At 71.4% G+C, this 57547-nt stretch carries 50 protein-coding genes, 1 pseudogene and 1 riboswitch; of the genes and pseudogenes, 8 read left to right on the top strand and 43 right to left on the bottom strand.

Annotation, left to right across the window (positions count from 1 at the left end):
• Nucleotides 1-153: 153 nt before the first annotated feature.
• From ABZV42_RS31175 to ABZV42_RS31140, 8 genes are all read right to left on the bottom strand, one after another.
• A complete protein-coding gene (locus ABZV42_RS31175) occupies nt 154-621 on the bottom strand; it encodes a PH domain-containing protein (protein ID WP_355978052.1) in 468 nt (155 codons plus the stop codon).
• A gap of 14 nt (nt 622-635) precedes the next feature.
• Nucleotides 636-1493, bottom strand: coding sequence for an ATP phosphoribosyltransferase (gene hisG, locus ABZV42_RS31170; RefSeq protein ID WP_355978055.1), 858 nt, complete (start codon nt 1491-1493; stop codon nt 636-638).
• Between the two features lie 80 nt (nt 1494-1573).
• Nucleotides 1574-1846, bottom strand: a complete 273-nt coding sequence (locus tag ABZV42_RS31165) for a phosphoribosyl-ATP diphosphatase (protein ID WP_030038616.1) — start codon at nt 1844-1846, stop codon at nt 1574-1576.
• Nucleotides 1847-1880: 34 nt separating this feature from the next.
• Entirely contained in the window at nt 1881-2366 is a 486-nt protein-coding gene (ribH, locus tag ABZV42_RS31160; RefSeq protein WP_355978058.1) for a 6,7-dimethyl-8-ribityllumazine synthase, read from the bottom strand.
• A gap of 112 nt (nt 2367-2478) precedes the next feature.
• Entirely contained in the window at nt 2479-3816 is a 1338-nt protein-coding gene (locus tag ABZV42_RS31155; protein ID WP_355978061.1) for a bifunctional 3,4-dihydroxy-2-butanone-4-phosphate synthase/GTP cyclohydrolase II, read from the bottom strand.
• A complete protein-coding gene (locus ABZV42_RS31150) occupies nt 3813-4448 on the bottom strand; it encodes a nicotinamide mononucleotide transporter family protein (RefSeq protein WP_355978064.1) in 636 nt (211 codons plus the stop codon). The genes ABZV42_RS31155 and ABZV42_RS31150 overlap by 4 nt, the downstream gene beginning before the upstream one ends.
• A complete protein-coding gene (locus ABZV42_RS31145) occupies nt 4445-5080 on the bottom strand; it encodes a riboflavin synthase (protein WP_355978067.1) in 636 nt (211 codons plus the stop codon). Before ABZV42_RS31145 ends, ABZV42_RS31150 begins: the two co-directional genes overlap by 4 nt.
• Nucleotides 5081-5234: 154 nt before the next feature.
• Nucleotides 5235-5365: riboswitch (FMN riboswitch) on the bottom strand.
• A 554-nt stretch (nt 5366-5919) separates the two neighbouring features.
• The gene (locus ABZV42_RS31140) at nt 5920-7152 is read right to left on the bottom strand and encodes an ROK family transcriptional regulator (RefSeq protein WP_355978070.1); all 1233 of its coding nucleotides are present in this window, start codon (nt 7150-7152) and stop codon (nt 5920-5922) included.
• A gap of 131 nt (nt 7153-7283) precedes the next feature.
• Here ABZV42_RS31140 and ABZV42_RS31135 point away from each other — a divergent pair, with 131 nt between their 5' ends.
• Nucleotides 7284-8495, top strand: coding sequence for an MFS transporter (locus ABZV42_RS31135; RefSeq protein ID WP_356054688.1), 1212 nt, complete (start codon nt 7284-7286; stop codon nt 8493-8495).
• On the opposite strand, the gene ABZV42_RS31130 is transcribed toward ABZV42_RS31135, so the two are convergent.
• Both ABZV42_RS31130 and ABZV42_RS31125 read right to left on the bottom strand, forming a co-directional pair.
• On the bottom strand, nt 8455-8913 hold the full coding sequence (locus tag ABZV42_RS31130; protein WP_356054686.1) for a thioesterase family protein: 459 nt from the start codon (nt 8911-8913) through the stop codon (nt 8455-8457). The two genes, ABZV42_RS31135 and ABZV42_RS31130, sit on opposite strands and share 41 nt — an antisense overlap.
• Before the next feature lie 140 nt (nt 8914-9053).
• On the bottom strand, nt 9054-10358 hold the full coding sequence (locus tag ABZV42_RS31125) for an alginate lyase family protein (RefSeq protein ID WP_355978078.1): 1305 nt from the start codon (nt 10356-10358) through the stop codon (nt 9054-9056).
• 121 nt (nt 10359-10479) lie between these two features.
• Here ABZV42_RS31125 and ABZV42_RS31120 point away from each other — a divergent pair.
• The 3 genes and pseudogenes from ABZV42_RS31120 (at nt 10480) to ABZV42_RS31110 (ending at nt 13753) form a co-directional block, all read left to right on the top strand.
• Nucleotides 10480-11925, top strand: a pseudogene (locus tag ABZV42_RS31120) (solute carrier family 23 protein).
• A 131-nt stretch (nt 11926-12056) separates the two neighbouring features.
• Nucleotides 12057-12731: a DUF5995 family protein gene (locus ABZV42_RS31115; protein ID WP_355978081.1), complete on the top strand. Its 675-nt coding sequence runs from the start codon at nt 12057-12059 to the stop codon at nt 12729-12731.
• 92 nt (nt 12732-12823) lie between these two features.
• Nucleotides 12824-13753, top strand: coding sequence for an LLM class F420-dependent oxidoreductase (locus ABZV42_RS31110; protein WP_355978084.1), 930 nt, complete (start codon nt 12824-12826; stop codon nt 13751-13753).
• Nucleotides 13754-13783: 30 nt separating this feature from the next.
• Here ABZV42_RS31110 and ABZV42_RS31105 read toward each other — a convergent pair whose 3' ends face one another.
• From ABZV42_RS31105 to ABZV42_RS31060, 10 genes are all read right to left on the bottom strand, one after another.
• Entirely contained in the window at nt 13784-15478 is a 1695-nt protein-coding gene (locus ABZV42_RS31105; protein WP_356054684.1) for an NAD(P)/FAD-dependent oxidoreductase, read from the bottom strand.
• 77 nt (nt 15479-15555) lie between these two features.
• Nucleotides 15556-16362 carry a carbon-nitrogen hydrolase family protein gene (locus ABZV42_RS31100; protein ID WP_355978090.1) on the bottom strand — a complete coding sequence of 269 codons (807 nt, stop codon included), beginning with the start codon at nt 16360-16362 and terminating at the stop codon, nt 15556-15558.
• 221 nt (nt 16363-16583) lie between these two features.
• Entirely contained in the window at nt 16584-16925 is a 342-nt protein-coding gene (locus ABZV42_RS31095; protein ID WP_355978405.1) for a DUF742 domain-containing protein, read from the bottom strand.
• 46 nt (nt 16926-16971) lie between these two features.
• Nucleotides 16972-17475 (bottom strand): roadblock/LC7 domain-containing protein, encoded by a 504-nt coding sequence (locus tag ABZV42_RS31090; RefSeq protein ID WP_355978092.1) that lies wholly within the window; start codon nt 17473-17475, stop codon nt 16972-16974.
• Nucleotides 17465-19960, bottom strand: coding sequence for a nitrate- and nitrite sensing domain-containing protein (locus ABZV42_RS31085; protein ID WP_356054682.1), 2496 nt, complete (start codon nt 19958-19960; stop codon nt 17465-17467). The genes ABZV42_RS31090 and ABZV42_RS31085 overlap by 11 nt, the downstream gene beginning before the upstream one ends.
• A gap of 172 nt (nt 19961-20132) precedes the next feature.
• Nucleotides 20133-21626 (bottom strand): HAD-IA family hydrolase, encoded by a 1494-nt coding sequence (locus tag ABZV42_RS31080; protein WP_356054724.1) that lies wholly within the window; start codon nt 21624-21626, stop codon nt 20133-20135.
• A 413-nt stretch (nt 21627-22039) separates the two neighbouring features.
• The gene (locus ABZV42_RS31075) at nt 22040-23101 is read right to left on the bottom strand and encodes an ABC transporter ATP-binding protein (RefSeq protein ID WP_355978097.1); all 1062 of its coding nucleotides are present in this window, start codon (nt 23099-23101) and stop codon (nt 22040-22042) included.
• Between the two features lie 2 nt (nt 23102-23103).
• Nucleotides 23104-23922: an ABC transporter permease subunit gene (locus ABZV42_RS31070; RefSeq protein ID WP_355978099.1), complete on the bottom strand. Its 819-nt coding sequence runs from the start codon at nt 23920-23922 to the stop codon at nt 23104-23106.
• On the bottom strand, nt 23910-24818 hold the full coding sequence (locus tag ABZV42_RS31065) for an ABC transporter permease subunit (protein ID WP_355978102.1): 909 nt from the start codon (nt 24816-24818) through the stop codon (nt 23910-23912). The genes ABZV42_RS31070 and ABZV42_RS31065 overlap by 13 nt, the downstream gene beginning before the upstream one ends.
• Nucleotides 24815-25972, bottom strand: a complete 1158-nt coding sequence (locus tag ABZV42_RS31060) for an extracellular solute-binding protein (RefSeq protein WP_355978105.1) — start codon at nt 25970-25972, stop codon at nt 24815-24817. The genes ABZV42_RS31065 and ABZV42_RS31060 overlap by 4 nt, the downstream gene beginning before the upstream one ends.
• A gap of 211 nt (nt 25973-26183) precedes the next feature.
• Here ABZV42_RS31060 and ABZV42_RS31055 point away from each other — a divergent pair, with 211 nt between their 5' ends.
• Nucleotides 26184-26924 carry a GntR family transcriptional regulator gene (locus tag ABZV42_RS31055; protein ID WP_355978108.1) on the top strand — a complete coding sequence of 247 codons (741 nt, stop codon included), beginning with the start codon at nt 26184-26186 and terminating at the stop codon, nt 26922-26924.
• A 179-nt stretch (nt 26925-27103) separates the two neighbouring features.
• On the opposite strand, the gene ABZV42_RS31050 is transcribed toward ABZV42_RS31055, so the two are convergent.
• The 7 genes from ABZV42_RS31050 to rpe form a co-directional block, all read right to left on the bottom strand.
• A complete protein-coding gene (locus ABZV42_RS31050) occupies nt 27104-27556 on the bottom strand; it encodes an Lrp/AsnC family transcriptional regulator (protein WP_355978110.1) in 453 nt (150 codons plus the stop codon).
• A gap of 40 nt (nt 27557-27596) precedes the next feature.
• Nucleotides 27597-29078, bottom strand: coding sequence for an amino acid permease (locus tag ABZV42_RS31045; RefSeq protein WP_356054680.1), 1482 nt, complete (start codon nt 29076-29078; stop codon nt 27597-27599).
• Between the two features lie 412 nt (nt 29079-29490).
• Nucleotides 29491-30933: a GuaB1 family IMP dehydrogenase-related protein gene (locus tag ABZV42_RS31040; RefSeq protein WP_356054722.1), complete on the bottom strand. Its 1443-nt coding sequence runs from the start codon at nt 30931-30933 to the stop codon at nt 29491-29493.
• A gap of 107 nt (nt 30934-31040) precedes the next feature.
• Nucleotides 31041-31418, bottom strand: a complete 378-nt coding sequence (locus ABZV42_RS31035) for a barstar family protein (protein WP_355978115.1) — start codon at nt 31416-31418, stop codon at nt 31041-31043.
• Nucleotides 31415-31852 carry a ribonuclease domain-containing protein gene (locus ABZV42_RS31030; RefSeq protein WP_355978411.1) on the bottom strand — a complete coding sequence of 146 codons (438 nt, stop codon included), beginning with the start codon at nt 31850-31852 and terminating at the stop codon, nt 31415-31417. Before ABZV42_RS31030 ends, ABZV42_RS31035 begins: the two co-directional genes overlap by 4 nt.
• A 52-nt stretch (nt 31853-31904) precedes the next feature.
• Nucleotides 31905-32948 carry a sugar-binding domain-containing protein gene (locus tag ABZV42_RS31025; protein ID WP_355978118.1) on the bottom strand — a complete coding sequence of 348 codons (1044 nt, stop codon included), beginning with the start codon at nt 32946-32948 and terminating at the stop codon, nt 31905-31907.
• Between the two features lie 78 nt (nt 32949-33026).
• On the bottom strand, nt 33027-33713 hold the full coding sequence (gene rpe, locus ABZV42_RS31020) for a ribulose-phosphate 3-epimerase (protein ID WP_355978121.1): 687 nt from the start codon (nt 33711-33713) through the stop codon (nt 33027-33029).
• Between the two features lie 134 nt (nt 33714-33847).
• Between rpe and ABZV42_RS31015 the strand changes: the two genes are divergently transcribed.
• Nucleotides 33848-36067: an MMPL family transporter gene (locus tag ABZV42_RS31015; RefSeq protein ID WP_356054677.1), complete on the top strand. Its 2220-nt coding sequence runs from the start codon at nt 33848-33850 to the stop codon at nt 36065-36067.
• A 69-nt stretch (nt 36068-36136) separates the two neighbouring features.
• Here ABZV42_RS31015 and ABZV42_RS31010 read toward each other — a convergent pair whose 3' ends face one another.
• Together ABZV42_RS31010 and fmt are read right to left on the bottom strand one after the other, a co-directional pair.
• Nucleotides 36137-37570, bottom strand: coding sequence for a transcription antitermination factor NusB (locus ABZV42_RS31010; RefSeq protein WP_355978126.1), 1434 nt, complete (start codon nt 37568-37570; stop codon nt 36137-36139).
• 61 nt (nt 37571-37631) lie between these two features.
• Nucleotides 37632-38564 (bottom strand): methionyl-tRNA formyltransferase, encoded by a 933-nt coding sequence (gene fmt, locus ABZV42_RS31005; RefSeq protein WP_355978128.1) that lies wholly within the window; start codon nt 38562-38564, stop codon nt 37632-37634.
• A 512-nt stretch (nt 38565-39076) separates the two neighbouring features.
• On the opposite strand from fmt, the gene ABZV42_RS31000 reads away from it, so the two are divergent.
• The gene (locus ABZV42_RS31000) at nt 39077-39619 is read left to right on the top strand and encodes a hypothetical protein (protein ID WP_355978130.1); all 543 of its coding nucleotides are present in this window, start codon (nt 39077-39079) and stop codon (nt 39617-39619) included.
• 142 nt (nt 39620-39761) lie between these two features.
• On the opposite strand, the gene ABZV42_RS30995 is transcribed toward ABZV42_RS31000, so the two are convergent.
• The 14 genes from ABZV42_RS30995 to pyrR all read right to left on the bottom strand — a co-directional run bounded on the left by ABZV42_RS30995 (nt 39762) and on the right by pyrR (nt 56651).
• Entirely contained in the window at nt 39762-41918 is a 2157-nt protein-coding gene (locus ABZV42_RS30995) for a primosomal protein N' (RefSeq protein ID WP_356054675.1), read from the bottom strand.
• Nucleotides 41919-42327: 409 nt separating this feature from the next.
• The gene (gene metK / locus ABZV42_RS30990; RefSeq protein ID WP_328454579.1) at nt 42328-43536 is read right to left on the bottom strand and encodes a methionine adenosyltransferase; all 1209 of its coding nucleotides are present in this window, start codon (nt 43534-43536) and stop codon (nt 42328-42330) included.
• Between the two features lie 238 nt (nt 43537-43774).
• Nucleotides 43775-44977 carry a bifunctional phosphopantothenoylcysteine decarboxylase/phosphopantothenate--cysteine ligase CoaBC gene (gene coaBC, locus ABZV42_RS30985; protein ID WP_356054673.1) on the bottom strand — a complete coding sequence of 401 codons (1203 nt, stop codon included), beginning with the start codon at nt 44975-44977 and terminating at the stop codon, nt 43775-43777.
• A 92-nt stretch (nt 44978-45069) separates the two neighbouring features.
• Nucleotides 45070-45342 carry a DNA-directed RNA polymerase subunit omega gene (gene rpoZ / locus ABZV42_RS30980; RefSeq protein WP_003982715.1) on the bottom strand — a complete coding sequence of 91 codons (273 nt, stop codon included), beginning with the start codon at nt 45340-45342 and terminating at the stop codon, nt 45070-45072.
• 38 nt (nt 45343-45380) lie between these two features.
• Nucleotides 45381-45974: a guanylate kinase gene (gene gmk / locus ABZV42_RS30975; RefSeq protein WP_355978135.1), complete on the bottom strand. Its 594-nt coding sequence runs from the start codon at nt 45972-45974 to the stop codon at nt 45381-45383.
• A gap of 37 nt (nt 45975-46011) precedes the next feature.
• A complete protein-coding gene (locus ABZV42_RS30970; RefSeq protein ID WP_081223334.1) occupies nt 46012-46335 on the bottom strand; it encodes an integration host factor in 324 nt (107 codons plus the stop codon).
• A gap of 310 nt (nt 46336-46645) precedes the next feature.
• Nucleotides 46646-47488 (bottom strand): orotidine-5'-phosphate decarboxylase, encoded by an 843-nt coding sequence (gene pyrF, locus ABZV42_RS30965; protein ID WP_355978137.1) that lies wholly within the window; start codon nt 47486-47488, stop codon nt 46646-46648.
• Nucleotides 47485-48591 carry a quinone-dependent dihydroorotate dehydrogenase gene (locus ABZV42_RS30960; protein WP_355978139.1) on the bottom strand — a complete coding sequence of 369 codons (1107 nt, stop codon included), beginning with the start codon at nt 48589-48591 and terminating at the stop codon, nt 47485-47487. The genes pyrF and ABZV42_RS30960 overlap by 4 nt, the downstream gene beginning before the upstream one ends.
• 100 nt (nt 48592-48691) lie before the next feature.
• Entirely contained in the window at nt 48692-52000 is a 3309-nt protein-coding gene (gene carB / locus ABZV42_RS30955; RefSeq protein WP_356054671.1) for a carbamoyl-phosphate synthase large subunit, read from the bottom strand.
• Nucleotides 51993-53150 (bottom strand): glutamine-hydrolyzing carbamoyl-phosphate synthase small subunit, encoded by a 1158-nt coding sequence (carA, locus tag ABZV42_RS30950; RefSeq protein WP_355978143.1) that lies wholly within the window; start codon nt 53148-53150, stop codon nt 51993-51995. Before carA ends, carB begins: the two co-directional genes overlap by 8 nt.
• Nucleotides 53147-53713, bottom strand: a complete 567-nt coding sequence (locus ABZV42_RS30945; protein WP_355978145.1) for a hypothetical protein — start codon at nt 53711-53713, stop codon at nt 53147-53149. Before ABZV42_RS30945 ends, carA begins: the two co-directional genes overlap by 4 nt.
• Nucleotides 53710-54996: a dihydroorotase gene (locus ABZV42_RS30940; protein ID WP_355978146.1), complete on the bottom strand. Its 1287-nt coding sequence runs from the start codon at nt 54994-54996 to the stop codon at nt 53710-53712. Before ABZV42_RS30940 ends, ABZV42_RS30945 begins: the two co-directional genes overlap by 4 nt.
• Before the next feature lie 4 nt (nt 54997-55000).
• On the bottom strand, nt 55001-55978 hold the full coding sequence (locus ABZV42_RS30935; RefSeq protein ID WP_355978148.1) for an aspartate carbamoyltransferase catalytic subunit: 978 nt from the start codon (nt 55976-55978) through the stop codon (nt 55001-55003).
• An 82-nt stretch (nt 55979-56060) separates the two neighbouring features.
• A complete protein-coding gene (gene pyrR / locus ABZV42_RS30930) occupies nt 56061-56651 on the bottom strand; it encodes a bifunctional pyr operon transcriptional regulator/uracil phosphoribosyltransferase PyrR (protein WP_355978150.1) in 591 nt (196 codons plus the stop codon).
• A 244-nt stretch (nt 56652-56895) separates the two neighbouring features.
• Here pyrR and bldD point away from each other — a divergent pair, with 244 nt between their 5' ends.
• Nucleotides 56896-57396 carry a transcriptional regulator BldD gene (gene bldD, locus ABZV42_RS30925; RefSeq protein ID WP_037621142.1) on the top strand — a complete coding sequence of 167 codons (501 nt, stop codon included), beginning with the start codon at nt 56896-56898 and terminating at the stop codon, nt 57394-57396.
• Nucleotides 57397-57547: the final 151 nt, after the last annotated feature.

Below are 57547 nucleotides of genomic sequence, written 5' to 3'. Positions count from 1 at the left end.
GACGATCCGTCCATCGCTGGAGGGAATCACTCCTCGGGTAGCAGGGGGCCTCTGAGGGCGGGAGCACATCGGAGGCGGAGGCGTGATGAAAAACGCCTCCGCCGACAGATTAATCAAGACATGGGCCCTCAGGGCAGGGTGGAAGGCCGAGAGTCAGCTTTGATGTTCGTCCCGGTGCCCGTCGGGCTCGCGGATGCCGCGGGCCGAAGCCAGGGCGCGCAGGGCGCGGGCGTCCTCGATCGCGCGCTGCTTGGCGATGCCCGGCTGGATGCCGAGCGCCGGGAGGCTGGTGCCGTCGCTGAGGTCGAGGAAGACCCAGGGGTCGCCGGGACGCAGGTTGACCTGGAGGATCTCGGCCCAGTCCAGGTGCCGGCGGCTCGCGATGTTGACGACGGTGACACCGCTCTCGTCGGCGACGATCTTGGGCCGGGAGAGCAGCAGGAGCACTCCGAAGAGGAGCGCGGCGGTGAAGATGAAGCTGAGCTTCTCCCCCGGGCCGAGTTGCTCCAGAAGCATGGCGACCGTGGTGATGACCACAAGGATCGACGCGCCCGCGGTGAGCAGCACGGCCCGGGTACGGGATGGGCGGAAGGTTATGGGAAGGGTGGGAATGTCCGACATGTCCGTGGTTCCTGTCAGAGCCGGCAGGCGTGGATGGCCGTGGTCAGGATGGCCCGGGCGCCCAGCTCGTACAGATCGTCCATGATCCGCTGGGCCTCCTTGGAGGGGACCATGGCGCGGACGGCGACCCAGCCCTCGTTGTGCAGCGGCGAGATGGTCGGCGACTCCAGTCCGGGAGTGAGCGCGACGGCCTTCTCCAGGTGCTCGGCGCGGCAGTCGTAGTCCATCATCACGTAGGTCCGCGCGACCAGCACGCCCTGGAGGCGGCGCAGGAACTGCTGCACCTTGGGCTCGGCGTCCTCGGTGGGGCCGGCTCCGACGCGGCGGATGACGACGGCCTCGGACTTCATGATCGGGTCGCCGAAGATCTCCAGGCCGGCGTTGCGCAGCGAGGTGCCCGTCTCGACGACGTCCGCGATGACCTCGGCGACACCGAGTTCGATGGCGGTCTCGACGGCGCCGTCGAGGTGCACGACCGAGGCGTCGATGCCGTGGTCGGCGAGGTGCTTGGCGACGATGCCCTCGTACGAGGTGGCGATCGTCGTGCCGTTCAGGTCCTGGATGCCGTTCGCGGTGCCCGGCTTGGAGGCGAAGCGGAAGGTGGAGCGGGCGAAGCCGAGCGGGAGGATCTCCTCCGCGTTGGCCCCGGAGTCGACCAGCAGGTCGCGGCCGGTGATGCCGATGTCGAGGCGGCCGGAGGAGACGTAGATCGCGATGTCGCGGGGGCGGAGGTAGAAGAACTCGACCTCGTTGTTCGGGTCGACGATCCGCAGTTCCTTGGACTCCCGGCGCTGCTGGTAGCCGGCCTCATGCAGCATGTCCGCCGCAGGTCCTGAGAGGGAACCCTTGTTGGGGACGGCGATGCGCAGCATGGGGTCGGCTTCCTTTGCTCGATGGTGTTCAGGGTGGGGTGGGGCGGACGTGCTCGGTGGGGCACCGCGGGGAGCGGCCCCTACAGATGCGCGTACACGTCGTCGAGGGAGATCCCGCGCGCGACCATCATCACCTGGACGTGGTAGAGCAGCTGGGAGATCTCCTCGGCGGCGGCGTCCTTGCCCTCGTACTCGGCGGCCATCCAGACCTCCGCGGCCTCTTCGACGACCTTCTTGCCGATGGCATGGACACCCTTGCCCACCAGCTCGGCGGTGCGCGAAGTGGCGGGATCGCCCGTGGCGGCCTTGTGCTGGAGCTCGGTGAAGAGCTCCTCGAACGTCTTATTGGACATGGTGGTCCTCACCCTACGCGGTCGGTGCCCTACGTCAGTGCCAGGGTTCGGATACTGAGCGGAGGGTGGCCGCGGTCGCCACGGCGGCCGTCACCGCCTCGTGGCCCTTGTCCTCGTTGGAGCCCTCGATGCCCGCGCGGTCCAGGGCCTGCTCCTCGGTGTCACAGGTCAGCACGCCGAAACCGACGGGGACGCCCGTGTCGATGGAGACCTGGGTGAGGCCCTGGGTGACGCCCTGGCACACATACTCGAAGTGGGGGGTTCCGCCGCGGATGACGACGCCGAGCGCGACGATCGCGTCGTAGCCTCGGCCCGCCAGGACCTTGGCGGCGACCGGCAGTTCGAAGCAGCCGGGGACCCGCAACAGGGTCGGCTCGTCGATTCCCAGCTCGCGCAGGGCGCGCAGCGCGCCGTCGACGAGACCGTCCATCACCTTGTCGTGCCACTGTGCCGCGATGACCGCGACCCGCAGGTCGCCGCAGTTGCGTACGGACAGTTCAGGTGCACCCTTGCCGCTCACGTCTCTCCTTCAGTCCCGCTGTGCTGTCTTGCCGATTCGTACTGTGCCGTACCGGTGATGCGTGGGTCGTCCCGGTGAAACGGGTCGTGCCGGTGATACGGGTCGTGCGGTGTCACTGGCTCCCGCAGGCCGACACGGTGGTCGCGTCGAGCCAGGGCAGATCGTGTCCCATCCGGTCCCGCTTGGTGAGCAGGTAACCGAGATTGTGCTCGCCCGCCTGGACGGGCATCGGCTCCCGCCCGGTGACCCGCAGGCCGTACCGGACGAGCGCGTCGGTCTTGTCGGGGTTGTTGGTCATCAGACGCAGGCTGCGGACGCCGAGGTCCTGAAGGATCCGCGCGCTCGCGCCGTAGTCCCGGGCGTCGGCGGGCAGGCCCAGCTCCAGGTTGGCGTCGAGGGTGTCCCGGCCGCGCTCCTGGAGTTCGTACGCGCGGAGCTTGGAGAGCAGGCCGATGCCGCGTCCCTCGTGGCCGCGCAGATAGACCACGATGCCGCGGCCCTCGGCCTGGATGCGCTCCATGGACGCCCGGAGCTGGGGTCCGCAGTCGCACCGGTGCGAGTGGAAGACGTCGCCGGTGAGGCACTCGGAGTGGACCCGGACGACGATGTCCTCGCCGTCGCCGATCTCCCCGTGGACGAGGGCGACGTGCTCGACGCCGTCGGCGGTGGAGCGGTAGCCGTACGCGGTGAACTCACCGAAGGCAGTGGGGAGATGGACCTCGGCCTCGCGCCGGACGGTGGGTGCGGCGGGGGCCGCGCCGGTCTCGGGCGCCAGGGCGCGTTCGGCGGAGCGGCGGTAGGCGATCAGGTCCTCGATGGAGATGATCGTGAGGCCGTGCTTGCGGGCGAAGGGAATCAGTTCGGGCAGCCGGAGCATCCGGCCGTCCTCGCCGGCGATCTCGACGATCGCTCCGGCCGGGCGCAGTCCCGCCAGCCGGGCCAGGTCGACGGCGGCCTCGGTGTGACCGTTGCGGGCCAGCACACCTCCGGGCCGCGCGCGCAGCGGGAAGATGTGGCCGGGGCGCACGAAGTCGTCCGCCTCCGAGACGCCGTCCGCGAGGAGCCGCAGGGTGGCGGCGCGGTCGGCCGCCGAGATGCCGGTGGTCACCCCGTGGGCGGCGGACGCGTCCACCGACACCGTGAACGCGGTCTTCATCGACTCGGTGTTGTCGTCGACCATCTGCGGCAGGCGCAGCCGGTCGAGTTCGTCGCCCTCCATGGGCGCGCAGATCAGTCCCCGGCATTCGCTCATCATGAAGGCGACGATCTCGGGGGTCGCCATCTCGGCGGCGACGACGAGGTCTCCCTCGTTCTCCCGGTCCTCGTCGTCGACGACCACGATGGGGCGGCCGGCCGCGATGTCGGCGATGGCCTGTTCGACGGAGTCGAGCGCGAAGTCCGAGGCATCCTGATCGTGCCCGGTGCTGTACCAAACCGGCGCCGTTGTCATGCCGGGGCTCCTTCCATGACGGGCTGCCCGGCCTCACGGGAGCGCAGCCACCAGTCGCGCATGCCCCACAGGACGAGCGCGCCGTACAGGACGTATACGAAACCGGAGAAGGCGTAGCCGTTGGCGAAGTTGAGCGGGACGCCCACCACGTCGACCAGCAGCCAGGCGAACCAGAACTCGACCATGCCGCGGGCCTGCGCGTACATGGCGACGATCGTTCCGACGAAGATGTAGGCGTCGGGCCAGGGGTCCCAGGACAGCGTCGGGTACGCGTGGAACAGACCGCTGACCGCGAGGGTGCCCACCACCGCGGCGCCCGCCATGTACGCGCGCTCGCGCCAGGTGGCGAAGCGTACCGAGACCCGCCCGTCCTTGCCCTCGCCGCGGTTCCACTGCCACCAGCCCCACAGGGCCACGACGATGACGACGACCTGCTTGCCGGCGCTGCCGGTGAGGTGTCCGAAGAAGGCGGCGAAGAGGATCAGGCCGGACAGGAGCTGGACGGGCCAGCTCCACACGGAGCGACGCCAGCCGAGCGCGAGGGCGACCAGACCGATCACGTTGCCGATCATGTCCGACCACATGATGTGCTGGTCGAGAAGCACGAAGGCCTCGGAGTTGAGCCAGTTCACTGGCCGGCCCCCTGGACGCCGGGCAGACCGAAGGGCTGTCCACCGCGCGCGCCCAGCAGTCGCTCGACGTACTTGGCGATCACGTCGACCTCGAGGTTGACCGGGTCGCCGGGCTGCTTGTGGCCCAGGGTGGTCAGGTCGAGGGTGGTGGGGATGAGGCTGACGGTGAAGAAGTCGGGGCCGGCGTCGACCACGGTCAGGCTGATGCCGTCGACCGTGATGGAGCCCTTCTCGACCACATAGCGCGAAAGGTCGGCGGGCAGCGAGATCTTGACGATCTCCCAGTTCTCGGACGGCTTGCGCTCGATGACCGCGCCGGTGCCGTCGACGTGTCCCTGCACGATGTGGCCGCCGAGGCGCTCGCCCACGGCCATCGGCCGTTCCAGGTTGACACGGGAGCCGACGGTGAGGGCCCCGAGGCTGGAGCGGTCAAGGGTCTCGGCCATGACGTCGGCGGTGAACTCGTCACCCTCGTGCTCGACCACGGTGAGACAGACCCCGTTGACGGCGATGGAGTCGCCGTGCTGCGCGCCCTGCGTGACGACGGGGCCACGCAGCCGAAAACGTGAGGCGTCGTCGAGAATCTCGACGGCGGTGACCTCACCCAGCTCTTCGACGATTCCGGTGAACACTTCCCGGGTCCTCCTGCCTCATGGGGCACGGACTCCGGGGCTGTCGATGACGACAGAATGAGCGGACAGCGGCACACCGGGAGCGACGCCGAAAGGACACCCGTCCCGTAGGACGAGCAGCAACAAACGGCAGCGCGCACGAAATGCCCGCCCGCCGCGCACTGCCTCCCATCCGGACTTTAACCGTCGGTCCAGGAATTTCACCTGGTCAACCGGCCGCTGGAAGCGACCGGGTCGCGGACTATAACCGCCGGTTCGGAATTACACCGACCCCGGAGTGCGCTGCTTCTGGTACATGGCCAGTGTGCCACGCCCGGCCGACGGCCATACGACCGCACCCCTGTGGGGTGGCTCACAGCCGGCCGGCATGGACTTTCGCGGAGCGGATTCCCGGTCAACCTCCCTGACTCCGGGCGGCCTTGCGCCATGACACGGGTTTCCGCAACTGGTCCATACCTATTGACGCTCTGGTCTAGTCCTCTTAGTGTCCTCGATCAAGACTGCGTGATCATTCATTGCCGGTCCCCCCACGATCGACCCGGCGGCGGTGACGAAGGCCCTTGCCCCGCCGCCGGGTCTCCAACCGGCCCGACGGACGCCGGCGCCCCCGTGCGCGGACCCGTGGACACGTAGACCGGTGGACCCATGCAGGCAGACCCGCGGACCCATGGACCTACGCGGGCAGACCCCCGGCCCCCCGGACCCGTCCGAACAAACCCGCAGGCCGACGACCTCCGCGACGCCGGAGCCGTGACGACCGGCCCAGCCGAGGAGTTCCAGACGCACCCCCTGCGCCGACCTCGCGCCACGGCCTGAACAGCCCCGGCGGACCCGGGGTCCTACCGCCCCGACGGCGGAGCGAACAGCTCGTCCTGCGCGCCGTCGCGCGCGGTCAGCAGGGCGCCGCGCAGCACCGCGCCCCCGCCCAGCGTGCTCGCGCGCACCTCGGTCGGGAGCGGCGACATGCGGGCGAGCCGCCGTTCGACCCGCGCGGCCAGCGCCCGCCCGCCCGCCCGGCCGACCTCGCCGCCGAGGACGACACAGCCGGGGTCGAGCACGGCACTGACGGAGGCCGCGCCGATGGCCAGACGGTCGGCGAGAGCACCGAGGAAGCCGTCGGCCTCCGGGGAGCCGGCGCTCGCCACCGCCTGCCGCACGAGTGCCGCGGCATGCGGTTCGTGGGCCTCGGGGCGCGCCGAGACACCGTGCTCCGCCGCCAGGTCCGCGATCGCGGCGGACCCGACCAGCGAGTGGAAGCCACCCCCGCAGTCGGTCGCCGAGGGCAGGCTCGTGGTGCCCGGCACCGGCAGGAAGCCGATCTCCCCCGTCCCTCCGGAGGCGCCGCGGCGCAGGGCGCCGTCGAGGACGACGGCGGCGCCGGTGCCGTGGCCGAGCCACAGCAGGACGAACGTGTCGCGGTCGCGGGCGGCGCCCTCGCGCTGTTCGGCCACGGCCGCGAGGTTGGTCTCGTTCTCGACGAGGACGCGGGCCTCGGGAAGCCTTTCCTGGAGGGCCGCGACCAGCCGCCGGTGCCATTCGGGCAGTCCGGTGGAGTTGCGGAGTTCGCCACTGGCCGGGTCGATCAGACCGGGCGCCCCGATGCCGACGGTGTGCAGCCTGCCCCACCCCCGGACGAACTGGCGCGGGGGCTCCGTCCCGAGGGCACCCGCCTCCTTCGCCGCCCGCTCGACCAGCGCGACCGCCTGCTCCACCGCCGGTCCGGTCCCGGTGCCCTCGCCGATGGGCGCGGACGCCTCGGCCAGGACGTGTCCGACCAGGTCGGACACGACGACGGAGACTCCCTCCGTGCGGACGTCCAGCGCGGCCAGATGGGCGCGGTCCGCGACGATCCCGTAGACCCGGGCGTTCGGGCCGCGCCGCTGCTCCCCCGACTCCCCGACGACGGTGACGAGACCGGAGGCCGTGAGGCGTTCGACGAGATCGGCGACGGTCGGCCGGGACAGTCCGGTGAGCTGCTTCAGCCGCGCTGCCGTCAAAGGGCCTTCCTGCTGCAACAGCCGCAGGGCGAGCCGGTCGTTGATGGCCCGTGCGGTGCTCGGGGATGCGGGCATGGCGGGAATCCTCCCAGATCGGCCGGGTCACCGGGCGACCGGGCGGCGAGCGGGCGTCTATTTATCAGGCAGGGTTCCTGATAGTTTACGGCGGCACAACGTGGAACCATCACCCGGGGAGGGGCCCGAGCATGAGTGAAGTCGTCTACGACCAGCGCGAGGTCAGGCGTGCCCGGTACGCCGTGGCGGCCGTGTTCGCCGTGCACGGAGCCGTCACCGGGTCCTTCGCGACCCGCGTGCCGTGGATCCAGGACCATGCGTCGGTCAGCGCGGGGCAGCTCGGTTTCGCGCTCGCCTTCACCGCGCTCGGCGCCTCCTGCTCGATGCCGCTGGCCGGCCGGATCACCCACCGCTTCGGCAGCCGCACGGCGCTGCGCGGACTCATCGCCCTGTGGACCCTGGCCCTGATCCTGCCGTCCCTGGCACCGAACCTGGCGACCCTGTGCCTCGCGATGTTCGTGTACGGCGCCACGGCGGGGATGGCGGACGTCGCCATGAACGCGCTGGGTGTCGAGGTCGAGAACCGCCTCGACAAATCGATCATGTCGGGGCTGCACGGCATGTGGAGCGCCGGCGCGCTGATCGGCGCGGCGGCCGGCACGCTCGCCGCGCATCTGGGAGCCGACGCACGCCTGCACCACGCCCTGGCCGCGGCGACCCTCACCCTCCTCGGTCTCACCGCCTGCCGCTGGGTGCTCGATCTTCAGCCCACCGAGGGCGAGGAGCCGCCGCCGAGGTTCGCGCTGCCGCCCCGGTCGGCCCTGCTCATCGGCGCGGTCGGCTTCTGCGCGGTCTTCGCGGAGGGCGCGAGCCTCGACTGGTCGGCGGTCTATCTGCGCGACCGGCTGGACAGCTCGGCCGCTCTCGCCGCGGCCTCGACCACCGGCTTCATGCTCACCATGGCGGTGGCCCGGCTGGTCGGCGACACGGTGGTGAACCGTTTCGGCGCGGTACGTACCGTGCGGGCCGGCGGTGTCCTGGCCGCGTTCGGCGGGCTGCTGATCGTCCTCTCCGAGCATCCGGCGGTGGCCATGGGCGGCTTCGCGCTGCTCGGTCTCGGCATCGCGGTGGTCGTCCCGCTCTGCTTCGCGGCGGCCGGGCGCAGCGGCCCCAACCCCAGCCAGGCGATCGCGGGCGTCGCGACCATCACATACACCTCGGGGCTCATCGCGCCGAGCCTGATCGGGTCGGTGGCGCAGGCGACGAACCTGATGGTGTCGTTCGTACTGGTCACGATCCTGGCGTTCGGGCTCACCGCGCTCGCGGGCGTGCTGCGCGCCGGGGATCGGGACCGCCCGAAGGTCAGTCCCCCGAGCGCAGCAGTTCCCGGCCCACGGCCCTGAACCGGTCGCTCCACGGCGTCGGGCGCAGCGTCCCGGCGTCGAGCCGGACGAGCACCCGGGTGCCGTGCGCGTAGGTGACCGCGCCGTCGAGGGAGCAGAAGCGGAAGCCGTACGTGAGTCCGGTGTTGCCGAGTCGTTCCAGCCAGAGGTGGACGGCGTACGCGCCGGGGCGGCTGACCGGGGCGTCATAGGTGATCCGCAGTTCCTTGACGGCGTTGCAGGAGTCGCCCGCCGCCTCCCAGTCCCCCTCGAAGCCGAAGCCGCGCTCGTTCCACAGCGCGGTCCAGGCGCGCTCGACCATGACCGGGTAGCGGGCGTTGTGCAGCAGGCCGAGCGCGTCGAGGTCGTCGAAGTGGACGGTGACGGGCAGGAGCCGGCCGTAGGGAAGGGCGGGGGCGACGGGGGCTTCGGCGGTCACGGGCGGGGCTCCTGGGACGTGCTGCGGCGCGCGGTCGGGCGGGCCTGGCTGAATCGACACCCCCATACTAAGCAAACGCTCAGGAATCACCCCGCCGGGGCAGGCTCCTCACGGACGTCCGGGAGCCTGCCCGCCCGGGGTCAGCCCGCGATCGAGTCGAGCTGCTCCGCGGCCGGCCGCAGTTCCCACAGGTCACCGCCGGGCGGCGCTTCGAGTCCGGGCACGGCGGCCCGTGCGGCCCGGTCTCCTGCGTCGGCCGCGGCGTGCACGACATCGCTCGCCGCGAAGCGGTGGAACTCCAGCTCGGGATGCCCCCACGGCTCGGCACCGGTCGCCGCCGGCAGCAGATAGCCGACGGCCTTGAACAGGCTCTGCCCGTCCGGCCCCCGGTACGACCACAGGTCCACGCCGACCTTCTCGCCGATGTCCGCGAGCCGGGTGTACGCGACCAGGTCGAAGGCCGAGTAGTGCCAGCTGCGGGTGCGGGCGAGCTCCTGCGGCTGGCTGCCGTCGGCGGCGATCTGCGGGTCGACGCGCGCGGCGCGGGAGGCGAGCACGGTCCGCCGGGCGAGGTCCTCGTCGCCGGTCGCGTAGGCGAGGGCGGCGAGCTGCATGTCGTAGAAGGTGCCGTGATTGTTCCGCGCGGCGCCCTCCTCCTTGCCGAAGGCACTGTCCGTCAGCCAGTCGCGGTAGCCGGTGTTCCAGGCGAGCATCGCGGCCCGGTCGTGCCGGGACCAGCCGGGGGCTCCGGTGTCCAGGAGGGCGATCGCGTCGAGCACGCTCGTGTACGACTGCGAGAAGTCGATGACGCCGATGGCCCGGCCGTCGTACTTGCAGGGGATGAACTGGCCGTGGTCCAGGTTCGGGTTCATCCGTGTGGCCGGGTCCAGGAACCAGGTGCGCAGGACCTGGGCGGCCTTGACGGCGTACCGCTTCCGCCCGGTGTAGTACCAGGCGAGAGCGAGGTCGTAGGTCGAGTCGAACACCTTCTCCACGTCCTGGCGGTCGGTGCCCGTGTCCACCTCGGGATTGCGCTGCCCGTCACGCTGGACGTAGGGGCATCCCCAGGGGTTGTCGGCCGTGGCGGGCCGGGAGGGCCACCAGTAGGGAGCCTGGCTGAGGTAGTCGTGAACGTCGCCGCCGGGGGCGGGTTTCGGCTTGTCGACGACCGTCCAGGGGCCCTGGTCCAGCCAGTTGTCGGCACGTGCCGTCAACTGCCGCAGTGTGCGCGCGAGTCGGCGGTCGCCGTGCTCCAGACGGGCGCGGGTGCGCCGGAGCCGGCCGCCGTCGAGGACCACGGTCCTCGGTGATCCGGGCGCGACCCGGCCGGACACGGAGGGGGCAGCCGCGGGCTCCGTACGGGCGGAGGCCGAAGGGGCGACGAGCGATGCGAGCGTGACGATGGCCGTCGCGACCACCAGGCCCAGTCTGGAGCGTGCACTCACCGAACACTCCGATCATAAATATGAACGACGTTCATGAGAAGGACCGTGCGAGCGTAGAGCGCCTGGTTGGACGTGACAATGGTCCGGACACATTCACGTACAGAGAAGGTGATCCCTCATCATGGACCTAGGCGTGCGCTGGAAACTGCACGGCGACGGGCGGACCCCCGCCCCGGGAGCGGTCGTCCGCCCCGATGAACGCCTCTCCTGGCCCCGGACCTTCGGGCTGGGCGCCCAGCACGTCGTGGCCATGTTCGGGGCGTCCTTCGTTGCTCCGGGCGTGCATCACTAGCCGTCATCATCACCCCGTGGCGCTGTCTTCGTGGCCCCCGTCCTGATGGGACTCGACCCCAACCTCGCGATCATGATGTCCGGTGTCGCGACGGTCATCTTCCTGCTCTCCACCCGTGGCCGGGTGCCCAGCTATCTGGGCTGTTCGCTCTCCTTCGTGGGCGTCGCCGCCGTGATCCGCGCTCAGGGCGGCACCGGCGCCACGGTGACCGGCGCCTGCTTCGTGGTCGGCGTCGCCCTGTTCCTGGTGGGTCTGGCCGTCCAGCGGTTCGGGGCGAGGATCATCCACGCGGCGATGCCGCCGATCGTGACCGGCGCGGTCGTCATGCTGATCGGCTTCAACCTGGCGCCGGTGACGGCGTCCACGTACTGGCCGCAGGACCAGTGGACGGCCCTGCTCACCATGCTGGTGACCGGCGCGGCCGTGGTGTGCCTGCGCGGATTCTGGTCGCGCATCGCGATCTTCCTCGGGCTGGTCTTCGGCTACGCCATCTCCTGGGCCTTCGACCGGATCTTCGGCCGGATCCACTCGGCGGACGCGAGCGGCAAGGTGACCGACCACTGGCGTCTGAACCTCTCCGGGGTCGAGAAGGCCGACTGGATCGGGCTGCCGTCCTTCCACGGGCCGACGTTCCAGTGGTCCGCGATCCTCGTCGCGCTGCCCGTCGTCATCGCGCTGGTCGCCGAGAACGCGGGGCACGTCAAGGCCGTCGGCGAGATGACCGGCGACCCGCTGGACGACAAGCTGGGCACCGCGATCTCCGCGGACGGCGCCGCCTCCATGCTCTCCACCGCGGTCGGCGGCCCGCCCAACACCACGTACTCCGAGAACATCGGCGTGATGGCCGCGACCCGGGTCTACTCCACCGCCGCCTACTGGGCCGCCGCCGGCTTCGCCCTGCTCTTCGGGCTGTGCCCCAAGTTCGGCGCGGTGGTCGCCGCGATCCCGGGCGGTGTCCTCGGCGGCATCACCGTCATCCTCTACGGGATGATCGGTCTGCTCGGCGCCCAGATCTGGCTCAACGCCCGGGTGGACCTGCGCAATCCGCTGAACCTGGTGCCCGCCGCCGCGGGCATCGTCATCGGCATCGGCGGTGTCACCCTGAAGTTCACCGACAACTTCTCGCTGAACGGCATCGCGCTCGGCACCATCGTCGTCATCACCGGCTACCACGCGCTGCGGGCGATGGCCCCGCCCCACCTCCGCACGGAACCGCTGCTCGACTCGGGGACATCGGCGTACGACGGAACCGGGGACCGGCCCGCCGGCTCATAGACGTGCTCCGCCGCGGGGGACGGCGGGCCGAGGGCGGAACGAACGGGTCACCCGCGGCCGCGTTCCCCCGTTCTGGGGAAGCCCACGGCCCGGCGGCACACCGGTCGGCCCAGGACTGGGACGCTGCCGTCATGGCGCAGCCGGCACAGTTCACCACTCCCGTCGACACGGTCGTCGCCCGTATGCGCGCCCTGGACGCGAGGCTTCCCGAGCGCGACGGTCTCGCGGTCTTCAACCGCGTCTACCTCACCGTCACCGAGGAGTTCGACCGGCATCTGGACGCCGGGGCCTTCCCCGACCGCCGGGCCGCGACGACGCTGGACGTGCGGTTCGCGGAACGCTATCTGGCCGTGGCCGAGGAAGGCAGGGCGCCCGCTTGCTGGCGGCCGCTGCTGCGCTTCCGCCGCCATCCGGGCGTACGGCCCCTCCAGTTCGCGCTCGCGGGCATCAACGCCCACATCGGGCACGATCTCGCGCTCGCCGTGGTGGACAGCTGTCGTACGCTCGCCTGCGAACCGGCCGACCTGGAGGACGAGTTCGACCGGGTGGGCGATCTCCTCGTCTCCCTGGAGGAACGCATCCGCGAGGAGCTGATGCCGGGACCCGACCTGCTCCAGATCGCCGATCCGCTGACCCATCTGCTCGGCTCCTGGAGTCTGGAGCGGGCCCGCGAGGCGACCTGGGCCGCGGCGCGGGCCCTGTGGGCACTGCGCGGACTCCCCGACCTGGCCGAGGAGTTCGGCGACCGCCTCGACGCGGCGGTGGGCCTGGCCGGCCGGATGCTGCTCACTCCCCTGCCGGCCTGATCCGGCCACTCGACACGGGCCTCGCCGGAACAACCGGACGCTCACTGTACGTTGACACCTCGCCACACCCCGATGCGAAGGAGTACACCTGTATGACGACGCGACTCGGCCTCGCCCTCCCGCAGATGAAGCAGTACGACCTCGGACGGGACGTGCCCGACGTGGCGCGCGCCGCGGAGGCGATCGGGTACGACAGCCTGTGGGTCTTCGAGCGCGCCCTGTTCCCGGACCCCCCGACCCAAGGGCTGTACGGCGTCGAGGGACTTGCCTGGCCGGACTCCTACCGCGCTGTCGCCGACCCTCTGGTGACCCTGACCCTCGCGGCGGCGGCCACCGAGCGCGCCGAACTCGGCACCAGCGTCCTGGTCGCGCCGCTGCACACGCCCTTCCAGCTCGCCAAGACCCTCGCCTCGCTCGACGCGGCCGCCGGCGGCCGGGTCGTGGCGGGCCTCGGCACGGGCTGGTCGCTCGACGAGTACGCGGCGTCCTCGGCGCGGCCCTTCGAGGAGCGCGGCGCGGCACTCGACGAGGTGATCGAGGTGTGCCGCGCCGTATGGGGTCCCGACCCGGTGGTTCACGACGGCACCCTCACCAGGATCGCCTCGGCCGTGGTCGGCCCGAAGCCGGCCCGGCCGATCCCGATCCTGCTCGCCGCCAACACGGGAAAGGCGCGGCGCAGGCTCGTGGACCACGCGGACGGCTGGATGCCGATCGGCATGGGCGTCGAGCGGCTGACCGCGCAGTGGCGCCAGTTGCAGGACCTGGCCGCCGAGCGCGGGCGCACCCGGCCGCTGCGGACCGTGCTGCGCACCAATCTGCGCCACACGCCCAAGCCGTACGTGGGCGACGACCGCCAGCCCTTCCAGGGGTCCGTCGAACAGATCGTCGAGGATCTGGTCGCCCACACCGAGGTCGGTCTCGACGAGATCTTCCTCGACCTCCAGAGCCAGGCGCGGGACGCCGCGGAACTGAAGGACGTGGCCGCCGAGCTGTACGAGGCGGCGCGGGCGGCCGGGGTCTGACCCGCCCGCCGCACGCCCCGTGAGGAGGGATCAGTCCTCGGGCAGTTCCACCGGCGCGATCTCGTCGTAGACGTCGCCGGGCCCGGGGTTGGTCGGGTCGGTCGTCCCGCCGAGCTGGTGCATGACGCCCCAGACCGCGTTCAGCGCGGTCTGGACGGCGCCCTCGGCCCAGCCGGCCGTCCAGGAGATGTCGTCGCCCGCGAGGAAGATGCCGCGCTTGTCCTCGGGCAGCGTGTCCTGCATGAAGTGCGTGAACAGGCGCCGCTGGTAGCGGTAGTGACCCGGCAGGTTGGCCTTGAACGCGCCCATGAAGTAGGGCTCGTTCTCCCAGGACACGGTCACCGGGTTGCCGATGATGTGCCCTCGGATGTCGACCTTCGGGTAGATCTCGCCGAGCGACTTCAGCATGACCTCCATCCGCTCGTTCGCGGACAGCGGCAGCCACTTCAGGCTGTCGTCGCACCACGTGTACGAGAGACAGATGACGGCGGGCTTGTCCGGGCCCTCGTCGAGGAGGTAGGTCCCGCGCGTCATGCGGTCGGTGAGCGTCATCGACATGACGTCCCGGCCCGTCGTCTCGTCCTTGTCCAGCCAGAACGGCCGGTCCACGGGGACGAAGAGCTTGCTCGACTCCATGTAGTGGGTGCGCTCCATCGCCGTCCAGTGGTCGATCGGGAAGAGCGCGTCGTCGCAGGCGATCTTCGACAGCAGCAGCCAGGACTGCCCGGTGAAGATCGCCGCCTTGAAGGTGCGGATGTCGCCGTTCGCGTCCGTCACGGTGATCCGGTTGCCGGACGTCCGGTTCAGCCGGGTGACGGCCGGGCGCGGGGCGCCGTCGTGCAGCGACGACAGCGAGGTGCCGTAACCCCAGTGGACGATCTTCTGCGGCTCACGCTCCCACAGCCGCAGCGGGAGCTGCTGGGAGCCGCCGACGATGCCGCGGTGGTGGTCGTCCGCCTCGGTGTAGACGACGCGCAGGATCTCCAGGATGGAGTTCGGGAAGTCGGTGTCCCAGCCGCCGGTACCGAAGCCGACCTGGCCGAAGATCTCGCGGTGCCGGAAGGACTTGAAGGACTCCGACTCGCAGAGGAAGCCGTAGAACGTCTGGTTGTCGAGCTTCTCGACGAGCTTCGACCAGATCTCCCGGATGCGCGGCACATCGCGCTCCCGCATCGCCTGGTTCATGTCGGAGAAGTCGGCGCCGTCCTCCAGACAGGCGTTCCAGGCGTTCATCACGTCGCGGTAGACCTGCGGCAGGTCGTCGACGGAAGTGGCGTAGTGCGACTCGCCCTTGAGGTCGACCACCGTCGAAGGCGTGCACTCAGCGAGGGGGTTGGGGAACGGCCGGGTCTCGAGGTCCACCAGGTCGATGTAGTGCTGGAGGGCCGTGGAGGACGGCGGGAAGCGCATCGCGCCCATCTCGGCGGTCAGTGAGGGGTCACAGCCCTCGAAGCCGACCGTGCGCAGTCGGCCGCCGATCTCGTCGGCCTCGTACACGACGGGCTTGAGACCCATCTTCATGAGCTCGTACGCCGCCACGATGCCGGACAGTCCGCCGCCGATGACCGCGACCTCGGTGCCGTGCTCGGTCGCGGGTATCTGCCCGAGGCCCGCGGGGTGCGCGAGGAAGTCGTCGTAGGCGTAGGGGAAGTCCGGGCCGAACATGGTGATCGGCGGCTGCTGCACGTCGGCGTGCTGGACGGCGTTGGGCACGGTGGACGTCATGGGGTACGGACTCCTTGCGCGGAAACTGGTGAGGGGAAGGCTTGTCGGACCGGCCGGGGGTCGGGCCGGGCCGAAGATCAGACGAGGGACCCGTAGAGGCCGGGGCGGCGGTCCTTCAGATACGGGTTCGTCTCGCGCGAGGCCGCGAGGAACACGGGGTCGGCGTCCGCCAGGACCAGTTCCTCGCCGCGGCCGGCGCGGGCGCGGGCGACGCCGTCGGGGCCTGCCAGCGTGGACAGTCCGACGAACTCGAACTCCCCTTCCGGACCGGTGCGGTTGACGTAGGCGACGTACATCTGGTTCTCGAAGGCGCGCACCGGCACGACGGATTCGGCGACGAACTGGAACGGGTGCATCTGCGCGGTGGGCACGAGCAGCAGGTCGGTGCCGGCGAGGGCGTGCGCGCGGACGTTCTCCGGGAACTCGACGTCGTAGCAGATCATGAGGCCGACCCGCAGACCGTCCAGGTCCGCCTGCACGACGGACTGCTCGCCGGGCGTGAAGTGGTCGTGCTCGAAGCAGCCGAAGAGGTGGGTCTTGCGGTAGTTCGCGAGTCGGGTGCCGGCCGCGGAGATCAGTTGCACGGAGTTGAAGACCCGCGCTCCGCCTTCGGCCCCTGGCTCCTCGCGCTCGGGGTATCCGTAGGCGACGGCGACGCCGTGCCGGGTGGCGATCTCGGCCACCGCGTCGGCGGAGTCGCCGTCGGCGGGCTCGGCGAGGCGTGCGATGTCGTCGCCGATGGCGTAGCCGGTCAGGAACATCTCCGACGTCACGACCAGCCCGGCCCCCGCCGCGGCGGCGCGGCCCGCGGCCTCGTCGAGCACCTTGAGGTTCTCGACGACCGAGCCGGGGCGGCCGGAGCTCTGGAGCAGGGCTGTGCGCATGCGGGTTCTCCACCGGTACGAGGGGGTTCGGGGGGTCACATAGACGGTACGGTCGGCCGGCTCGGGGGGACAAGAAGGACCCGTTGCGCGCCACTGAACGATTCATTGCGCGCACCCCGCCCCCGGCGGCGATTCGTTGCGCACCCCGCCGCAGGCACCCGGACAGCCCCCGATCACCTGGAGACGCAGGTCACAGGCGGGTTCGGGGGACCTCCCGGCGGTCACAGCTCGCGCAGGCGGTCCACGATCTCGCGGAGCAGTTCGGGGTCGGCCGCGGGAGAGCCGCCCGGAGGGCGGTACGGCTCGTCGATGGTCAGCAGGCCCGCCTCGGCCAGGTCTCCGAGCAGGACGCGTACGACGGTCAGCGGCAGGTCGGCGTCCGCGGCGAGCTCCACGACCGGCCGGGGGCCGCGGCGGGCCAGGTCGAGCAGCGCGGCCGCCGCGTGGTCCACACCCGGCCGCCCGGCGTCCGTCTCCAGGACCGTGACCCGGGACATCAGGTCGATGACGTGCCGGTCCGAGGGGCGCGTCCGGCCCCCGGTGACGGTGTAGGGCCGCACCATCGGCCCGGTCTCGTCCTCGTACCAGTGCTCGTCGGTCACAGCCGGATCAGTGGCCCGCGGGGTCGGCCGCCGAACGTACGGCGGCGGCCATGTGGCGGCCGACGCGGCGGACGAGCAGTTCCATCTCGTGGGCGAGCTGTCCGACGTCCGTCTGCACCTCGCTGAGCACGGCGAGCCGGCTTCCGTCGCCCGCGGGGGTGATGAAGAGGTACGCGTCGTCGAGCATCACCATGGTCTGGCGCACCCCGCCCGCGGCGAAGCGCTCGCCGACCGAGCGGGCCAGGCTGTGGAAGCCCGAGCAGACCGCGGCCAGGTGTTCGATGTCCCGTCTGCGCATGCCGTCCGAACAGCTCAGCGGGAGGCCGTCGGCGGTCAGGAGCACGGCCTGGCGGACGTGGTCGGTCCTGGCCACGAGATCGTCGAGCAGCCAGCCGAGATCGGTGCCCGGCCGGTCGGCGTCGTCCCCGGTCCCGAGGGCGCCGCCCGCCGGATCCGGGTGCCGGGCCTCGATGGTCCGGGCGGTGTGCTCAGGGAGCTGGTCAGGGCGCATCGTGGACGTCCGTCCCTTCCTCGGTGTCGATTCGCCGCCCGGAACCGGCCTGCACGGAGCCGGACGCGTTCGGCCCGGGCCGAGCGAACCCGGACCCACTCGGTCCCGGCGACGCGGAGCCGGACCCATCCGGCCCCGGCCGCTCGGAGCCGGACCCGTCCAGTCCCGACTCCACAGGCCCAGAGCCACTCGGCCCCGGCCGCTCAGAGCCGGACCGACCCGGTCCTGACTGCGCAGAGCCGGATCCGTCCGGTCCCGGCTGTGTGGGCAGGCCCTTGCGGCCTCGGGTGAGGCCGCGCTGAAAGGCTCCGAAGACCGCGCGCATCTCCTCCGGCGTGATCGCACGCTCCGGCGTCTCGTCGGCCACCGGTGCCGCGGCGCGCAGCTCCGGGGCGAGGGCCCGCTGACGTACCCGGGTCGGCAGCACGGGCGCTTCCGGGGCCGCGCTCTCCGGCGGCTCGGAGCCGGCCCCCTCCTCCGCGGATGCCCTCCGCTGCCCCGGCAGGACCGCGGTGGCGGTCCGCGAGGGCAGCGCCGCCAAGGACATGTCCGCCGCCACCGGCGGGTGCGTGCCCTCCACCGGCGCGAGAACCGCCTCCGGCAGCAGCACGACCGCCGTCGTACCGCCGTACGGTGAGCGGCACAGCGTGACCTTGATGCCGTGCCGTGCCGCGAGCCGGCCGACCACGTACAGCCCGAGCCGGTCGTGCCGGGTCGGGTCGAAGTCCTCCGGCGTGGTGAGGGTGCGGTGGGCCTCGTCGATCTGGTCGGGTGCGAGGCCGAGGCCCCGGTCGTCGATCTCCAGGACGAACCCGCTCCCGGCCCGCCCGGTGCGAAGGGTGACCTGGGTGCGGGGCGGTGAGAACACGGTGGCGTTCTCGACGAGTTCGGCGATCAGATGGACGATGTCGGCGACGGCGTCCGCCGCGACGCCCACCTCGGGCATCGGCGGGACCACGACACGCGCGTACTGCTCGATCTCGCCGACCGCCGAGGACACCACCTCCGCGACCGGAACGGGCCGTCGCCAGCGGCGGCCCGGGGCCGAGCCGGAGAGGATGATCAGGCTCTCCGCGTGGCGCCGCATGCGGGTGGTGAGGTGGTCGATCCGGAACAGGTCGTCCAGGACGTCCGGGTCGTCGGTACGGCGCTCCAGCGTGTCGACCAGCTTGAGCTGGCGGTGGACGAGCGCCTGGTTGCGGCGGGCGATGTTCAGGAGCACCGCGAACAGCCCGCGGCGCAGGGTGGCCTGCTTGACGGCGGCCTCGACGGCGGCGAGCCGGGCGGTGTTGAAGGACCGGCCGACCTGGCCGATCTCGTCGGCCACCGCCTCCACGTCCGCGAGCGGCGGCGCCTCGGCGGCCGCGTCGACCTCTTCACCGGCGCTCAACCGCTCCATGACCTGCGGCAGCTGACGGTTCGTCAATAGATCCGCCGCGTCGCGCAGCGATTCCAGCCGGCGCGAGATGCGCCGGGCGCCGCGCACCGAGAGCCAGAGGGACAGTCCGACGGCGGCCAGTCCCAGGACACCCACGATCGCGGCCCTGGTGAGCTCCCCGTAGGCGAACGTCCGCCCGCGCGCGGCGGAGTTGATCGCGGCCTGGCTGCACAGCCGCATGTACCGCTTGACGGCGCGGTCGGTGGTGGTGCGCCAGGAGCCGGCCGCGACGGCCTCACCCGCCCCGTGCGCGCCCGCCCGGAGCAGGGAGTCCTCGTCCCGGGTCAGGTCTTGGTGGAGATCCTCACGCCGGAAGGACTCGAAGAGGGCGCGCGAGTCGGCCGGCAGGTCGGGCACATAGGTCCGTTCGAAGACCCGGCGGTCCTCGATGGTCGCGGTCAGGGTGTCGTACTGGCGGTCGGTGAGCGTGCCGGCGGCCCGCGCGCCGGCGACCAGCGCGTCCTCGCGCGACACGAAGTCCCGTACCCGCACCAGCTCGACGACGACCTGCGCCTCACGGGCCAGCTGTCCCGCCTGGAGCGCCGTGAGCGCGGACTCGACGTCGAATCCCGGTTCCACGAGGGCGCTGTATTCGGCCACGGCGCGGTCCCAGGTGACGGTGTGGGACAGCACCCGGTCGCGCAGGCCCTCCAGTCCGTCGACGGCGTGGAGCATGCCGTCGAGCACCTGCCGCTGGTGACCGGAGAGCCGGCTGCGGTCCCCGTCCCGTACCGCCGCGCGCATCGCGGTCACGGCACGGTCGGTGCGCCGCTCCTGTGCCAGCAGTTCGACGCCGGGCCGCGTCCCCTGCCGGGCGCCCAGGTACGCGGCGGCGAGGCGCCGTTCTATCTGGATCTGACCGATCGCGGTGTCGACCGGGGTGCCGAAGTCGTTGTAGACGCCCTGGAGGCGGACCAGCGCGCGCAGTTCGCCGGTGACGGACACCATGGCGAAACTCCACAGCGTCATCAGGGCGACCACGGGAGCGATCGAGAGGGCCACGATCCGCGAACGGACCGTGGGCGTACGGCCGAAGGGCCAGCGCATGGTCTCCCCAGGACGACGGGACGGTCGGACGGCCGGGTGACGTTCGGTGACCCATCGGCAGTTACTCGCGGGTAGCGATTCGCGGCTCAAAGTAGTCGATGGCCTGCCCGGACCGCAATGGTCCGGACTGACTCATCGTTCAACCGACCCGCACGCCACGGCCCTGTTGCCCTCATCGGGCCCCGTGGGGCAGGGCGAAGACGGTGAGGACCGCGGCGTGGTCGGAGGGCCACTCGTTGTCCGCGACCTCCGGCCAGGGCCGCGGGGTGCCGCGGACCAGCGTGCGGGAGTCCAGGACGCTCAGGCCCCGGTGCAGCACGAAGTCGATCCGGTCCTGCGGCTCCGGGCGCCCGCTGCCGTCCTCGTGCTCGGCGTGCACGGGCGACCAGGTGTGTCCGGGGTCCCGTACCGGGTCGGGGTGGGCCTCCCGGTAGGAGTCGCGCAGGCCCGCCTCCTCGGCGGCCCGGGTCACCGGCCAGGCGACGTCCGGCCAGTCCAGGTGCGAGGGCACGTTGAAGTCGCCGGTCAGGACCACCGGAACGGACTCGTCGCGGGTGTCGGCGATCCGTCGCAGGATCTCCCGCATCCGGGCGAGCCGACCGCTCTCGTGCGCGATCAGTGCGGCCTCGGGAAGTCCGTCGAAGCGGGCCTCGTAGGGGCCGTACGGCGCGCAGTCGAGGTGCACGCTCCAGACGTCCACCCGCTGCCCGCCGTCCAGTTCGATCCGGACTCCGGTGCCCCCGTAGAAGCCGACGTCCGGGTCGCCGAGCCGGGCGGTGACGGGGTGGCGGCTGACGACGCCGAGGTTGTCGCCCGCCTGGTGGTGGTACCAGCCGAGGGCGTCGGCGAGTTCCCGCGCCGCGTTCCCGTTCGTCTCCTGGAGCCCGACCACGTCCGCCCCGGTCTCGGTGATGACCTCGAGCTGCTTCTCGCGGTACCCGTCGACCTCGGTGCCGCCGAGCCAGAGGTTCCAGCTCATCACCCGCAGTTCGCCCGGGGCGACCATGGCCCGCAGCCGGGCCGGGGTCACTCCTTCCAGGCTGCCGAGCACGGTGCGGCCGGCCGCGGGCGCGATCGGCGCGAGCGAGGGCACCGCGAGGACGGCACAGCCGGCCGACTCGGCCGAGGTGACGCCGGTCTGGGTGTCCTCGACGGCGACACAGGCGGCGGGGTCGACGCCGAGGGCGCGGCAGGCGGCGAGGTAGGGGTCGGGGGCGGGCTTCGTGCGCCCTGTGTCGTCGGCGGTGACGGAGACGGCGAAGTGGTCGGCCCCGAGTGCTTCCAGAACGGTGTCGGCGACCGAGCGCGGGGAGGCGGTCACCAGGGCCGTGGGCACGCGTTCACGGGCGAGCGCCCGGAGCAGTTCCCTCGCCCCGGGGCGCGGCACGATGCCGGTGCGGACCCGGTCCGCGAACTGCCGGTGCAGTTCGGCGGCGGTTCCCTCCGCCGGTGCGCCGGTGACACCGGCCAGCCAGGCGGCGGTGTGCTCGACGGGGCGTCCGAGGACATGCGGCTGATCGGCCCCCGTCAGCACGTGCCCGAGCCCGTCGGCCACCTCCTCCACCGCCTCCCACCACAGCCGCTCGGTGTCCACGAGCGTGCCGTCCATGTCGAACAGGACGGCCTGGAGGGGAAGCCGGGCGGTGGTGCGGTGGGTCACGGTGATCTCTTTCTTCGGTGGGGGGATCCGGAGATTCCGGCCCCCGACGTTCGAGGAACGGGGGCAATCACAGCCCCTCCGGCATTCGAGGAGCGGGGGCGGATTTCAGCCCCTCCGGCCTTCGAGGAGCGGCGGCGATTAGAGCCCCTCCCGCGCTTGAGGAGCGGGGCCCTTACAGCCCCTCCGGCCCTTGAGGACCTGGGGCAATCACAGCCCCTCCGGCGTTTGAGGAGCGGGGTCTGGGCGGAGCCCCAGGTACGGGACGGGTAGGGGCGGAGGGGGCGAACATCGGTTGTGTGCAGGGCGACGGTGGCACCTCGCACGGCCACCGTCGGTCCGGGCGGCACGCGCGGCCCGGGGCCAGGAGTGGCACCGGAGCCGGGGGTCGCGCCGGGGCCAGCGGTCGCGCCCGGGGCTTCTCAGCTCGGGCGCTCGGCGACCAGAACCGGACGGTCCGGCAGGGTGACGGTCACCGCCGCACCCGACGCGAGCGCCGCGGCCTCGTGCGTGGGCAGGTCGGCCTTGACCTCGGTGCCGTCGGCGAGCCGCACGGTCACCCGGGTGGCGGCGCCGAGGAACGCGGTGGCCACGACCCGTGCGTCACCGGCGTCGTCGGCGCTCACCCGGACCGCCTCCGGCCGAACCAGCACGTCCACCTCCCCCGGTACGGGTGCGTCCCCGTCCACCGGCAGCCGTCGGCCGAGGACTTCGACCCGGTCGCCGTCGAGGGTCCCCGGGATCCGGCTCATCGTGCCCACGAACTCGGCGACGAAGGCGGTGGCGGGACGCCCGTACAACTCGGCCGGCGACGCGCACTGTTCGAGCCGTCCGGCACGCATCACCGCGACCCGGTCCGCCATGGACAACGCCTCTTCCTGGTCGTGGGTCACGAACAGGGTGGTGATGCCGAGTTCCAGCTGGAGCCGGCGGATCTCCTCGCGCAGCGAGAGCCGCACCTTGGCGTCGAGTGCGGAGAGCGGCTCGTCGAGCAGCAGGACGCGGGGCCGCAGCGCGAGAGCGCGGGCCAGCGCGACCCGCTGCTGCTGACCGCCGGAGAGCTGGTGCGGGAACCGCTCGCTCTTGTCACCGAGGCCCACGAGATCGAGCAACTCGCCCGCGCGGAAACGCCGTTCGGCCGAACGCACCTTGCGCATCCGCAGTCCGAAGGCCACGTTGTCCAGGGCGTTCAGATGCGGGAAGAGGCTGTACGACTGGAAGACCATTCCGGCGTCGCGGCGGTGCGCCGGAACCCGGGTGATGTCCTCTCCGTCGACCAGCACCTCGCCGGAATCAGGGTGTTCGAACCCGGCGAGCATGCGCAGCGCGGTCGTCTTGCCGCAGCCGGAGGGGCCGAGCAGGGCGAGGAGTTCACCGGGCCGGACGGTGAGGTCCAGGCCGTCGAGAGCGACGGTCGGGCCGAACTCGCGCCGGAGTCCCCGGAATTCGACGGTGGCGGCCTTGTCGAGCGTGGCGGTGGTCATGTTCATCCCCGGGAGGCGGAAGCGGTACGGGAGCGGCCGCCGAAGACGGCGAGCGCGAGGAGCAGTGCCCAGGTGAGGAACAGGCTGAGCACGGAGACGGCGACGGACATCTGGGCCTGCGAGCCGCCGACGGCGTAGATCCACACGGCGAACGGCTGGTAGCCGAGCAGGCTCGCGACCGTGAACTCGCCGAGCACCAGGGCCAGGGTGAGGAAGGAGGCGTTGAGCAGCGCGCCGCGCAGATTGGGCAGCACCGCGCGCACGAGGGCCTGCGGCAGGCTCGCGCCGCAGCTTCGGGCCGCCTCGACGAGGGTGCGCACGTCGACGGCGCGCAGTCCCGCGTCCAGGGCCCGGTACACGAAGGGCAGCGCCATCACGACGTAGGCGAGGACGAGGACGACCGGGAAGTCCGGTTCCTGGATGGCCACGAACGTCTGGAACAGCGGGGTGCGCGAGAGGTGTTCGGGCCCCCACTTCAGGACGGTGGCGATGCCGGCGACGAACGCGATCGGCGGGACGACCAGCGGCAGCGAGCACACCACCTCGACGACAGGACGCAGCCGGGGCGAGCCGAGCCGCAGCGCGACCATGGCGGGCACCATCAGGAGCAGCACCACGGCGATGGTCGCGGCGGCGAGTTCCAGCGAGAGCAGGAGGCTGGCGACGAAGCCGTCGGCGGACGCGATCCGGCTGTAGGCGTCGAAGGTGACGCCCTGCCCGGGCACGTCGACCGTGAAGATCACGGACGCGGCCATGGGCACCAGGAAGTACAGCGCGGCGAGGGCGAGGACCACCCAGCGCCACAGGTTCAGGCGAGCCATCGCGCGCTCCGTCGTTGCAGGGGCAGGTACACGGCCATGACCAGGCCCGCGATGAGGACCATGTCGAGGCTGAGGGCGAGCGCCACGTTCTCCTGGCCGACCAGCACGTTGCCGGAGATGGCGTCGGCGATCTGGAGGGTGACCAGCGGCACCGCGCTGCCCACCATGGCGGCGGCGGTGGCGTACGCGGCGAAGGCGCTGCCGAAGAGGAGCACGAGTCCGCCGAGGAGCGAGGGCGCGAGGACGGGCAGGGCCACGTGCCGCCAGTACTGGACGGTGGTCGCGCCGTTGTTCCGCGCCGCCTCGCGCCACTGGGAGCGCAGGCCGTCGAGGGCGGGCGTGATGGTGAGGACCATGAGCGGGATCAGGAAGTACAGGTAGACGACGACCAGGCCCCAGAAGCTGTACAGGTTCCAGCCCCGGTCGGTGAGGCTCAAGTGCCGTGTCAGTACACCGGAGTTGCCGAGGGTGGCGACGAACGCGAAGGCCAGCGGGACCCCGCCGAAGTTGGCGAGGACCCCGGACGCGGTGAGCACGGCCTCGCGCAGCGCGCGGAAGCGGGAGGTCACCACGGCCTGGGCGAGCGGCAGTCCGAGGACGGTCGCGAGGCCCGCGGAGACGGCGGACAGCTTGACGCTGCCGATCAGGGCGGTCAGGTACGCGCCCTGGAACGAGCCGGTCAGGTTGGCCGTCGTGTACGAACTGACGCCGGTTGTCTGGTCCTTGACGGTGAAGGCGCCGTTCAGCATGGCGAGCGCGGGGACGCCGAAGGAGATCGCCGTGAAGACGAGCAACGGGAGGACGGCGAGCGGGCCGGTGGTGCGGCGGCCCCGCCGCTGCCGGTGGGCAGCGGCGGGGGCCACGTCGGCCGGGGCCTCGGTGAGAGCGGTGGTCATCCGGAGACGGCCTTGCCCCAGCCCTGGGCGAGCACGGTCTTGGCCTTGCTCTGCTGGGCCTCGGTCGGGAAGCTCGGGGTGCCCGAGACCGCGGGGAGCTTGGCGGCGGCGGTCTTGTCGAGCGTGCCGGCCTTCTCCATGGCGGTCATCAGGGCCGGGCGGGCGTACCCCTTGAGCCAGAGGTTCTGGCCCTCGGGGCTGTAGAGGTACTCCTGCCACAGGCGGGCGGCCGCCGGGTGCGGGGCGTCCTTGTTGACGGCCTGGGAGTAGAACTGCGAGAACTGGCCGTCGCCCGGTACGGCGACCTTCCAGTCGACGCCCTTGGATTTGAACTCGTCGGCGTATCCGGCGTTCAGGTAGTCCCAGTCGATGCTGATGGGCGTCTCGCCCTTCTCGACGGTGGCCGGGGTCGACTCGACGGGCGTGTAGTTGCCGTTCTTCTTCAGCTTCGCGAAGAAGTCGAGGCCGGGCTGGATGTCGTCGAAGGAGCCGCCGCTCGCGAGCGAGGCCGCGTACACGCCGCCGAAGGCCGAACCGGACTTGGTGGGGTTGCCGTTGAGCGCGACCTGGCCCTTGTACTGCGGCTTGAGCAGGTCCTTGAAGGTCGTCGGGCACTCCTTGACCCTCTTGGCGTCGCAGCCGATGGAGATGTAGCCGCCGTAGTCGTTGAACCAGCGGCCGGCCGCGTCCTTCTGGCCCTCGGGGAGGTCGCCGAAGGCCGCCACCTTGTACGGGGCGAGCAGTCCCTGCTGGGCCGCGCTCAGCGCGAAGGAGCTGCCGAGGTCGAGGACGTCGGGGGTGCGGTCCTGGCCCTTGCGCGAGGTGACGGCGTTGATCTCGTCCTGGCTGGAGCCGTCCGGGCTCTCGACCTGGATCTTGATGCCGTACTTCTTGGTGAAGCCGTCGATGAGGGCGCCGTAGTTGGCCCAGTCGCGGGGGAGGGCGATCGCGTGCAGCGTGCCCTCCTTCTTGGCGGCCTTGGCCAGGGCGTCGAGACCGCCGAAGTCCGCGGCGGAGGTCGCGGTGGCCGCGCTCTTGCCGTCGGCGGTGGTCGCCTTGTCGTCGGGAGCGGCGCCGCAGGCGCTCAGGGTGAGCGCTGCGGCGACGGCGAGGCCGCCGGTGAGGAGGGCGGTCCTCGGCAGGAACACGGTCACGGTCTCTCCAGGGTGACGCACGAGGGTGGGGTGGTACAGAGAACTTGTCTGAACAAGTTGGCCCCAGTAGGCCCGGCGATGGTGTCCTGTCCATGAACGTCGGTGAAACCCCAGCCCCCTATTCCCTGCACAATCCCGGCCGACGCGGATCACCGTGCGATGTCGATTAGGCTGATCAGGCTGTGCACAGAGGTCGGACCAGAGGGGAAGAATGACGGCGCGACACGAGGAGATCGCCGAGGAACTGCGGCGGGCGATCGACCGCGATGAGTACACCGTGGGCAGTCTGCTGCCGGCGGAGACCGACCTCGCGGCCCATTACGGAGTCTCGCGCGGCACGATCCGCCAGGCCGTCGCGGCCCTGACCGCCGAGGGACTCATCGGATCACGTCAGGGCGCCCGGCGCGTGGTCCTCGCCGGGCGTCGCAGCCAGAGCTTCGCCGAACTGCGCAGTTTCGCGCAGTGGGCGCGGGCGATGGGGCGCGAGGCGACCGGACACGTGGTGTCCCAGGAGTACCGCCCGGCCACCGCGGAGGACGCCGTGCGCCTCCAACTCGGTGAGAAGACACCGGTGTTGCATGTACTGCGGGTGCGCGGACTGGACGGCGAACCGGTGCTGCTGGAGCGCACGGTGTACGCGGACTGGATCTCCCCCGCCGTCGCGGCGATCGAGCCCGGGTGCCCCTCCGTCACCCAGCGGCTCTTCGAGGACACCGGACTGGTCTTCGCGTACGGGGAGCACGTGATCGACGCGGTCGCGGCGGGCGCCCAGGACGCCGACCTCCTCGGAGTCCGCCGCACCAGTCCCCTGCTGCGCGTCCGCCGCGTCACCACCACCCGCGAGGGCCGCCCGGTGGAATGGTCCGACGACCGCTACCGCTCGGACGCCGTGAGCTTCAGCGTCCACAACTCGATCGGCAACAACGCCCTGGCGAGGAAGACGGCGGAGTAGGCCCCCGACGGGCTGCGAAGCGCCCCGCCGTGGGCACGACGGGCTCCCGATCCGACGCCGGACACCGGAGCGCCCGTCAGGGGCGCGGGGAACCGCGCGACAGGCCACAACGGGCCCGCAGCCGCGCACGGACACAGTCCCCTCCCCCTGGGGCGCAGGCTGTCATGGGGGTGCCGATGTCACGTCGGCGACCCTGACGAGAACCTGCGCAGGAGCGGCGAGAGCACCAGAACGGACTTCGTCCGCTCCACGAACGGCTCCCCCGCGATCCGTTCGAGGACCCGCTCGAAGTGCCGCATGTCCGAGGCGAAGACCTGTACCACCGCGTCCGCCTCCCCGGTGACGGTGGAGGCGGCCACGACCTCCTGATACCGCTCCAGGCCGCGCTGGATGGTCTCGGGCGAGGTGTTCCGGCGGCAGTAGATCTCGACGAAGCCCTCCGTCTCCCAGCCGAGTGCCGCCGGGTCCACCCGTACGGTGAACCCGGTGATGGCCCCGGTGGCCCGCAGCCGGTCGACCCGCCGCTTCACGGCGGGCGCGGACAGGCCGACCAGTTGCCCGATGTCCGAGTAGGAGCGGCGGGCGTCCTCGGCGAGGGCGTGCACGATGCGTTCGTCGAGATCGTTCAGCACTGCGGGTGGTTCACTTTTCTGCGAGGAGTTCCGAGGAGTTCTACGGTTGCCCGGCGTCGGGTTCCACGGCCGCCAGCCGGGACCGGCGGAAGCCGTAACTGAAGTAGAACACGAGCCCGACGGCCATCCAGACGCCGAACACGACCCAGGTGACGGCGGAGAGACTGGCCATCATCCACAGACACAGCAGGAAGCCGATCGCGGGCAGCACCGGCGAGAGGGGAACCCGGAACGTCCGGCGCATGGCCGGGCGCGTCCGGCGCAGCAAGACGACGGCGATGTTGACCAGCGCGAAGGCGAACAGCGTGCCGATGCTGGTGGCGTCGGCGAGCTGGCCGAGCGGGATCGCGGCGGCGAGGACACCGCAGAACAGCGACACGATGACGGTGTTGGCGCGGGGCGTGCCGCTCTTCGGGTGCACCCGGGCGAACACCTTGGGCGCCAGGCCGTCCCGGGCCATGGCGAACAGGATGCGGGTCTGGCCGTACAGCACGGTCAGCACGACACTCGCGATGGCGATGACGGCGCAGCCGGCGAGCAGGGTGCCCCAGAAGGTCTGTCCGGTGACTTCCTTCATGATCTCCGCGAGCGCGGCATGCGCGTCGCCGAACTGCTGCCAGGGCTTCGCTCCGACGGCGACGGCCGCGACGAGGACGTAGAGAGCGGTCACGATGACCAGCGAGAGCATGATCGCGCGGGGCAGGTCGCGCTGCGGGTCCTTGGCCTCCTCACCGGCGGTGGAGGCGGCGTCGAAGCCGATGTAGGAGAAGAACAGGGTGGCACCGGCCGCGCTGACGCCCGCCATGCCGAGCGGCATGAAGTGCTCGTAGTTGCCGGAGCGCAGGCCCTGGACCCCGATCGCGCAGAACAGCACGAGCGCGGCGATCTTCACGGTCACCATGATGGTGTTGGCGCGTGCCGACTCCCGCGCTCCGCCGAGCAGGAAGGCCATCGCGAGCAGGACGACGATGAGCGCGGGCAGGTTGAACACGCCCCCGTCACCGGGCGGCGCGGAGAGCGCGTCCGGAATGGTGACGCCGATGGTGCCGTCGAGCAGTTCGTTCAGGTACTCGCCCCAGCCGACCGCGACGGCCGCGACCGAGACGCCGTACTCCAGGACCAGGCACCAGCCACAGATCCAGGCGATCAGTTCGCCCATCGTCGCGTACGCGTACGAGTACGAGGAGCCGGCCACCGGAATGGTGCCGGCCAGCTCGGCGTAGGAGAGCGCGGAGAAGAGCGCCGTGACACCGGCGATCACGAAGGACAGGGTGACCGCGGGTCCGGCCTTGGGGACCGCCTGGCCGAGGACCACGAAGATGCCGGTGCCGAGCGTGGCACCGATGCTGATCATGGTGAGCTGCCACAGGCCGAGGGAGCGCCGCAGCGAGCCTCCCTCACCGTGCCCGCCCTCCTGCACCAGGCGTTCCACCGGCTTGCGGCGCATGAGACGCGCGCCGAGACCCGGAGCGGTCGGGGCGGACGTGGGTGGGGACTGCGGGGGTGCGCCTTGGTCGAGCACGCGCTGGCTCCTTCATCGCTGCCGGTCGAGGAAGGCGGGAACCGGCGGCACCCCTGACAGCCGGGATCCCGCCGAGCGGGGTCCCCGCCACGCCTGTGTACAGCGCTTGACCCTATGAGTTCGGGCTTCACGGGCGTAATGCAGCAACCTTGCGCATCTCCGCAAGATCGTTGCGTTCATCGCATCCCGGCGCGTGTTCGTTGCGCAGGGCTGTTCGATGGTTGCGCAAGGCGACCTTCGGCCGCGCGAGGAGCCCCGGGCGCGGCCGGACGGCGGCCGTACTCCGGGCCCGGTTCAGGCCCTGTGCCGGGCCCCGTGCCGGGCCCCGTGGAGCGGGCGCACCCGTGACCGTGCACGCGTACGGCCCCCGCTCCCGGAAGGGGAACAGGGGCCGTGGCGGAAGGGCTGCGGGTCAGCTCCAGCTGGCGTGCAGGGGCTTGCCCTCGGCGTAGCCGGCGGCGCTCTGGATGCCGACGATCGCGTTCTCGGCGAACTCCTCAAGGGAGTTGGCGCCCGCGTAGGTGCACGAGGAACGGACGCCCGCGATGATCGAGTCGATCAGGTCCTCGACGCCCGGACGGGACGGGTCGAGGAACATGCGCGAGGTGGAGATGCCCTCCTCGAACAGCGCCTTGCGGGCCCGGTCGTACGCGGACTCCTCGCTGGTGCGGTTCTTGACGGCCCGCGCGGACGCCATGCCGAACGACTCCTTGTACAGACGCCCGTCGGCGTCCTGCTGGAGGTCGCCCGGGGACTCGTACGTGCCCGCGAACCACGAGCCGATCATGACGTTCGACGCACCGGCGGCCAGCGCCATCGCGACGTCACGGGGGTGGCGGACACCGCCGTCGGCCCACACGTGCTTGCCGTACTTCTTCGCCTCGGCGGCGCACTCCAGGACCGCGGAGAACTGCGGCCGGCCGACACCGGTCATCATGCGGGTCGTACACATCGCGCCCGGTCCGACACCGACCTTGATGATGTCGGCGCCCGCGTCGATCAGGTCCTTGACGCCCTCGGCGGCGACGATGTTGCCCGCGACGATCGGCACCTGCGGATCCAGCGCGCGCACGGTCCTGACGGCGCTGATCATCGACTCCTGGTGGCCGTGCGCCGTGTCGATGACCAGCGTGTCGACGCCCGCGTCGAGCAGCTGCTTGGCCTTGCCCGCCACATCGCCGTTGATGCCCACGGCGGCGGCGACGCGCAGCCTGCCCTTGGCGTCGGTGGCCGGCGTGTACAAGGTGGCCCGCAGGGCGCCCCTGCGGGTGAGGATGCCGGCCAGCCTGCCGTCCGCGTCCACGGCGGGGGCGTAGCGGCGGTTGGCGCCGTCGAGCCGGTTGAACGCCTCGCCGGGCTCGATGTCCGCGTCGAGGAGCAGCAGGTCCCTGGACATGACCTCGGACAGCTGGGTGAAGCGGTCCACACCGGACAGGTCGGTGTCGGTGACGACACCCACGGGACGGCTGTCCTCGTCGACGACGACGCCCGCGTTGTGCGCGCGCTTGGGCAGCAGCGCCAGCGCGTCTGCGACGGTCTGGTGGGGCGCGAGGACGATCGGGGTGTCGAGCACCAGATGGCGTCCCTTGACCCAGGAGACGACCTCGGTGATGACGTCGATCGGAATGTCCTGCGGAATGACGACAAGGCCACCGCGGCGGGCGACGGTCTCGGCCATCCGGCGGCCCGCGATCGCCGTCATGTTGGCGACCACGAGCGGGATGGTGGTGCCGGTGCCGTCAGGAGAGGAGAGGTCCACTCCCTGACGCGAGCCCACGGCCGAGCGGCTGGGCACCATGAAGACGTCGTCGTACGTCAGGTCGTACGGGGGCTGGATGTCGTTGAGGAAACGCACGTGCTGCACATCCCAGTCGATCAGAGGTGGCCCCCGGACAGGTCAGCCAGGGGGAAGAGCACGTACTTCATTCTCCCATGACAGCCGGTTCGCGGTCCCCGGGCAGATCATCCAGGCTGGTCAGGGGGCAGTTGGTCGGATCCTCCAAGGGAGAGGACGACCGACAGAGCGGCGTCGAACTGCTCGTAGTGACCGGAGGCGGATTCCAGGACCATCTGGGCCGTCTCCCACTCGTCGGGCCGGTTTCGCGCGTAGGGGCGCCAGCCGGTCACCACGACGAGTCTGCCCGGACTGGCCGGTCCCCAGTCGGGGTCGCCCAGGACATCGGCGAGCGCGTCCCAGTTCCGCCCGAACCAGTCCGGCAGGCCGAGGTCGCGGACACAGCGCGCCATGAAGGCGCCCTTGTCGAGCACCCCGGTGAGGTCGAGCTCGGTGACCTGCCACCCGGCCGAACGGCATACCGCCGCGAGCGGACCGTGCGTCATCTCAGCACCGCCTTGAACGAGTTGTAGTGATCGTCGGTGTAGAAGATCTCCCCGCCCTGCCCCGTGACGATGCGCCGGGCGCCCCGGTCGCGCTCCCCCGGGGTCCGCACCGTGTACTCGTGGTAGTAGCCCCTGGTGCGGCCGGGCAGCTCACGCTCGAAGTTGCCGAAGACGGAGCCGTCCTTGGCGTACGGGAAGGGGCCGCCCCGGTCGATGAGGGCGAGGGTCGCCCGCGCCTCGGCGGGGAGGGCGGCCACGGGGACGGCCGGCAGACCGCCGGCCCAGGACGGTGCCGCCCCGGAGCGGCTCGCCGCGGAGTCGCCCGGAGCGGCCGTGCCCGTGGCCGCGCAGCCCGTCAGCAGGACCGTCAGACAGACCAGCAGTCCCGCGAACAGGCGGCCCGTGAACGCGCGAGGGGACGGCCGCAGCAGCATGACGTCGATGCTGCCACGGCCGTCCCCTCGGGGCACGCTCCGGATGCTTTTCTCAGGACCCGTCCGGGTCCGCCCGGTTCAGCGCCGGACGCGGGGCCGTGCCCGCCGTCATCAGCGCGTCCGCGGCCGCGGTGTCCGTCACCAGGCTGGTGACGAGCCCGGACCGCAGCACCGCGTCGATGGCGGCCGCCTTGCGCTGCCCGCCCGCTATGGCGACGACCTCGGGGATACGGCGCAGCCGGTCGGCCTCGACCGTGATGCAGCGCTCTCCCAGGTCACGCCCGACCCGGCGGCCCTCGGCGTCGAAGAGGTGCGCGGACATCTCGGCGGCGACACCGAGCGACGCGTAGTGCGCGCGCTCCTCGTCGCTGAGCATGTCGTGCACCGTGGAGATGCCGGGCTCCCAGGAGCCGATGGAGACGCAGGCGACCGTCACCTTGTCGAAGTACTCGAAGGCGCGGGCGATCCCCGTCTGGTGACGCAGCGCCGCCGCGGTGGCCGCGTCGGGCAGCAGCATCGGCGCGTAGATGGGGTGGGCGTCGCCCCCCGACACCTGCGCGGCACGCCGGACGGCCTCGACGGAGCCGCGTTCGGCGGTCCCGGCGTCGTACACACCCGTCAGCTGCACCACGGTGCACGGCGCGAGCCGGTCGAGGGCCGCCGCCATGTGGATCGTGGAGCGGCCCCAGGCGAGGCCGAGCACATCGCCCTCGTTGACGAGCTCACCGAGCAGGTCCGCGGCCACCTCGCCGAGGTTCTCCGGGTCGGGTGACTCCTCGGCCTCCGCCGGGGACTCCACGACCACGGCGTGCCGCAGGCCGTAGCGGGCACGCAGCGCGTCCGAGCGCTCCGCGTCGAGCTCGGCCGGTACACGGATCTCGATCCTCACGAGATCCCGTTCGAGAGCGGTCTCCAGGACCCGGGCCACCTTGAAGCGGCTGACGCCGAACTCCTCGGCGATCTGGATCTTGGACTTGCCCTCAAGGTAGAAGCGGCGGGCCATGGCCGCCGCCTGGACCAGCTCAGCGGGTCCCATCCGCATGGCTGACCGGCCCGCCGACATACCCGACACGGCGTTCTCCTCACTTCTGTTCACACTCTGGATTCGCCGTTCATCCTTGCAGATCCGGCGCACTTGATCCGCCCTGATGGGCGGCGTTCACGTTCCCTTGGCTCAGTGGTCGCACGCCCAGGACGCACGGGTCGTCGCCTCCTCGGCCTGGCTGCGCAATGCACGTACCGCCTGCGCGGGGTCCCCGGCCCCGTACACCGCCGAACCGGCGACGAACACGTCGGCACCGGCCTCCGCGCACCGCTCGATGGTCGAGGCGGAGACGCCACCGTCGACCTGGAGCCACAGTTCCAGGCCGTGCTTGCTGATCAACTCGCGCGTGCGGCGGATCTTGGGGAGCATGATGTCAAGAAAAGCCTGGCCCCCGAATCCGGGCTCGACCGTCATGATCAGCAGCATGTCGAGCTCGGGCAGCAGATCCTCGTACGGCTCGATGGGGGTCGCGGGCTTCAGCGCCATCGAGGCGCGGGCCCCCTTGGCCCGGATCTCGCGGGCGAGCCTGACGGGCGCGGCGGCCGCCTCCACATGGAAGGTGACGGAGCCGGCACCGGCTTCGATGTACTGGGGCGCCCACCGATCGGCGTCCTCGATCATCAGATGGCAGTCCAGCGGAATGTCCGTCGCACGGGCCAAAGACTCTACGACCGGTACCCCGAGGGTGAGGTTCGGTACGAAATGGTTGTCCATGACGTCGACATGGAGCCAGTCCGCGCCTTCCACCGCCTTGGCCTCATCGGCAAGACGGGCGAAGTCGGCGGACAGGATGCTGGGGTTGATCTGCGCGGCCATGCCCCAAGACTGCCATGCCCCGGGCCCGTTGCCCGCCTCGGTCCGGACCTGGTTCGTCCCGCGGACGCCGGATCAGGGTCCGCCGTGCCCCGCAGGACGGTCCGGCGGCACCGTGTCCGGTCCCGGAGGTGGGCATGAAGCGGCTCGACGCCTGGAAGCACGGGACCATCTCGGTCGTGTGCGGCCGGCGGTCCAAGTGGCTGGTCCTGGGCCTGTGGCTGCTGGTGCTCCTCTTCGTGGCACCGCTCGGAGCGAAGCTCAGCGACGCCCAGGACAACGACGCCCAGTCGTGGCTGCCGGGCTCGGCCGAATCGACCCAGGTGCTGAGCATCTCGAACGGGTTCAGGCCGGAGCAGATCCCCGCGGTCGTCGTGTACGCGCGCCCGGACGGCCTGACGGCGCAGGACCGGCGGCAGATCGACGAGGACGTCCGGCAGCTGAAGACGCTGCGGGAGCACGGCATCCGCGGCGAGGAGACCCGGGGACCGGTCTTCGACCGGCAGCCGGATCCGCGCGCGGCGCAGGTCTACATCCCCATCACCATGGACGCTTCCGGCTGGCAGCGGATCGCCCCCGCCGTCTCCTCCGTCCGTGACCAGGTCGGCAAGGGCGGCGACGGACTCTCGGTGCACATCACCGGGCCCGGCGGCACGGCCGCGGACTCCTCCAAGGCCTTCCAGGGCATCGATTCGACGCTGCTCTACGCCGCGATGGCCGTCGTCATCGTGATGCTGCTGATCACCTTCCGCAGCCCGATCCTGCTGTTCGTCCCGCTGCTCGGGGTGGTCGTCGCCCTGTTCACCGCCCAGGCGCTGATCTATCTGCTGGCGAAACACGCCGGTCTGACCGTCAACGGCCAGAGCGCCGGGATTCTCACCGTGCTCGTGTTCGGCGCGGGGACCGACTACGCGCTGCTGCTGGTCGCCCGCTACCGCGAGGAGCTGCGCCGCCACGAGGACCGCCACGAGGCGATGACGCTCGCCATGAACCGCGCCGGTCCCGCCGTCCTCGCCTCGGGCGCCACGGTCGTACTGAGCATGCTCGTGCTCCTGGTCGCCGAGATGAACTCGACGCGGGGCCTCGGCCCGGTCGCGGCCATCGGCGTGGCCGTCGCCCTGCTCGCCATGCTCACGCTCTTCCCGGCCCTGCTGCTCGTCTTCGGCCGCTGGATCTTCTGGCCCGCCGTCCCGCACCTCGGCTCGGCCGATCCGACCAGGAGCGGCGTCTGGGCGCGTACGGGCCGCCGGATCGCCCGCCGCCCCCGGACCACCTGGGTCGCCACGGCGCTGGCGCTCGGGCTGCTGTCCCTCGGCCTGATCCAGCTGCGGGCCGCGGGCATCCCCAACGCCGACCAGTTCACCGGGAAGCCGGACTCGATCGTCGGCCAGGAGGTCTCGGCGCGCTACTTCCCCGCGGGCGACGGGGATCCGCTGGTCATCGTGTCCGACACGGCCCAGGCGAGAGAGGTCGGCCGTACCGTTGCGGCGGACCCGGGCGTCGTGACGGCGAGCATCGGTGTGCCACCGGGCACCGCTCCCGTGCACGACGGCAAGGTGCTGTTCGAGGCGACGACCCGCGCGCCCTCCGACAGCGCCGCGGCCAAGGCCACGGTGGAGCGGGTACGCGACGCGGTGCACGCCGTGCCGGGGGCCGACGCGAAGGTGGGCGGCGGCGCGGCGGTCCTGCTGGACATGGAGAACGCCCAGACGCACGACAACTATCTGGTCATCCCGCTCGTCCTGGTGGTGGTCCTGCTGGTGCTGAGCGTCCTGCTGCGCTCGCTGGTCGCGCCGCTCCTGCTGATCGGGACCGTGGTGCTGTCGCTGGCCACCGCCCTCGGGGTGAGCGCGCTGGCCTTCCGGCACGTCTTCGACTACGCGGGCGAGGACGTGGCCTTCCCGCTGTTCGTCTTCGTGTTCCTGGTGGCGCTCGGAATCGACTACAACATCTTCCTGACCACCCGTATCCGCGAGGAGGCGGTCCTCCACGGCACCCGGCAGGGCGTGGTCACCGGGCTGTCCACCACCGGGGCGGTGATCACCTCGGCCGGTCTGGTGCTCGCGGGCACCTTCGCGGCCCTCGGCACCCTGCCGATCGTGGGCTTCGCGGAGATCGGCTTCGCGGTCGCCCTCGGCGTGCTCCTGGACACCTTCGTGGTGCGCTCGGTGCTGGTCACCGCGCTCTTCCTCGACGTCGGCCCGAAGGTGTGGTGGCCGCACCGGCTCTCGCGCGAGGACGGGGGCTCCCGGCCCGCCGGGGGCGCCGGGGGCGCCGGGGGCGCCGGGGGCGCCGAAGGCACCGGGGAGGCCGGGGACACCGGGGGCGCCGCGAAGCCGGCCGGGCCTCCCGGCTGACGACGCGGACCGGACCGGTGCGCCCCGGGGCGGCCCGGCCGGACGGCGCGGCCGTGCCGAGGGGCCCGGTCAGCCGGTCCGGCGGATCAGGGCCAGGTACATCGCGTCCGTCCCGTGCAGGTGCGGCCACAGCTGTACGTCGGGGCCGTCGCCCAGAGCCGGCACGCCGGGCAGCAGCGGACGGGCGTCGACCAGCTCGGCGGAGCCACCCTCGAAGTGCTTGAGGACGTCGTCCACCACCGCGCGGGTCTCGGCGAGGTGCGGAGAGCAGGTCGCGTATCCGACGACTCCGCCGACCCGCACCGATTCGAGCGCCGTGCGCAGCAGCCCGCGCTGGAGCGGGGCGAACCCGTCGAGGTCCTCGGGCCGGCGGCGCCAGCGGGCCTCGGGGCGGCGGCGCAGCGCGCCCAGACCGGTGCAGGGCACATCCATGAGCACCCGGTCGAACGTGCCGGGCCGCCACGGCGGGCGGGTGCCGTCGGCGGTGATGACCTGGTAGGGGCCGGGGTTCCCGGCGAGCGCCTTGGCGACGAGCCCCGCGCGGTGCGGCAGCTTCTCGGAGGCGAGCAGCGTCGCCCCCCGTCCAGCGGCGAGGCCCGCCAGCATCGCGGCCTTGCCGCCGGGTCCGGCGCAACCGTCCAGCCAGGCCCGGTCGGGCCCCTCGATCGGCGCGTTGGCCAGGGCGATCGCCACGAGCTGACTGCCCTCGTCCTGGACGCCGGCGCGGCCCTCGCGCACGGCGTCGATGGCACCCGGTTCGCCGCCCTCGGTGAGCCGCACGGCGTACGGGGACCAGCGCCCGGGAAGAGCCGTGTCCTCGTCGAGGGCGTCGAGCAGTTCCTCTGCGGTGGAGCGTCCGGGACGGGCGACGAGGGTCACCTCGGGCCGCTCGTTGTCGGCCTCCAGCAGGTCCTCGATGCCGGCCCGGCCGCCGCCGAGGGAGTCCCAGAGCGCCGAGACGACCCAGCGCGGGTGCGAGTGCACGACGGCGAGGTGGTCCTCGGGGTCCTCGTCGTAGGGCGGCGCGACCTGTTCCACCCACGCGTCGAGATCCTGCCGGGCCACCTTGCGCAGCACGGCGTTCACGAACTTGGCCCGCCCGTCACCGAGCACCACCCGGGCCAGCTCGACGGAGGCGGAGACGGCCGCGTGCGTCGGGATACGGGTGCCGAGCAGCTGATGGACGCCGAGGCTGAGCACGTCGAGGACCGGCGGGTCGACCTCCCGCAGCGGCCGGTCGACGCAGGCCGAGATGACGGCGTCGTACGTGCCCTGGCGGCGCAGCGTGCCGTACACCAGCTCGGTGGCGAGCGCGGCGTCCCGTGTGTCGAAGTCGCCCTTCTCCCGCGCCTTGCGCAGCAGCGGCGGCAGGACGAGGTTGGCGTACGCGTCCCGCTCGTCCACGGCCCGCAGCGCCTCGAAGGCGAGCATGCGGACCGGGTCCTTCTGGGGGCGGCGGTAGGGCTTGCCGGTCTTCTGCGGCCGACGGGGCTGCTCACTCACGAAAAAGGTGCTCCGGATCCAGGAAAAGGTGCGTCTATCAGCGTACGCCGCAGGGCGGGCGTCAGACGCCGAGCCGTTCCCCGGAGGGAATCCGCACCCCGCGGGCCCAGTCCGCGGCACGCATCGGCTTCTTGCCCTGGGCCTGCACCCAGAGCAGTTCGACGGCGTACGAACCGGTGCCGGCGTAGACGTTGTTCTTGGCGACGGACAGCTCGCCCGGGGCGAGGTCCGTGCGGTCGGGCACCGTCGTGGCCTGGATGAGCTTGAGCCGCTCGCCGCGGAAGACGGTCCAGGCGCCGGGCGCGGGTGTGCAACCGCGCACCATGCGGTCGACGCGCAGCGCCGGGGCGGCCCAGTCGATGTGGGCGTCCTCGACGTTGATCTTCGACGCGGTGCTGATGCCGTCGGCGGGCTGCGGCACGGCCTTGAGGGTGCCGTCCTCGATGCCGTCCATCGTCGCGGCGAGCAGTCCGGACCCGGCGAAGGCGAGCCGCGTGAGCAGATCGCCGCTGGTGTCGGTGGGCCGGATCTCCTCCGTGACGGTCCCGTACACCGGTCCCGAGTCGAGGCCCTCCTCGATCAGGAAGGTGGTGGCGCCGGTGATCTCGTCGCCGGCCATGATCGCGTGCTGGACGGGGGCGGCGCCGCGCCAGGCCGGCAGCAGAGAGAAGTGCAGATTGACCCAGCCCTGGGCCGGGATGTCGAGGGCGACCCGGGGCAGCAGCGCCCCGTACGCCACGACGGGGCAGCAGTCGGGGCCGATCTCCCGCAGCCGGGCCAGGAATTCCTCGTCCCGCGGCTTCGCGGGCTTGAGCACCTCGATCCCGGCGTGCTCCGCCCGCTCGGCGACCGGACTCGCGACGAGCCGCCGCCCCCGTCCGGCCGGCGCGTCCGGCCGGGTCACGACGGCGGCCACCTCGTGCCGCCCGGAGGCGATCAGGGCGTCCAGGGCGGGAACGGCGACCTCGGGGGTACCTGCGAAGACGAGCTTCATGGGTGGCGGTTGGCCTCTCGGGCGGGAGCACTTCCATCCCCCGCGCGTGCCGGATCAGGCGGCGCACGGGGCAGCGCACCAGTCTATGCCGCGCGCGGCACAAGGGCTCGGGGGTTCCCGAGCGGGCCCGGGGGTGCGTGACGACGAGAGGCGCGTGACGACGAGAGGTGCTTGGGGACGAGAGGTGCTTGGGCACGGACGGTGCGCGCTGGGCGGGGAGGCGGTCGCCGCGCGCTGTACGGGCCGCGCACGGGCCCGGGTGACCGCGGACCGTGCGTCGGCGCAGGTGGGGGCATCGTCCCGCGGCCGGCGGGCACCACCGGTGGGCGCACGGGGCGCGTCCACCGCACGACGGGGGGCGTACACAGCGTGACGCGCCCCGTTCATATGCTCTTGCGCCCTTGCACCCGTGACCACTCACCCGTCCACGCGTTGGTCAAGAAAGAGTTGACCACAGCGGGCCGCACACAAGCGGCCCGATCCCTTTCAACGCCGGTTCGAGAGGCTTGTTCATGGCCGACCATGCAACCCACGACGCCCAGGCCCGGGCCAGCCTGCACTTGCTGGTGCGCGACATCGAGCGGGTCCGTCGGCAGGTGGACGCACTGCGCACGCTGACCGCCCAGTTGGGCAACGTGTACCGCCCGCGCCGTGCCGGCCCCTCCACGGGCTTCGTCGTCTACGGGCGCGCTCCCGCCCCGACCGTCCGTCTCGCCCAGGAGTTGCGGGACAGCGTCGAGACCCTGGTCACCGCCGCCGTGGACTTCGACCGCTCCCTCGGCTTCTCGTGGGACGCGGTGGGCTCGGCCCTCGGTGTCACCAAGCAGGCCGTGCACAGGCGTTACGGCGCCCGCCGCGCCGCCGCCCAGGCCGCGGCCGAGGCGGAGCGTGCGACAGAGACGGCCGACACGTGCGCGGTCGGCGTCGACAGCGTCCTCGCCCCGGTGCCGACCGTCCCCGCCGCCCGATCCATGCCGACCCAGCCGACGTCCGGCAGTCCGGCGTTCCGCGACGAGGCCAGGCCCACGGCCTTCCCGGGCCCGCGCAACGGCTGACCCGAAGCACCCGAGACGACAACTGCCTCCCGGCGCCAGGCCCCGGGGGGCAGTCCCACGCACCCACCGTGCCCGGAGCCGTACAGCCGCTCCGCCCGCACGTCCGCGCCACGCGTCCCCGCTCGCGCGGCCGCACCGGATCTCACCCGATGTCGGGCGGATCGATCCGGATGCGTACGGGCTCACTGCCGCCGCGGGCCATGCGCGCCGCCTGCGCGCTCTTCAGCGCGGCCGCCAGAGCGGCGCCACTGCCCGGGGGCACCCGGACGAGTACCCGCTCCCCGGGCTCCCCCGGAGGCGGTCCACCGGGCCGCCGGGGCCGTCCCGGCTCGCCGGCCGGCAGCGGAACGGGCCCCAGCACCTCGGCGTCGCGCGGCAGTTCGGCCGCCGCCAGGAACCCGGCGAGCGCCTCCGGTGTCCCGGACACCGACGCCATCCGGGAGACCGGGGGGAATCCCAGCTCGGCCCGCTCGGCGAGTTCACGCAACGCGTGCCCGACCGGGTCCCACCGCACGAGCGCCTGCACGGGCCGCAGGGTCGGTTCGGCCACGACCACGACCGTGCCGCCCGCGCCCTGCGGACGGACGAGGGCCGCGGCCCCCGTCCACCGGCGCAACGCGTCCTCGCCGGCCCGCAGATCGGGCCGTCCGAGCATGGCCCAGCCGTCGAGCAGCAGGGCCGCCGCGTAGCCGCCCTCGGCCACCGGTTCGGCCCCCGGCGTGCTGACCACCAGGGCGGGCGTCGCGGGCACCGTGTCCAGCACCTGCTCCCGCCCGGACGTACGCACGGGCACCGCGGGGAACGCCCGCCCCAGCTCCTCGGCGGTCCGCCGGGCGCCGACGACCTGCGCCCGCAGCCGGAACCCGCCGCACTCCTGGCAGTGCCAGGCCGTCTCGTCCCGCCCGCACCACGCACAGTGCAGCGCGTCGGCGTCCTGGGCCTCCAGCGGCCCCGCGCAGTGCCGGCACCGAGCGGGCTCCCGGCAGCGCGCACAGGCCATCCGCGGCACATATCCCCGCCGGGGCACCTGCACCAGCACAGGTCCCTGCTTCAGGCCCTCCCTGGCGATCTTCCAGGCGAGCGTGGGCAGCCGGGCGGCACGGGCGGCCTCGTCGCGCGCGAGATCGCCGTCCCCGACGGTCCGTACCAGTGGCGCTGCGGCGCGCACCTGTTCGCGGTCGGCGGCCAGCGGCAGCGCCCAGCCGCTCTCGACCAGTTGCGCCGCCTCCACCGTGCACGTCCAACTCCCCAGCAGAAAGCCGCACTTGTCGCGTGAGGCGCGCAGCTCCAGCACTTCCCGGACATGAGGGAAGGGAGCGTTGTCGTCGCTGTGTCCGTCGTCCCCGTCGTCCCAGACGACGACAAGGCCGAGGTTCTGTACCGGCGCGAACATGGCGGCGCGGGTGCCGACCACCGCCCGTACGGACCCCCGTCGCACGGCGAGCCAGTCGCGGTAGCGCCGCTCCGGTCCCGCGTCGGCGGTCAGCACGGCGTGCTGTCCCTCCCCCAGCAGGGTCTTGAGCGCCGCGTCCACGCGGGCGGCCGGACGGCCCGCTGGTACGACGACGAGCGCGCCGCGCCCGGAGGCGAGCGTCGCCTGGACGGCGCGGGCGACCTCCTCGGCCCACTCCGGTCCGGGCAGCGCGGTCCACACGGCGCGCGGGGCGCCACCGGAGGCGAGCGAGGCGAGGAAGTCCGGCCCTCTCCCGTACCGCCGCCAGGTCCCCGGGTCGGGTGCGGTGGGCGGCGGCGGGGGCACCCGCGACTCCCGCGCCTCGGCACGGGCGTGCCGGGGCGGAACGGCCAGTTGCAGCACGTCGGCGAGCGATCCCGCGTACCGGTCGGCGACGGCGCGGGCGAGGCCCAGCAGTTCGGGCCCGAGGACGGGTTCGGGCGAGACGACCTGGGCGAGGGCGGCAAGCGGCCCGGAGTAGTCGGACTCGGCGACGCGCTCCACCAGATAACCGTCGATCAGGCCGCCGCCCTCGCGGCGCCCCTCCCGCACCCTGCGGCCGCCGGCGCCGAACCGCACCCGCACCCGCACGCCCGGCTGCGCGGCCTCGTCCAGATCCTCGGGCACGGCATAGTCGAAGTAGCGGTCGAGGTGCAGCACGCCCTTGTCGACGAGCACCCGCGCGACGGGCAGTTCCTTCGCCAGCGGGGCTCCCCGCCAGGTCCGCGGCTTCGCCTTCGGCGCCTTGGCCTGGCGCACGGCCTCCCGGATCAGCGCAAGCTGCTCGGGCGGCGCGCCTTCCGTGCCGCCCGCGCTGTCGTCGGATCGCCCGTTCGCGCTGCTCACAGCAGTATTCCTACCAGACCGCACTGACAGCGCCGTCCGCCCGAGATCAGGCCGGCCGCGGATCGTGATCGCCTTCGAGGCGCCTCTCGCCATGGACCACTCGGCCACACCGGTCACCGACCGGCGGCAGGATTCGAACCTGCGAGGGGAAGACTCCCCAGGAAGTATCCGCGGCCGTCGCACCGGGCAGGACGACGTCGGCTCTCCCGAGATCAGGTCGGCAGCGGAACGTGATCCAGATTCACCGCACGCCGTGGGCGTACTCCACCGAAGTAACCGCGGCCATCGCACCGGGAGATGATCAGTTTACGAACTCCATCCCGGACCTGCGACCGTTTTTCCGGGCAGCCGTGAGGCCCGGCACCCCGAGGGGAACCGGGCCTCACGGCTGTGTGCGAGCCTTCGCGGACTACAGGCCGGCGGCCTTGCGCAGCGCGTCCACCCGGTCCGTGCGCTCCCAGGTGAAGTCCGGCAGCTCACGGCCGAAGTGGCCGTAGGCGGCGGTCTGGGAGTAGATCGGGCGGAGCAGGTCGAGGTCGCGGATGATGGCCGCCGGGCGGAGGTCGAAGACGTCCGTGATGGCGGTCTCGATCTTCTCGGCGTCGACCTTGGCGGTGCCGAAGGTCTCGACGAACAGACCGACGGGCTCGGCCTTGCCGATCGCGTAGGCGACCTGGACCTCGCAGCGCGAGGCGAGGCCCGCGGCGACGACGTTCTTGGCGACCCAGCGCATCGCGTAGGCGGCCGAGCGGTCGACCTTGGACGGGTCCTTGCCGGAGAAGGCGCCGCCGCCGTGGCGGGCCATGCCGCCGTACGTGTCGATGATGATCTTGCGGCCGGTGAGGCCGGCGTCGCCCATCGGGCCGCCGATCTCGAAGCGGCCGGTCGGGTTCACCAGCAGGCGGTAGCCCTCGGTCTCCAGCTTGATGCCGTCGTCGAGGAGGGCCTTCAGCTCCGGCTCCACCACGAACTCGCGGATGTCGGGAGCGAGCAGCGAGTCCAGGTCGATGTCCGAGGCATGCTGCGAGGAGACGACGACGGTGTCCAGACGGACCGCCTTGTCGCCGTCGTACTCGATGGTGACCTGGGTCTTGCCGTCGGGGCGCAGGTACGGGATGGTCCCGTTCTTGCGGACGTCGGAGAGCCGGCGCGCGAGCCGGTGCGCGAGGTGGATCGGCAGCGGCATCAGGTTCGGGGTCTCGTCGGTCGCGTAACCGAACATCAGGCCCTGGTCGCCGGCGCCCTGCCTGTCCAGCTCGTCCTCGTCGCCCTCGACACGGGACTCGTACGCCGTGTCGACACCCTGCGCGATGTCCGGGGACTGCGAACCGATCGACACCGACACGCCGCAGGAGGCTCCGTCGAAGCCCTTCTTCGACGAGTCGTAGCCGATCTCCAGGATCTTGTCGCGGACCAGCTGGGCGATCGGCGCGTAAGCCTTGGTCGTGACCTCTCCGGCCACGTGCACCAGGCCGGTGGTGATGAGCGTCTCCACGGCGACCCGGGATGTCGGGTCCTCGCGCAGAAGGGCATCGAGAATGGTGTCGCTGATCTGGTCAGCGATCTTGTCGGGGTGACCCTCGGTCACGGACTCCGAGGTGAACAGGCGACGGGACACAACGCTCCCTGTGGTTGCAGCGGCTGCTGGCTGATCATTGGTGGACGGGTCGGGGGCTGCGCCCGGCGTCGTCCGAGAACAGTTTATCGGTCGCGCTCGGCCGCGGGACCCCTGTCTCGCCTCTCGGAAGGCCTGTGACCTGCGGCACGGGCATTCTGCGCCATCGCCGTGGGTCTCCGCCAGGGTCGCCACGCCCGATTTTGCCGTCTTTGCGGTGACGGGTGTGATGGGTGAGGATTCACACCAGTCGGCGTGTCACCAGGTCCCACACGGTCTCGGCCAGCGCTTCCTTGGGTCCGTGGGGCACCGGGGTCTCACTCCCGTCGGCTCCGAGCACCACAGCCTCGTTCTCCTCGGAACCGAAGGTCTTGCTCTCCCCCACCTCGTTCACCACCAGGAGATCGCAGCCCTTGCGCTCCAGTTTCATCCGCCCGTTGGACAGGACGTCGTCGGTCTCGGCGGCGAATCCCACCACGACCTGGCCGGGGCGGGCGCGGTCCGCGGAGATCTCCGCGAGGATGTCCGGATTGCGGACCAGAACGATCGGCTCCGGTTCCTTGCCGTCCTTCTTCTTGATTTTTCCGGCCGCGTACGTCTCGGGGCGGAAGTCCGCCACGGCGGCCGCCATCACCACGGCGTCGGCGTCCGAGGCCGCCTTCAGCACGGCTTCCCGCAGCTGCACGGCGGTGCCGACCTGGACCACGTCGACCCCGGCCGGGTCCGCCAGGCCCGTGTTCGCGGCGATCAGCGTGACCCTGGCGCCGCGGGCGGCGGCGGTGCGGGCGAGCGCGTACCCCTGCTTGCCGGAGGAACGGTTGCCGAGGAAGCGGACGGGGTCGAGCGGCTCACGGGTGCCGCCCGCGCTGACGACGACATGGCGGCCGGCGAGATCGGGCTCGGTGACTCCCCGGGCGAGGACGCGGCGGCAGACCTCGAAGATCTCCCCCGGGTCGGGCAGCCGCCCCTTGCCGGTGTCGACACCGGTCAGGCGGCCCACGGCGGGCTCGATGACGACGGCGCCGCGCCGCCGCAGGGTCGCGACGTTCTCCTGCGTCGCCGGGTGCTCCCACATCTCGGTGTGCATGGCGGGCGCGAGGACGACGGGGCAGCGGGCGGTGAGCAGGGTGTTGGTCAGGAGGTCGTCGGCCAGCCCGTGGGCGGCCTTGGCCAGCATGTCTGCCGTCGCGGGGGCGACCACGACGAGATCGGCGTGCTGCCCGATGCGGACGTGCGGGACCTCGTGGACGTCCGACCAGACCTCGGTGGACACGGGGTGCCCCGAGAGCGCGGACCAGGTGGCGGCGCCGACGAAGTTCAGTGCGGAGGCCGTGGGCACGACACGCACGTCGTGGCCCGACTCCGTCATTCGTCGCAGCAGCTCACAGGCCTTGTACGCGGCGATGCCACCGCTGACCCCCAGTACGACCTTCGGCTTGTCCACCGCTTCTCCCTGGGCTCGGAAACGAACGACTCCATGACACACCACAGGCCCGGCAGTCGCGCCGCCGGGCCTGGAATGAGCAAACTGAACGACTACTGGGCGGGGCCCTCGACGGCCTCGGAGGTCAGCAGACCCGCGTTGATCTCGCGCAGGGCGATCGACAGCGGCTTCTCGTGGACGTGGGTGTCGACGAGCGGACCGACGTACTCGAGGAGGCCCTCGCCGAGCTGCGAGTAGTACGCGTTGATCTGGCGGGCACGCTTGGCCGCGTAGATCACCAGGCTGTACTTCGAGTCGGTGGCCTCGAGAAGCTCGTCGATCGGAGGGTTGATGATGCCCTCGGGAGCAGTGATGGAAGAGGACACGCTCTGCCTTCCGAAAGGTGGAAAATTGACCTGAAAGATCAAACAACTGCCACCAAGGCTAGCAGCTCACGCGCCACGTCCTCGACGGAGGTGTTGACCAGGGTGACATCGAACTCCGGCTCGGCCGCGAGTTCGGTCTTGGCGGCCTCCAGACGGCGCTCGATCACCTCGGGCGACTCGGTGCCCCGCCCGGTGAGCCTGCGCACCAGTTCCTCCCAGGAGGGCGGGGCGAGGAACACGAGCAGCGCGTCCGACATGGACTCGCGGACCTGCCGGGCTCCCTGGAGGTCGATCTCCAGGAGGAGCGGCGCACCGGACTCCAGGTGCTCGGTGACCGCGGCACGCGGAGTGCCGTAGCGGTTGCCGGCGAATTCGGCCCACTCCAGGAGCTCGCCGTTGGCGATCAGCTTGTCCATCTCGTCGTCAGTGACGAAGAAGTAGTGGACTCCTTGCTTCTCGCCGGGGCGCGGCTTGCGGGTCGTCGCCGACACCGAGAGCCAGACCTCGGGGTGCGCCTTGCGCATATGAGCGACGACCGTGCTCTTGCCGACCCCTGAGGGGCCGGAGAGCACGGTCAGCCGCGGACGTACGTCCGGGGGTACGGGGGTCGTCCCCCGGGGTGTTACAGCCATACAGCGATTATTCCAGCAATCCCGGGGTGCCCAGGACTCAGGCGCCGGAACCGCCGAACTCGCGCTCCAAAGACGCGATCTGGTTCGAGCCGAGACCGCGCACCCGGCGGCTCTCGGAGATCCCGAGCCGCTCCATGATCTGCTTGGCGCGGACCTTGCCCACGCCCGGCAGGGACTCCAGGAGAGCGGAGACCTTCATCTTGCCGACGACGTCGTTCTCCTGGCCCTGCTTGATGACCTCGTGAAGAGAGGCGCCGGAGTGCTTGAGTCGATTCTTGACCTCGGCCCGCTCCCGGCGAGCCGCGGCGGCCTTTTCGAGCGCGGCTGCGCGCTGTTCAGGGGTAAGGGGCGGAAGAGCCACGCCTACGTCACCTCGGATGTCGAACTGTCGGATACGGACCGGTGAGGAACCTAGTCGCCCCACACCTGGGAGCCCCCGGGCAACACGCTCGCCCGTTCTTCCCCGCCGCCTTGACAGCGCGGGAGGTGCTCCCACTCGACGGAGACTAGCGGGCAAGTGCGCCGGAGTCAGCGAGAACAGAGGAAAAGTCCTGGTCAGCCTCCCTGGAGCCCGACATTTACGACATACCTCCCCGGATTTGAGAATGTATTCAGACTCGGAACGCCGGGAAGGCACTCGTCGGAGGGCTCTCGAACGGCTGTCGGAGCCCTCAGGCCGCCGCCACGGCGGCCCTGATCTCCTCCGCGAACCCCTCGGCCGACTCGCGCAGGGCCATGACGTCGGGACCGTGACGCAGAACACCCCGGCTCACGTTCGGGACGACGTTGCGCACGGCGGACCCGAAGACACCCGCCAGGTCTGCCGCCGTAGCTCCCTGGGCGCCGATACCGGGCGCCAGGAGCGGGCCGTTGATGTCCAGGTCGTAGGAGGAGAGATCGCCCAGGGTGGCGCCGACGACCGCGCCGAAGGACCCGAGGGGCCTCTCGTCCGCGTTCTCGGCGGCCAGGTGCCCGAGCATCGTCGCTCCGACGTTCCTCCCGTCCGCCCGGACGGCGTGCTGCACCTCGCCGCCCTCGGGGTTCGAGGTGAGCGCGAGGACGAAGAGCCCGGCCCCGCTCTCGCGCGCCAGCTCCACCGCGGGCTTCAGCGAGCCGTAGCCCAGGTAGGGCGACACGGTCAGCGCGTCCGAGAAGAGCGGCGCGTCCTTGCGCAGGAAGGTCTCGGCGTACGCGGCCATGGTCGAGCCGATGTCGCCGCGCTTGGCGTCCATCACGACCAGCGCCCCGGCCGCCCGCGCCTGTTCGACGGACCTCTCCAGGACGGCGATCCCGCGCGAGCCGAACCGCTCGAAGAACGCGCTCTGCGGCTTGAGGACGGCGACCCGCTCGGCGAGCGCCTCGACGACCGTACGGCTGAAGCGCTCCAGGCCCGCGATGTCGTCGCCGAGCCCCCAGTCGGCGAGCAGGGACGCGTGCGGGTCGATGCCCACGCACAGGGGACCGCGCTCGTCCATGGCGCGGCGAAGACGCGCGCCGAAGGGTTCCAGGCTCATGCGGGCTTCCTCACGTCGGCGCCGACCGCGTCGGCGAGGGTGGCGTACGGGCTCGTCCGCAGGCGGGCGGCGAGCCCCTTGTGGATGGCGCGGCCCCAGAAGGGCCCCTCGTAGATGAAGGCGCTGTAGCCCTGGACCAGCGTGGCGCCGGCCAGGATGCGCTGCCAGGCGTCCTCGGCGTCCTCGACGCCGCCTACACCCACCAGGGTGATCCGGTCGCCCACGCGCGCGTAGAGGCGGCGCAGCACCTCCAGGGAGCGCGCCTTGAGCGGCGCCCCGGAGAGACCGCCGGTCTCCTTCACCAGGGAGGGGTCGGACGTCAGTCCGAGGCTCTCGCGCGCGATGGTCGTGTTCGTGGCGATGATCCCGTCCAGGCCGAGCTCGACGGCGAGGTCGGCGACCGCGTCGACGTCCTCGTCGGCGAGGTCGGGCGCGATCTTGACGAGGAGCGGGACACGCCGGTCCGTGACGGCGCGGTCGGCGGCCTCGCGCACGGCGCTGAGCAGCGGGCGCAGCGCCTCGGTGGCCTGGAGGTTGCGCAGGCCGGGTGTGTTCGGGGACGACACGTTCACGACGAGGTAGTCGGCGTGCCGGGCGAGACGCTCGGTGGACTTCACGTAGTCGCCGACGGCCTCCGCCTCGGGGACGGTCTTGGTCTTGCCGATGTTGACGCCCACGACGGTCCTGAAGACGGGCGTACGGGCCGCCAGGCGCTCGGAGACGGCCGCGGAGCCCTCGTTGTTGAATCCCATGCGGTTGATCAGCGCGCGGTCCTGTACGAGGCGGAACAGCCGCTTCTTGGGGTTGCCGGGCTGCGGCTCGCCGGTGACCGTGCCGATCTCGATGTGGTCGAAGCCGAGCATCGACATTCCGTCGATGGCCACCGCGTTCTTGTCGAAGCCCGCGGCGAGCCCGAAGGGCCCGTGCATGCGCAGGCCGAGCGCCTCGGTGCGCAGCTCCTTGTACCGGGGCGCGAGCGCGGCGGCGACGAAGGTGCGCAGGACGGGGACGCGGGCGACGAGCAGGATCCAGCGGAAGGCGAGGTGGTGGGCCTGCTCCGGGTCCATTCGCTTGAATACGAGGTCGAAGAAGAGCTTGTACATGATCATGTCCTCGAAAGAGCCCGGTGAGGGGCGCCTCTGGAAGGGGCAAGGGGCCTCATGAAGAGGGGGGACACCGTTTCCGGTGTCCCCCTCAGGGCTGCTAGTCGCGCGCCGCGATCAGATGCTCGGCGTGTTCCTGGAGCGAGCGCACGCCCACGTCGCCGTGGTTGAGCGCGTCGATGCCCTGGACGGCGGCGGCGAGCGCCTGCACGGTCGTGAGGCACGGGACCGAGCGGGCCACGGCCGCCGTGCGGATCTCGTAGCCGTCGAGGCGGCCACCGGTGCCGTACGGCGTGTTGACGATGAGGTCGACCTCGCCGTCGTGGATGAGCTGGACGATGGTCTTCTCGCCGTTCGGGCCCTCGCCCTCGCTCTGCTTGCGCACGATCGTGGCGTTGATGCCGTTGCGCTTGAGTACCTCGGCCGTGCCGGAGGTGGCCATGAGCTCGAAGCCGTGGGCGACGAGTTCACGCGCGGGGAAGATCATCGAGCGCTTGTCGCGGTTGGCGACCGAGATGAACGCGCGGCCCTTGGTGGGCAGCGGGCCGTAGGCGCCGGCCTGCGACTTGGCGTACGCGGTGCCGAACACCGAGTCGATGCCCATGACCTCGCCGGTGGAGCGCATCTCCGGGCCGAGGACCGTGTCGACGCCGCGTCCGTGGATGTCGCGGAAGCGCGACCACGGCATCACGGCCTCCTTGACCGAGATCGGCGCGTCGAGCGGCAGGGTGCCGCCGTCGCCGTTCGCGGGCAGCAGGCCCTCGGCGCGCAGGTCGGCGACGGTCGCGCCCAGCGAGATGCGGGCGGCGGCCTTCGCGAGCGGCACCGCGGTCGCCTTCGAGGTGAAGGGGACGGTGCGCGAGGCACGCGGGTTGGCCTCGAGGACGTAGAGGATGTCGCCGGCCATCGCGAACTGGATGTTGATCAGGCCGCGGACGCCGACGCCCTTGGCGATGGCCTCGGTCGAGGCGCGCAGCCGCTTGATGTCGAACCCGCCGAGGGTGATCGGCGGCAGCGCGCACGCCGAGTCGCCGGAGTGGATGCCGGCCTCCTCGATGTGCTCCATGACGCCACCGAGGTAGAGCTCCTCGCCGTCGTACAGCGCGTCGACGTCGATCTCGATCGCGTCGTCGAGGAAGCGGTCGACCAGGACCGGCCGGGAGGGGCTGATCTCGGTCGACTCGGCGATGTACGAGGACAGCCGGGTCTCGTCGTAGACGATCTCCATGCCGCGCCCGCCGAGGACGTACGAGGGCCGCACGAGGACCGGGTAGCCGATCTCGTCGGCGATGGCCTTGGCCTCGGTGAAGGTGGTGGCGGTGCCGTGCTTGGGGGCCGGCAGGCCCGCCTCCGCGAGGACCCGTCCGAAGGCGCCGCGGTCCTCGGCGGCGTGGATCGCCTCGGGCGAGGTGCCCACGATCGGCACGCCGTTGTCCTTGAGCGCCTGCGCCAGGCCGAGCGGGGTCTGGCCGCCGAGCTGCACGATCACACCGGCGATCGGGCCGGCCAGCGACTCCGCGTGCACGATCTCCAGTACGTCTTCCAGCGTCAGCGGCTCGAAGTACAGACGGTCGGAGGTGTCGTAGTCCGTGGAGACGGTCTCGGGGTTGCAGTTGACCATCACGGTCTCGTAGCCCGCCTCGCTGAGCGCGAAGGAGGCGTGGACGCAGGAGTAGTCGAACTCGATGCCCTGGCCGATGCGGTTCGGGCCGGAGCCCAGGATGATCACCGCGGGCTTCTCGCGGGGCGCGACCTCGCTCTCCTCGTCGTAGGAGGAGTAGAAGTACGGCGTCTTCGCGGCGAACTCGGCGGCGCAGGTGTCGACCGTCTTGTAGACCGGGCGCACGCCGAGCGCGTGCCGCACCTCGCGGACGACGTCCTCGCGCAGCCCGCGGATCTCGGCGATCTGGGCGTCGGAGAAGCCGTGCCGCTTGGCCTCGGCGAGCAGCTCGGGGCCGAGCTTGTCGGCGGCGGCCAGCTCGTCCGCGATCTCCTTGATCAGGAACAGCTGGTCGACGAACCACGGGTCGATCTTCGTGAACTCGAAGACCTCCTCCTGCGTGGCGCCCGCGCGAATCGCCTGCATGACGGAGTTGATGCGGCCGTCGGTGGGGCGGACGGCCTCGCGCAGCAGCTCGGCCTTGTCACCGGGGTCACCCACGAAGGTGAACTGGCTGCCCTTCTTCTCCAGCGAGCGCAGCGCCTTCTGGAGCGCCTCGGTGAAGTTCCGGCCGATCGCCATGGCCTCGCCGACCGACTTCATGGTGGTCGTGAGGGTGGAGTCGGCGGAGGGGAACTTCTCGAAGGCGAAGCGCGGGGCCTTCACGACGACGTAGTCGAGGGTCGGCTCGAAGGACGCCGGGGTCTTCTCGGTGATGTCGTTCGGGATCTCGTCGAGCGTGTAGCCGACGGCGAGCTTGGCCGCGATCTTGGCGATCGGGAAGCCGGTCGCCTTGGAGGCGAGCGCCGAGGACCGCGAGACGCGCGGGTTCATCTCGATGACGATGACGCGGCCGTCGTCGGGGTTGATCGCGAACTGGATGTTGCAGCCGCCGGTGTCGACGCCGACCTCGCGGATGATCGCGATGCCGATGTCACGCAGCCGCTGGTACTCGCGGTCGGTCAGCGTCATGGCCGGCGCGACGGTGATGGAGTCGCCGGTGTGGACGCCCATCGGGTCGAAGTTCTCGATGGAGCAGACGACCACGACGTTGTCGTTCTTGTCGCGCATCAGCTCCAGCTCGTACTCCTTCCAGCCGAGGATGGACTCCTCCAGGAGCACCTCGGTGGTCGGGGAGAGCGTCAGGCCCTGTCCGGCGATGCGGCGCAGCTCCTCCTCGTCGTGCGCGAAGCCGGAGCCGGCGCCGCCCATGGTGAAGGAGGGGCGGACGACGACGGGGTAGCCGCCGAGGGTGTCGACGCCCTTGATGACGTCGTCCATGGTGTGGCAGATGACGGACCGGGCGGACTCGCCGTGGCCGATCTTCTCGCGGACGGCCTCGACGACACCCTTGAAGAGCTCGCGGTCCTCGCCCTTGTTGATCGCCTCGACGTTGGCGCCGATGAGTTCGACGTCGTACTTCGCCAGCACACCCTGCTCGTGCATGGAGATCGCGGTGTTGAGGGCCGTCTGGCCGCCGAGGGTCGGCAGCAGCACGTCCGGGCGCTCCTTGGCGATGATCTTCTCGACGAACTCGGGCGTGATCGGCTCGATGTACGTGGCGTCGGCGATCTCCGGGTCGGTCATGATCGTCGCCGGGTTGGAGTTGACGAGGATGACCCGCAGGCCCTCGGCGCGCAGGATGCGGCACGCCTGGGTTCCGGAGTAGTCGAACTCGGCGGCCTGGCCGATGACGATCGGGCCGGAGCCGATGACCAGGACGGACTGGATATCGGTGCGCTTAGGCACGCTGGCCCTCCATCAAAGATACGAAGCGGTCGAACAGGTAGGCGGCGTCGTGCGGTCCTGCCGCCGCTTCCGGGTGGTACTGGACGCTGAACGCAGGCTGGTCGAGCAGGTGGAGGCCCTCCACCACGTTGTCGTTCAGACACACGTGGGAGACCTCGGCGCGACCGTAGGGGGTCTGGGAGACCTCGTCGAGCGGGGCGTCGACGGCGAAGCCGTGGTTGTGCGCGGTGACCTCGACCTTGCCGGTCGTACGGTCCTGCACGGGCTGGTTGATGCCGCGGTGGCCGTACTTCAGCTTGTACGTGCCGAAGCCGAGGGCCCGGCCGAGGATCTGGTTGCCGAAGCAGATGCCGAAGAGCGGAGTCTTACGGGCGAGGACTTCCTTCATGACGGCGACGGGACCGTCGGCGGTCGCCGGGTCGCCGGGGCCGTTGGAGAAGAAGACGCCGTCGGGGTTCACGGCGTAGATGTCCTCGGCCGTGGCCGTCGCGGGCAGCACGTGCACCTCGATGCCGCGTTCGGCCATCCGGTGCGGGGTCATGCCCTTGATGCCCAGGTCGACGGCGGCGACGGTGAACTTCTTCGTACCGATCGCGGGGACGACGTACGTCTCCTTGGTGGCGACCTCGGCGGCGAGGTTCGCGCCCTTCATCTCGGGCGCCTGGCGCACCTCGGCGAGCATGGTGCCCGGGTCGGGCAGCGCGTTGCCGGAGAAGATGCCGACGCGCATGGCGCCACGCTCGCGCAGATGGCGGGTGAGGGCGCGGGTGTCGATTCCGCTGATGCCGACGACGCCCTGGGTGCGCAGTTCCTCGTCCAGCGAGCGCCGGGAGCGCCAGTTGGAGGGCACGCGCGCGGGGTCGCGGACGACGTATCCGGCGACCCAGATCCGCTTCGACTCGGGGTCCTCGTCGTTGACGCCGGTGTTGCCGACGTGCGGGGCGGTCATCACGACGACCTGGCGGTGGTACGACGGGTCGGTGAGGGTCTCCTGGTAGCCGGTCATACCGGTGGAGAACACCGCTTCGCCGAAGGTCTCCCCCACGGCCCCGTAGGCGCGGCCGTTGAAGACCCGGCCGTCCTCCAGGACGAGTACGGCGGGAAGCGCCTTCTCCCTCTGTGAGGCGTTCCCCTGTGTGGAGGTCGTCATCGTGCGCCTTCCGTTTCCGTCTTGTTGATCATGTCGTTCAGGGTGTCGGCCCATTCGTTGTGCTCGGCCGCGCGGTCCGAGCGGAAACCCGAGTCGAGGAGCCGGTCGCCGTGCGCCCAGGTGACGACGAGGAGTCCGCCCTCGGTGAGGACCTTGCCGGCGATGCCCTTGTCGAGCCGGGCCTCGCGCAGCTGCGAGGCCGGGATGAAGAAGTCGTCCGCTCCGGGGCGTACGACGTCGAGACCCGCGTCCGTCAGGGTGAGCTCGGCCCGGCTGCGGGTGCCCAGGCCGTGCGCCACGATGCGGTCGAGCCACTGCCCGGCGGTGGTGGAGCCGTGGTAGCGGCCGCTCATGCTCAGTCTCACCGGGCCCGGGTCTTCCGGCGCGGCGGGGAGCTCGGGCAGGTCGCCCTGGAGGGTGCCGCGCCACTTCCAGCCCTCGCGCATCAGCCAGTAGACGAGCGCGACGAAGAGGGCGAGGCCGACCAGCCAGCCGATCCGGGCGGACCAGTCGGTCACTTCCGCGGACTTCTGTGCGGCGGCGATGGAGAGGAGAGGTGTCACGCGAGCTTCCCGTCGACGAGGGTGGCCTTGCCCCGCAGCCAGGTGTGGGTGACCCGGCCCGGCAGCTCACGGCCCTCGTAGGGGGTGTTGCGGCTGCGCGAGGCGAAGCCAGCGGGGTCCACCGTCCCACGGTATGCCGTGTCGAGGAGCGTGAGGTTCGCGGGCTCACCTGCCGAGACGGGACGTCCGTGACCGGTGGCGCCGCCGATCGCGGCGGGCTTGACGGACATGCGGTCGGCGACACCGGCCCAGTCGAGCAGTCCGGTCTCGACCATCGTCTGCTGGACGACGGACAGCGCGGTCTCCAGACCGACCATGCCCATGGCCGCGGCGGCCCACTCGCAGTCCTTGTCCTCGTGCGGGTGCGGCGCGTGGTCGGTCGCGACGATGTCGATGGTGCCGTCGGCGAGCGCCTCGCGCAGCGCCATGACGTCCCGCTCGGTGCGCAGCGGCGGGTTGACCTTGTAGACCGGGTTGTACGAGCGCACCAGCTCGTCGGTGAGGAGCAGGTGGTGCGGGGTCACCTCGGCGGTGACGTCGATGCCGCGGGACTTGGCCCAGCGGACGATCTCGACGGAGCCCGCGGTCGACAGGTGGCAGATGTGGACGCGCGAGCCGACGTGCTCGGCGAGCAGGACGTCCCGGGCGATGATCGACTCCTCGGCCACCGCGGGCCAGCCGCCGAGACCGAGCTCGGCGGAGACGACGCCCTCGTTCATCTGGGCGCCCTCGGTGAGGCGGGGCTCCTGGGCGTGCTGGGCGACGACACCGCCGAAGGCCTTCACGTACTCCAGCGCGCGGCGCATGATCACCGCGTCGTCGACGCACTTGCCGTCGTCGGAGAAGACCGTGACGCCGGCGGCGGACTCGTGCATCGCGCCGAGCTCGGCGAGCTTCTTGCCCTCCAGGCCGACCGTGACGGCGCCGATCGGCTGCACGTCGCAGTAGCCGTGCTCGCGGCCGAGCCGGTAGACCTGCTCGACCACGCCCGCGGTGTCGGCGACCGGGAAGGTGTTGGCCATGGCGAACACGGCCGTGAAACCGCCGCTCGCCGCCGCCCGCGTGCCGGTCAGCACGGTCTCGGAGTCCTCGCGGCCGGGCTCGCGCAGATGGGTGTGCAGGTCGACCAGGCCCGGCAGGAGCACCTTGCCGTCGGCCTCGACGACCTCCGCGCCCTCGGCGGAAAGGCCGGTACCGACGGCCTCGATGACCTCGCCGTCGATCAGGACGTCCTGCGGCTCGCCGCCGAGCACCTTCGCACCTCGGATAAGGATCTTGCTCATGTTCTTACTTCTCCTCGGTACGGGTGTGGGTGACGGCGGGCTCGTTGCCGCCCAGGAGCAGGTACAGGACGGCCATGCGGATGGAGACGCCGTTGGCGACCTGCTCGACGACCGTGCAGCGCTCGGAGTCGGCGACCTCGGCGGTGATCTCCATGCCGCGGACCATCGGGCCCGGGTGCATCACGATCGCGTGCTCGGGCATTCTCGCCATGCGGTCGCCGTTGAGCCCGTAGCGACGCGAGTACTCGCGCTCGGTCGGGAAGAACGCCGCGTTCATGCGCTCGCGCTGCACGCGCAGCATCATCACGGCGTCGGACTTGGAGAGGGTGCTGTCGAGGTCGTACGAGATCTCGCAGGGCCAGTTCTCGACGCCGACCGGCACCAGGGTGGGCGGCGCGACGAGGGTGACCTCGGCGCCGAGGGTGGTCAGCAGGTCGACGTTGGAACGGGCGACGCGGCTGTGCAGGACGTCGCCGACGATCGTGATGCGCTTGCCGGAGAGGTCCTGGCCGATGCCGGCGTCCCGGCCGACGAGGCGGCGGCGCATGGTGAAGGCGTCGAGCAGGGCCTGCGTGGGGTGCTGGTGGGTGCCGTCACCGGCGTTGATGACGGCGGCGTCGATCCAGCCGGAGGTGGCGAGGCGGTACGGGGCCCCGGAGGCGCCGTGCCGGATGACGACGGCGTCGACACCCATCGCCTCCAGGGTCTGGGCGGTGTCCTTGAGGGACTCGCCCTTGGAGACGCTCGACCCCTTGGCGGTGAAGTTGATGACGTCGGCGGACAGGCGCTTCTCCGCGGCCTCGAAGGAGATCCGGGTCCGGGTCGAGTCCTCGAAGAAGAGGTTGACGACGGTGCGGCCGCGCAGGGTCGGCAGTTTCTTGATCGGCCGGTCGGCGACCCGGGCCATCTCCTCGGCGGTGTCGAGGATCAGGACGGCGTCGTCGCGGGTGAGGTCGGCGGCCGAGATGAGATGACGCTGCATCTGTCAGGCTCCGTAAGGAAGTTCAGGGAGGATTCGGGCATGCGGGCGCGCGGGAGCGCACTCGGTGGCGGGGACCTGAGTGCTACTGGAGCTCGCCCGTGGAGGTCCGCTTGGCACCGAGCAGCACGGTGTCGCGACCGTCCTCCTCGGCGAGCTGGACCTTGACCGTCTCCCGCAACGACGTGGGGAGGTTCTTGCCGACGTAGTCGGCGCGGATGGGCAGTTCGCGGTGGCCCCGGTCGACGAGGACGGCGAGCTGCACGGCGCGCGGGCGGCCGATGTCGTTCAGCGCGTCGAGCGCGGCGCGGATGGTGCGGCCGGAGAAGAGCACGTCGTCGACGAGGACGACGAGGCGGCCGTCGATGCCGTCGCCGGGGATCTCGGTGCGGGCCAGCGCGCGCGGCGGGTGCATGCGCAGGTCGTCGCGGTACATGGTGATGTCGAGGGATCCGACCGGCATCTTGCGGTCGGTGATCTCTTCGAGCTTGTCGGCCAGCCTGCGGGCCAGGAAGACACCCCGGGTCGGAATGCCGAGGAGCACCACGTCGTCGGCGCCCTTGGCGCGTTCGACGATCTCGTGGGCGATGCGGGTCAGCACCCGAGCGATGTCGGGTGCCTCGAGCACGGGACGCGCGTCGGCCTCGTCGTGCTGCTTTTCGTGCTGAGTGTCCATGGGAAACGGACCTCCTTCTCCGCCTCACGGGACGGATCATTAAAGGACGTCGGATTTGCGCCATCAACGGTACCAGCCCCGCAACGCGGCTGATCACATCGGTTTGAGCCACCTTCGGTGACGCCCGCCCGGAGCCGGTCGAAAATCCTTCGGCTTGACGGGGGAGAGTAACGCTGCGTAACCTCACAGTGAGTCACCAGCCGCGCGGCGGAGCCGCACGTTGATACAGCGTCCGGGGAGCTATATGTCCAGCGAATACGCCAAACAGCTCGGGGCCAAGCTCCGCGCGATCCGCACCCAGCAGGGCCTTTCCCTCCATGGCGTGGAGGAGAAGTCGCAGGGCCGCTGGAAAGCGGTCGTGGTCGGTTCGTACGAGCGCGGCGATCGCGCCGTCACCGTACAGCGTCTTGCCGAGCTGGCGGACTTCTACGGGGTGCCGGTCCAGGAACTGCTCCCTGGCACCACTCCGGGCGGGGCCGCCGAGCCGCCGCCGAAGCTGGTCCTCGACCTCGAGCGGCTCGCCCACGTGCCGGCCGAGAAGGCGGGCCCTCTCCAGCGCTACGCGGCGACGATCCAGTCCCAGCGCGGCGACTACAACGGCAAGGTGCTGTCGATCCGCCAGGACGACCTGCGCACCCTCGCCGTGATCTACGACCAGTCGCCCTCGGTCCTGACCGAGCAGCTGATCAGCTGGGGCGTCCTGGACGCTGACGCGCGCCGCGCGGTCGCCCACGACGAGGGCTGAATCCCTTAGGACAGCTCAGCAGAAACGTGCCGCCGGGGTGGCCGGAACCTGATGGTTCATGCCGTCCGGCAGCAGCTCCAGGGGGATGAAGGTCCCCGAGCCGACCAGTGACACCAGGGTCAGCGGGGTGGCCGCGACCTGGGCGCCCTCC

It is taken from the genome of Streptomyces sp. NPDC005281 (genome assembly GCF_040607495.1).
GTDB lineage: Bacteria > Actinomycetota > Actinomycetes > Streptomycetales > Streptomycetaceae > Streptomyces.
This window is presented reverse-complemented; position numbering and strand designations above follow the sequence as displayed.

Coding starts and splice junctions, on each gene's coding strand:
- ABZV42_RS31070 (WP_355978099.1), bottom strand. CDS start 23,922: ATGGCTCGCCTGAACCTGTGGCGCTGGGTGGTCCTCGCCCTCGCCGCG.
- ABZV42_RS31035 (WP_355978115.1), bottom strand. CDS start 31,418: ATGACGCACGGTCCGCTCGCGGCGGTATGCCGTTCGGCCGGGTGGCAG.
- ABZV42_RS31085 (WP_356054682.1), bottom strand. CDS start 19,960: ATGCGCTGGCCCTTCGGCCGTACGCCCACGGTCCGTTCGCGGATCGTG.
- pyrR (WP_355978150.1), bottom strand. CDS start 56,651: ATGGACACTCAGCACGAAAAGCAGCACGACGAGGCCGACGCGCGTCCC.
- ABZV42_RS31065 (WP_355978102.1), bottom strand. CDS start 24,818: ATGACCACCGCTCTCACCGAGGCCCCGGCCGACGTGGCCCCCGCCGCT.
- ABZV42_RS31055 (WP_355978108.1), top strand. CDS start 26,184: ATGACGGCGCGACACGAGGAGATCGCCGAGGAACTGCGGCGGGCGATC.
- pyrF (WP_355978137.1), bottom strand. CDS start 47,488: ATGAGCCTGGAACCCTTCGGCGCGCGTCTTCGCCGCGCCATGGACGAG.
- ABZV42_RS30935 (WP_355978148.1), bottom strand. CDS start 55,978: ATGCAGCGTCATCTCATCTCGGCCGCCGACCTCACCCGCGACGACGCC.
- ABZV42_RS31015 (WP_356054677.1), top strand. CDS start 33,848: ATGAAGCGGCTCGACGCCTGGAAGCACGGGACCATCTCGGTCGTGTGC.
- ABZV42_RS31105 (WP_356054684.1), bottom strand. CDS start 15,478: ATGACGTCCACCGTGCCCAACGCCGTCCAGCACGCCGACGTGCAGCAG.
- rpe (WP_355978121.1), bottom strand. CDS start 33,713: ATGGCCGCGCAGATCAACCCCAGCATCCTGTCCGCCGACTTCGCCCGT.
- ABZV42_RS31075 (WP_355978097.1), bottom strand. CDS start 23,101: ATGACCACCGCCACGCTCGACAAGGCCGCCACCGTCGAATTCCGGGGA.
- ABZV42_RS31135 (WP_356054688.1), top strand. CDS start 7,284: ATGAGTGAAGTCGTCTACGACCAGCGCGAGGTCAGGCGTGCCCGGTAC.
- ABZV42_RS31155 (WP_355978061.1), bottom strand. CDS start 3,816: ATGACAACGGCGCCGGTTTGGTACAGCACCGGGCACGATCAGGATGCC.
- ABZV42_RS30940 (WP_355978146.1), bottom strand. CDS start 54,996: ATGAGCAAGATCCTTATCCGAGGTGCGAAGGTGCTCGGCGGCGAGCCG.
- ABZV42_RS31000 (WP_355978130.1), top strand. CDS start 39,077: ATGGCCGACCATGCAACCCACGACGCCCAGGCCCGGGCCAGCCTGCAC.
- ABZV42_RS31175 (WP_355978052.1), bottom strand. CDS start 621: ATGTCGGACATTCCCACCCTTCCCATAACCTTCCGCCCATCCCGTACC.
- ABZV42_RS30960 (WP_355978139.1), bottom strand. CDS start 48,591: ATGTACAAGCTCTTCTTCGACCTCGTATTCAAGCGAATGGACCCGGAG.
- ABZV42_RS31030 (WP_355978411.1), bottom strand. CDS start 31,852: ATGCTGCTGCGGCCGTCCCCTCGCGCGTTCACGGGCCGCCTGTTCGCG.
- bldD (WP_037621142.1), top strand. CDS start 56,896: ATGTCCAGCGAATACGCCAAACAGCTCGGGGCCAAGCTCCGCGCGATC.
- hisG (WP_355978055.1), bottom strand. CDS start 1,493: ATGCTGCGCATCGCCGTCCCCAACAAGGGTTCCCTCTCAGGACCTGCG.
- ABZV42_RS31100 (WP_355978090.1), bottom strand. CDS start 16,362: ATGCGCACAGCCCTGCTCCAGAGCTCCGGCCGCCCCGGCTCGGTCGTC.
- ABZV42_RS31110 (WP_355978084.1), top strand. CDS start 12,824: ATGACGACGCGACTCGGCCTCGCCCTCCCGCAGATGAAGCAGTACGAC.
- ABZV42_RS31090 (WP_355978092.1), bottom strand. CDS start 17,475: ATGCGCCCTGACCAGCTCCCTGAGCACACCGCCCGGACCATCGAGGCC.
- ABZV42_RS31140 (WP_355978070.1), bottom strand. CDS start 7,152: ATGCCCGCATCCCCGAGCACCGCACGGGCCATCAACGACCGGCTCGCC.
- fmt (WP_355978128.1), bottom strand. CDS start 38,564: ATGAAGCTCGTCTTCGCAGGTACCCCCGAGGTCGCCGTTCCCGCCCTG.
- ABZV42_RS31095 (WP_355978405.1), bottom strand. CDS start 16,925: ATGGTGCGGCCCTACACCGTCACCGGGGGCCGGACGCGCCCCTCGGAC.
- ABZV42_RS31115 (WP_355978081.1), top strand. CDS start 12,057: ATGGCGCAGCCGGCACAGTTCACCACTCCCGTCGACACGGTCGTCGCC.
- ABZV42_RS31165 (WP_030038616.1), bottom strand. CDS start 1,846: ATGTCCAATAAGACGTTCGAGGAGCTCTTCACCGAGCTCCAGCACAAG.
- gmk (WP_355978135.1), bottom strand. CDS start 45,974: ATGGCTGTAACACCCCGGGGGACGACCCCCGTACCCCCGGACGTACGT.
- carA (WP_355978143.1), bottom strand. CDS start 53,150: ATGACGACCTCCACACAGGGGAACGCCTCACAGAGGGAGAAGGCGCTT.